This window comes from Gelidibacter maritimus, from assembly GCF_014062315.1.
Taxonomy (GTDB): Bacteria; Bacteroidota; Bacteroidia; order Flavobacteriales; family Flavobacteriaceae; genus Gelidibacter; species Gelidibacter maritimus.
On sequence record NZ_JACGLT010000006.1, the window covers coordinates 115,344 to 173,014 of the forward strand.

Here is a 57,671-nt window from a genome sequence, read left to right on the forward strand (position 1 = left end):
TGTTTCTCAACAAACCGCTCTGTGGAACTCTGTGCTACTTTGTGGAACTCTGTGTAATAACTTATTAGAGGGTAGTTGTTAGAGGGTAGTTGGTAGAGGGTTTGCTCAACTCAAAATCAGTTAAACAAAGACTGTTTCTCAAAGAACCGCTCTGTGGAACTCTGTGTAATAATTTATTAGAGGGTAGTGGGTAGTTGGTAGAGGGCGCTCAACTCAAAATCTGTTAAAAACTCTCCGCGGTACTCCGCGAAACTTAGCGTAACAACTCCCTATATCAATCCATTTGTTTTTAGAGTTGTATCCATAAAATCATAAAGGTTGTGCATCTCCTCTTTGCCTTTAGCTCTCCCATACCGACCTGCAAAATATAGTCCAAACCAAACCACCACCATAAATAGCATCAATCCCATAGGCAATGCATAGGTGTTTTTTAAAGTCCAATTGGTATAGGTCCATATTCCAAAGGCAATAAAAAGCCCTGCAACTAAAAAATGCAAAAACATAAACATGGTCCATACGGTCGGATTTGGTCCAAATAGCCCATGGAGTGTTGAAGTTTTGTCGTCTATTTCATTGATTTCCAGATGTAATTGTGGCGACCAAAACTGTTGCTCATGAGTGGGCAATCGTATAAAAACATGGTCGTCAACCCGAACTATTTTATAAATTTTGGAGGTTGATTTCGCCTCCTCAAATGTTTTGAGAACAAACGCATTGCCATGGTTTAATTCCATTTTAAAACGTGGTCTCAGGACAATTTCGTTTGATATTGACATAGATATAATTTAAAGCGCTGAAAAATACTCTATTTTTTTCAGAAAGGAAACACTACCTTTGCAAACAATTTAGAAGTCATGAGTAATATAGTAGCCATAGTAGGTCGTCCAAATGTAGGTAAATCAACCTTATTCAATCGTTTAATTAAACGGAGGGAAGCTATTGTTGATGCCGTAAGTGGTGTGACCAGAGATAGACATTATGGAAAATCAGAGTGGAATGGACGTGAGTTCTCTGTAATTGATACTGGAGGATATGTTGTTGGTAGTGATGATGTTTTTGAGGTTGAAATTGACAAACAGGTGGAGCTTGCTATTGACGAGGCAGATGTCATCATTTTTGTGGTTGATGTTGAAACCGGGGTAACCGGAATGGATGAAGACGTTGCTGAATTGTTGAGACGGGTTAACAAACCAGTTTTATTGGCCGTTAATAAAGTGGATAATAATAAGCGTGCAGAAAATGCCGTAGAGTTCTATTCGTTAGGATTGGGAGACTATTTTACAATTGCCAGCATCAATGGGAGTGGTACGGGCGATTTGCTGGATGCCGTAGTCGAAGCACTGCCAGAATACATTGAAGAAGAGGAAAGTGATTTGCCAAGGTTTGCCGTTGTGGGGCGTCCAAATGCCGGAAAATCCTCTTTCATCAATGCACTTATTGGTGAAGAGCGATATATCGTTACTGATATTGCCGGAACAACCAGAGATGCCATTGATACAAAATACAACCAATTCGGATTTGAATTTAATTTGGTAGATACTGCGGGAATCCGTCGTAAATCAAAGGTAAAGGAAGATTTAGAGTTTTACTCGGTAATGCGTAGTGTGAGAGCTATAGAGCATTGTGATGTTGTGATTTTGGTCCATGATGCCACACGTGGTTTTGATGGTCAGGTCCAGAATATATTTTGGCTAGCAGAACGTAATCGCAAAGGTATTGTCATTTTAGTCAACAAATGGGATTTGGTTGAAAAAGATACCAATACGGTAAGGGATTACGAAAAACAAATCCGTAAAGAGATTGAACCTTTTACTGATGTCCCTATCGTCTTTATCTCTGCGCTTAACAAGCAGCGAATTTTTAAAGCTATAGAAACTGCAGTAGAAGTTTATAACAATCGCTCAAAGAAGATAAAAACCAGCAAGCTAAATGAGGTGTTATTGCCAATTATTGAGAATAATCCACCACCAGCTTTAAAGGGAAAATACGTTAAAATCAAGTACATTATGCAGTTGCCAACCCCGCAACCGCAATTTGCGTTTTTCTGTAATTTACCCCAATATGTTAGGGAGCCATACAAACGGTTTTTAGAGAATAAACTTCGTGAGGAATTTAACTTTCATGGCGTGCCTATCAGTGTCTATATGCGTAAGAAATAAAATTTAGGTTTTATTTATAGTTTTTTTAAGATTCCCGTCGGATATCTCTTATATCTTCGGTTTTTGAAAGCTATTAATTGTCAATCCAACACATGAAGAAATTTCTATTTATGCTCGCATTTTTGTGGGCATCAATGACTTTTTCCCAAGGTGTACCGTTTAAAATTTCTGGTACGTTAATTTCAGAAGAAGATCAAACACCATTAGAGTCGGCTACCATTTACTTGGAAACGCTTAAAGATTCCACTTTAGTAAGCTATACCATTTCAGATAAAAACGGAGCGTTTGTTTTAGATAACAGAACGTATGAAGATTCGTTAAACCTGACCATTTCCTATATCGGATTTGAAACATATACCAAAGTTCTCAAAATTGATAAAACGCCCATCAATCTCAAAACCATTGCTCTAAAATCTGCTAATGTCTTAGATGAGATTATAGTGCGATCAAGAGCGCCAATCACTGTAAAGAAAGATACTTTAGAATTTAATGTCGCCTCTTTTAAAACTAAAAGGGATGCCAATGTTGAGGACTTGTTAAAGGAGCTTCCAGGAGTAGAGGTGGATGAGGATGGTGCAATTAAAGTCAATGGCAAGGAAGTCAATCAAATTTATGTCAATGGCAAACCGTTTTTTGGCGACGATCCTACCATTACTACAAGAAATCTTACTAAAGAATTAATTGAAAAGATTCAGATTACGGATACCAAGTCGAAAGCAGAAGCCTTTAGTGGCGAGAAAGGGGACAATCAGAACAAAACAATCAACCTAACAATCAAAGAAGAAAACAATAAAGGTGTTTTTGGAAGGGTAGCCGCAGGCGCAGGAACTGATGATCGATTTGAATATGCTGGAATGATCAATATTTTTGATAATGAGCAGCGTTTGAGTATTTTATCTGGAGGAAACAACATTAACTCCTCAGGCTTTAGTTTTGGCGAGATTAGAAAGATGTTTGGCGGTTCCAGAAGGATGTCAGGAGGTAGAGGTGGCGGTTCTTTTAGTATTGATGGCCGGTCTTTTGGGGGCGGTCAAGGGATTACCACATCCACTACGGCTGGTGTTAATTATGCTGATGAACTTGGTGAGGGTAATGATTTTTCTGGTGATTATTTTTACTCAGGTAGTAATTCAAAGAATGCTACCGTTACTGAACGGGAAAATTTTTTGCCCGACTCTCGATATTATACGCGCTCTGCTTCCAATTCTGTTAACGATACGGATAGCCATCGGGCCAATATGGCTTTTGACATTAAGATAGATTCAACATTAATGGTCAATGTGAGGCCGTCTTTTAGTTTTTCTAAATCCACAAATACTTATGACCGTGAAGAGGCTTCCAGAGATGAGAACGGGCTGCTTACCAACCAGTCGGAAAGCGCATCTTTTGTGGAAACTATAGGAAAGAATTTTAGCAATAACTTTAATTTGACCAAGCGATTTGGTACTGGTGGCGCCTTTTTAAGAGTACACATGAACGCTAATATCAATGCCACAAATTCCGATGACTTTTTAGATTCGGAAACTAATATTTATGGCGACGTACCTAAAGATATTGTAAGAAAGCAGTTTACTGATGGCGAAAGAAGCTCCAACAGATTAAATATGGGCGTGACGTATCGATTGCCGCTAGAGGCAAAAAAATGGTTTATAGATTTTCGATATGGCTTTAATACTGATAAACGTAAAGACCTAAGAAGTACCTTTGATTTTGATGAGTTTTCACAATTATACGACGACTTCAACACCGAATTAAGCACCGATTTCATCAATAAAAACCAAACCCACTCGCCCAATATCAGATTGGTGTATAATTCTGATAAAATGACTTTCAGATTAGGCTCCGGCTACACCAATAGGATAATGGAAAATGCTGATAAATTGAGACCAGAATTGAGTTTAAAAGAAAGTTTTGATTTTTTGGATTTAGATGCGAATATGAATTATCGTTTTAGTCCAAAATCATCGGTTAACTTTAGATATGATTATGCAAATGATGCCCCTGCCATATCGCAATTGCAGCCTTTTGAAGATGTGTCAAACCCTCTGAATACCGTCACCGGGAATCCGAACTTAAAACCTTCAACAAGGCACGGTCTGAGTTTTGGATTTAATAATTTTGATTTTCAGAAACGAACTGGGTTTTACATGTATACCAGGGCTAATCTTACAGAAGACAAGGTGGTGTCTAAAACAACAGTTGACGAAAACTTGGTAAGAAATACAACCTACACCAACGTTGATGGTAATTATTCGGTGTCTATCGGTTCAAGTTTCAGTAAAGATTTTAGATTAGATTCTTTGCAGACTGTAAAGGTCCGATTAGGGCTATCTGGAAATTTAGGTAAGCAAGTCAACTTCAATAATGATGTAGAATACGCTGCTACAAGCACGAGACTGAATCCAAATTTAGAACTGACCTATAATTGGAAAAATCTTTTTGAAATCAGACCGAACTATCGCTTGTCCATCACTAAAACGCGATATGATTTGGAAGATTTTAACGACAGAAATTTTATGAGTCATAACTTAGGTATAAGAACAGCTACCTTTTTTCCTAAAAAACTGGAATGGCGAAATGATATCAACTATATGTACAATCCTAATGTGGCTCAGGGATTTCAAAAAAGTGCCTGGTTTTGGAACGCAACCTTGGCGTACTCTGTTTTGAAAGATAATGGTACGGTGACACTAAAAGTTTATGATCTTTTGAATCAAAATACGAATGCCCAACGGACCACGACTGAAAATTATATCCAAGATTCTCAAAGCACAGTTTTGGAACAGTATTTTATGTTGAGCTTTAGCTGGAAGTTCAATAGCTTAGGTCCAAAAGGAGAAACAAGAAGGGGTGGTAGGTTTAGGTTTGATTAAAAACAGACATGTACCTTGTAACTATATTTACTACTCCACATACATCCTCTTGCTTTTCTCTAAACCAAAGGGAATTAAAAGGATTTCTACCATGTCACCCTTTAGCGAGGGGCAAACTGGTAGAAAATAACTGAATTAGATTGGCTGAATAGTTGCTAAACCTGTATATACGTCTTTATGCCGCAGTACTTTAACTACTTGTATTCCGAAACAAAATGAAATTTAATACTCGGATAGGTTTGTTGTGTCATCTGCAATGTAAATTGAGAATCGGCTAAAAACACCAATTGGTCTTGTTTGTCTTTGGCCAAATACCGATGTTTTACTCTTAAAAAATCTTTGTATTCGTCGTTTTTTGGATCCGTTGGTTCTACCCAACATGCCTTAAAGACATTGACATTTTCATAAGTACATTTGGCACCATATTCATGCTCCAATCGGTATTGGATGACTTCATACTGTAACGCGCCTACGGTTCCTATAACTTTTCTGCCATTAAGTTCCAAAGTAAATAGCTGGGCCACGCCTTCGTCCATTAATTGATCAATGCCTTTATAAAGCTGTTTTGATTTTAATGGATCTGCATTATTGATGTATCTAAAATGCTCAGGAGAAAAGCTTGGAATACCTTTGTAATTGATGATCTCACCTTCAGTAAGAGTATCGCCGATCTTAAAATTGCCCGTATCGTGAATACCTACAATATCACCCGGATAGGAAATGTCCACTATTTCCTTCTTTTCCGCAAAAAAGGCATTTGGACTGGAGAATTTCATTTTCTTGTTTTTCCTGACGTGCAGATACGGTTTATTGCGTTCAAAAGCTCCAGAAACAATTTTTATAAAAGCCAAACGGTCACGATGGTTCGGGTCCATATTGGCGTGTATTTTGAATACAAAACCAGTAAACTCCTTTTCATCCGGTTTTACTAAACGTTCCTCACTTTGTTTAGGTCTCGGTTTTGGCGCTATTTCTACAAAACAGTCCAAGAGTTCACGAACCCCAAAATTGTTTAAGGCAGACCCAAAAAACACAGGTTGTTGTGTTCCATTTAAATATTCGTCTCTATCAAAAGTAGGGTAGATTCCTTCAACCAATTCAATTTCTTCACGAAGCGTATTGGCTGCTTTTTCTCCAATCAGTGCGTCTATTTCTTCTGATTCCAAATCGGAAATTTCTATGGTTTCTTCAATACTTTTTCGATTACTGCCACTAAAGAGGTTGATGTTTTTATCCCAAAGATTATAAATTCCTTTAAAGTCGTAGCCCATGCCTATTGGAAAACTCATCGGAATAACTCTCAAGCCAAGTTTTTGTTCCACTTCATCCAATAGGTCAAAGGCATTTCTTCCTTCACGATCGAGTTTGTTGATAAACACGATCATTGGAATCTTTCGCATTCTACAAACTTCTACTAATTTTTCGGTCTGTTCTTCCACACCTTTAGCAACGTCAATAACTACTATAACGCTGTCAACAGCAGTTAAGGTCCTGAACGTGTCCTCAGCAAAATCCTTATGCCCAGGCGTATCCAGAATATTTATTTTTGTGCCTTCATATTCAAATGCCAATACTGAAGTAGCGACAGAAATTCCACGCTGACGTTCAATTTCCATAAAGTCACTCGTTGCTCCTTTTTTAATTTTATTGCTCTTAACCGCACCAGCTTCCTGGATGGCACCACCAAATAATAATAATTTCTCGGTGAGTGTTGTTTTTCCGGCATCTGGATGCGCAATAATGCCAAACGTGCGTCGTCTTTCTATTTCTTTTTTAAAACTCATATTCTGCTAAAATGGGATGCAAAGATACTATTATTGAAGGCAAATTTGATAGAAGAATTAAACCGATTTTAATTTTAAGCTAACATTGATGCTTTTTATAACTTTTGTTGGTATTTTTGTAAGCTATGACTGAAGAAAGAGTAATTCTCGTTAATGAAAAAGACGAGCAAATTGGCTTAATGCCGAAAATGGAGGCTCACGAAAAAGCACTTTTACACCGCGCTTTTTCCGTGTTTATCTTTAATAAAAAAAATGAACTGATGTTACAGCAACGGGCGGCGCATAAATACCATTCGCCATTGCTTTGGGCAAATACCTGTTGTAGCCATCAGCGTGAAGGGGAAACCAATATTCAAGCAGGGAAACGCAGGTTGCAGGAAGAAATGGGTTTTGTAACAGAATTGGAAAATACGGTGTCATTTATTTATAAGGCTCCTTTTGACAATGGGCTCACTGAACATGAATTTGACCACGTGATGATAGGAAATTATGAGGACGACCCAGTTATAAATCCTGATGAGGTTGCCGATTGGAAATGGATGCCTTTAGAAAAGGTGAAAGCTGACATGCGCAAGCAGCCAGAGATTTATACGGAATGGTTTAAAATTATTTTCGATAAATTCTACGAACATATAAATAGAGGATGACCATGATTGTTACCGTAAGCAGAAAAGCACATTTTAACGCCGCGCACCGCCTTTTTAGAGCGGATTGGAGCGATAAGAAGAATGCTGAGGTATTTGGTAAATGTAGTAATCCTAATTACCACGGGCATAATTATGAATTGACCGTTAGCGTTACTGGTAAAATTGACCAAGAGACAGGGTTTGTAATGGATCTGAAAGTATTAAAGGACATCATTAAGGACGAAATTGAAGATTATTTAGACCATAAGAATTTGAATATTGAGGTGGAAGAGTTTAAGGCTTTGAATCCCACCGCCGAAAATATTGCTGTTGTAATCTACGATAAAATAAAACCCAAACTGAAACCAACCCTTGATCTGACCGTTACCTTATACGAAACACCTCGAAATTTTGTGACGTATTCTGGCGCTTAACCCATCAGAAATTACACTCTATTATTTTTTAGAGTCACGGAACTTATCGTTTTAAAAAAATCATTGTGAAAAACACCTTATATCCATTGAAATTCCAGCCCATCCTAAAGGATAAAATTTGGGGTGGCGAAAAACTAAAAAATTTATTGCATAAAGCGTCCCACTTACCAAATGTTGGCGAAAGTTGGGAAATCAGCGATGTGGAAGGCGATACATCTGTTGTAATCAACGGCAATTTAGAAAACCAATCCTTAAAACATTTATTGAGCACTTACAAAGCCGATTTGATTGGTGAAAAGAACTATAAGCAGTTTGGAAATAAGTTTCCACTATTGATCAAGTTTATTGATGCTAAAGAGGACCTTTCCATTCAATTGCACCCAAATGATGAATTGGCGGCGGAACGACATAATTCTTTCGGAAAAACAGAAATGTGGTATGTGATGCAAGCGGATAAGGATGCTAATTTGATTGTTGATTTCAATCAAAAAATGACTCCTGAACTTTATCTTGAACATTTAGAAAATAAAACCCTTCCTGAAATTCTCAATTTTGACAAGGTAAAGGCGGGCGATACATATTTTATCGAAGTTGGTAGGGTACACGCCATTGGAGCAGGGGTTTTACTTGCAGAAATCCAGCAAACTAGTGATATCACCTATCGTATTTACGATTGGGATCGGACCGATGATTTTGGCAATGAACGTGAGCTGCACACTGATTTGGCCATTGATGCCATCGGATTTGATATGGAGGACAATTTTAGGGTCACTTACAGCAAAACTGCAAACCAGTCCAACCCCATGGTAAGTTGCCAATATTTTACTACCAATTATTTACACGTTGATCAAACCATCGATAAGAAAAACACTTACGATTCGTTTATTATTTATATATGCGTTGAGGGAGAGGCTGAAATTAAGACTGAATCCCACTCTGAAACTATAAAGAAAGGTGAGACAATCTTACTTCCAGCGGCGATTAGCGCTTATCAAATTATTTCAAATGACGCCACTTTGTTGGAGGTTTATGTATAGTTAAAATATACACAATCCATTGTAGAGTGGATGTTATAATTGTTTACTTTTGTGAAAATTTTAAAAAATATAAAAATGGCAAATGTTAGAGACCTGAAAAAGGATATTAATTTTGTTTTAGGCGATATTATTGAAGCGGCTTATTTGTGGGAGTATTCAAACACCGGTAAAGACACAAAAAAGACTGAAGCTATTGTTGATGAGGCGATTACCACTTTTGACGAATTGATTGCAAAAGTCAATGCAAAAAATGTAGAAAACAAAAAGGCACATTTCAAAGCGATCAATGCTGAATTGGAAACAAGAGGTAAGGCACTGATTGAAAAAATTAATAATTTAGATTAATTTATTTCAAAAGATTTGCAAATATGGCTTTCGAGATTATATTTGCAGTCGCTTAGGCCGATGTAGCTCAGCTGGCTAGAGCAGCTGATTTGTAATCAGCAGGTCGTGGGTTCGAGTCCCTCCATCGGCTCTTTGTAAAACCTCTCATTTTGAGAGGTTTTTTTTTGCCGCATAGTTTAGGACATACAGGGGGATTTCTTTTTAGACCTCGGACAATTCCTAATGTTAATTTTGTTTAATTTAGCCTTACCATGAGGAAAAACAACATATTACTTTTAGTTTTTATTCTAATAGGTTTTGCATTTGTCAAAGCACCGGTAGCACAACTACCGGAAGGGTTTGTTTATGTTAAGGATCATATTCCTGATTTGGACGTAGAACTGCGGTATTATACCTCCAATAATTTTATAGGAAAGCCTATTGATGGTTATAATTCCAACCGATTGATTATGACCCGTGCCGCTACAGAAGCCTTGGAAAAAGTGCAGGATGAACTGAGATATCAAAATCTATGCTTAAAAGTGTATGACGCTTATCGTCCGCAACGGGCGGTAAATCATTTTGTGGCCTGGTCCAAAGATTTGACAGACACGATTCAAAAACGCGAATTTTATCCTGACGTCGATAAGCAGTTTTTATTTAGAGACGGTTATATTGCTTCTAAATCTGGACACAGTAGAGGAAGTACCATTGATTTGACCATTACTGATGGTAATACTGGAGTGCCTTTAGATATGGGGGGAGCTTATGATTTTTTTGGTGAACAATCTTGGCTTGATTATACCAATCTCACAGAAGTACAATTGCAAAACCGACAACTTTTGCAGGATGTGATGCTAAAGCACAATTTTAGGAACTACCCTAAAGAATGGTGGCATTTTACATTGAGATGGGAGCCATTTCCGGATACTTATTTTGATTTTGTTGTGGAGTAATTGAACCATAGGTCGGGATGGCCAATAGACAGGCAGTATTAATGTATCTATTGATAATTCCGGGTTGGTGGCCAATTATTTATAATGCCCTTACAATGGCTCGAGAACATCACTGTCAGACTCGTATCCCAATAGATGGTCAATGGTATTCGCGGTTACAGAGTGGTAGTTAGAACGTGATTTCTCGTAGATTTTTAGCGCATCGTCCAATCTGTCATTTCTTTTAAATGCTTTGAAAATAGTCTCTACATACCAACGCCGTCCTACTGAAGTCAAAAACTCTTCAATTTTGGCGTCCACATTTCTTCCGTGATAATCATGATTTATAGCCTGTTCATACCAAACCATCTGAATATAGGAATTTGAAGAATTGGTAAGGTTTAACATGTCGTCCAAGGTTTTCATCTGTTCCACCGTCATGGTCGTTGGAAAGTTTCTAATAAAATGCACCCATTCTTGAGGTGTCCACTCTTTGGTGAGCTCCTTATCGAATTTATTGTCCTCAATAAACTCTTGAAGTATATGTTCGACATTTTTAAATCTATCTGAAGTAACCACCGCTTGATTCTCAGGAACCCCGGGCTGGTTGATCCATTCATCAGTATTAAATGTGATCTTGTTTTTTTCTAATAAATTGGTGTTGAGGTAAGTCACAAATTTTTCTGTGGTCATGGTTGAGAAGGCATGTTTTTTAAAGTACTCTTGGAGAAAGGCGTCAAATTGATCACGGCCAACAGTTTCTTCCAAAGTTCTTAAAAAGAGATAGCCTTTGTCATAAGCAATGCTGTTCATGCCGTCATCAGGATTCTTACCTTTCAAATTAAGCTTGAGTTTAGTGGCGTTTGGTGTATCTTTTAGATATTCCAATTCATCGTCCAAATCCTGTCTGCTGATTAGCGCTAACATATCGGCACGTTCTTTTCCGTAGAGTGCCTCCATGATCCGCATTTCAAAATACACAGTAAAGCCTTCGTTGATCCAAAAGTCATTCCAAGTGGAATTTGTAACCAGATTACCAGACCACGAATGCGCAAGCTCATGTGCAATTAGTGAGGTTAAACTTTTGTCGCCAGCAATAACCGTAGGCGTTGCAAAAGTCAATCTCGGATTTTCCATCCCGCCAAAAGGGAAACTGGGTGGTAAAACAATAACGTCAAACTGTTCCCAAACATAATCGCCATAAAGATTTTCGGCGGCTGAAACCATCTTTTCCATGTCAGAAAACTCATCGAATGCTTTATTGAGCATTGACTTTTCAGCATAAACACCAGTGCGTTCACTAATGGCTTTGTAATTTAAATCGCCCACTGCCAATGCAATTAAGTAAGCAGGAATGGCCTGCTTCATTCTGAAGTGATACAGACCATTTTCTGTTTTTTCCTTCGGGTTTTCAGCGCTCATAACGGCCATCAAACCTTTGGGCACTTGTACGGTGGCCTCATAGGTTAAACGTATTTGTGGACTATCTTGAATGGGGATCCAGGTTCTCGTCAAGATGGCCTGTCCTTGTGTAAAAAGAAAAGGTTTTGTTTTATCGGCTGTTTGCGTGGGTCTTAACCACTGTAAAGCCTCCGAATCTTTTGTGGTTTTATAAAGAATTTCAATTTTCTTGGTGTCGTTTTTAATGGTAATGGTCAGTGGCTGTCCCAATATTTTATCGTTGGCCCCCAATGAAAATTCGGTTTCCTTGCCGTCAGCCATGACGGATTCAATATCTAAATTCTTTGAGTCTAAGATTATTTGTGTGCTATTATTATTGACAATGTCGTAAATGGCTTTACCCGTAATAATTTCATTTTTAAAATCGACCGCAATCTCTAAGTTCAAATGATTAACAAAGGCATTATTTGGTTTTGCATAAGAATGTGGTTCTTCCACGTAGCTATAAATTACTTCGTCTTCCTTTTCTTTAGATTCTGCACAGCCAGCCATAGCAAATAGGATTAAATAAAATAAAAGTTTGGGAGTATTCATGATGATTGTATTCGATTAAGTTAACTAAGATAATATGTTCATGGCCAAAATTAGAGTTGAAAATACCAAAACGCCCAATACATTAATACGAACTGAAGGGGAATTCGCAATAATAAGATCCATACCGGAATACCAGCACCTGCTTTTTTACTGGTTAACATATAATAATGCACAATTAAAAATACGACCAGCATGGCAATAATCCCAGATATGGCTATGTTTTTTGTAGCTGGGAAACACAGTCCAATACCTAACAAAATCTCAGCAATTCCGCTAAGAAATACCAGGACTTTAGGGTTGGGCAAGTATCTTGGCATAATGCGTAAATACATCTTAGGTTTGATAAAATGCATGATGCCAGCAAACACATAGATTGCTGCCATTAAGTAAAGATGCCAAGGATAAATCATTAGTTTTTAGTCTTTATAAACGTTAAAAGTGAGTCCGATACCGTAATTATTTAATCCCGATTGAAGTAAAGTGGATTGAAAATTATTGCCTTTCTCAAATCGCGTCCATTTATTTTCGTTGACAAAAATACGTTTAATGTATGTTTTATTTTCTGATATTTCATCCGTAAAAGGAAGTAGCGGTCTAAAATTGGTCGGGATTTTTATTATACTTCCATCTCTGGATTTAATCTCCTTGTATTTCTTATTCGTCAATAATTTGCCCTTATCGTCCGTGTATCCTAAAACCTGTAGGGATACAAATACGCCTGACTGCGGTATAAAGATGTCTTCGTCACTAACGTCCAATGTAAAGTTGTCCCCATCCTTTTCAGTCGCTCGGAAAACGATGTTCCGAAAGAGGATTTCTTTCCCTGGCTGACCATTCTCGTTGCTGTAAAATTTCACCTTAAATAGGGTGGAAAATGGTTTCTTATCTGCATTGGAGCGCTTTCGTTTGTCCCAATCTTTAGATTCTAAGGTAATAGGGAAATGTACCTTAGTTATTTTTTTCAAAGCATCATCCGGATTGTTAAAATACACGGCAATTTCAGATTCTATGGTTGGCAACCAGCAGTTGTAATAATCATCATCTAAATAGGGTTTGATTTTTTCCACTTTGAATTTCCGATCCACTTTGGCTGAAATCAATACTTCGTCCAAAGCATTGACTTCTGGATACATCAGAAGGGTTTTAGGTAAATTTGCAGTGGCAACTTTAAAATCTTTAAAACCTAGAGCAGATATATAGAGTGTATCAATATCTGGATAAAGTTTTTTCGTAAAGATAAATTGGCCTTCATCGTTTGCAAATAAACCGTTCCCGTTATTAAAGGAGACTGTGGCATAGGACACCGGATAATTGGTTTGAGCATCTTTTATAGTGGTTTGAGCAAAGCCTAAACCTACATAAAGTAACAATAAATAAAACGGTGTTGTTTTATAATTCATAGGGGTGTCTTTTAAGCGACGTTTGTTTTTTTGAAAGTTGCTGATAAAAGTTCAAGACTTTAAAGATACATTTAATAATAAAAACACGTTAAAAAATATGGAGCCGTTTTGAGAATTCTATGGAGCTGAGGCCTTTTATATATTGCCAATATGTTCGTGATAATAGCTGTAATTATTAGGAATAGTTATCCAATACAAAAATCTACCCGTAAGAAACGCACTTATAAATTGCAAGACGAAGTTTTTAAAATCAAAATGAATAAAATATTGCGATCTTCTGAAAAAGCAATCTATAAACTCTATAATGTCTAGGATGGATGTTGATTAGTTCCAAAGATGATATAGAAATTTAGACTTGAGTGCTTTCGTTTATTAAAATTCTATTCAATTGGATGAACATGTTAACGAACGAAAGCTTCAAATGTGCTTTAGTTTTAATAACTTTAAACTGACTATAAAGTATAAACTACAATTCAGTGCGCCCTGCTTCTGGCTTTTTTCAATACCAACGTTTCTTCTTGCTTTTTGAGCCTTTTCCTTTGCGTCCTTTCTTATGCTTACTTCCTGTTTTCTTGGAGGTATGAATTATAGGTTTTGCCTTTGGATCCAAAGGGTAGGGATGATCCTCTTCAACCGGAATTTGTAGGTTGATCAATTGCTGAATGCTCTTGATATAGGTCTTTTCATCCGCAGAACAGAAAGAATAAGAGTTGCCATAATGCTCTGCACGTCCTGTTCTTCCGATGCGATGCACATAGGTTTCAGGCACGTTTGGGATGTCAAAATTAATAACTGCATCCAATTCATGAATGTCAATCCCTCTGGCAGCAACGTCTGTGGCTATTAGAATATTGGCTTCACCATGTTTAAATTTATTTAGCGCCGCTTGACGATCACTTTGGGTTTTATCACCATGAAAGCTCTCAACCTTATACCCATTTTTAATGAGGGTTTGCTCGAGTTTCTCAACCCCAAATTTTGTCCGTCTAAAAATCAGAATATTGCCTTTAATTGTATTGCGCAACAAATGGAGGCACAATTCTATTTTGTGCTGTTTTGGAACATAATATAGTACTTGGCTTACATTTTTTGCCACTGATGATGTAGGGGTTACTTCTATGCGTTCTGGCGATTTTAAAATAGAGTTCGCCAATTGCTCCACTTTATAGGGCATGGTTGCTGAAAAAAGCAGAACCTGTTTTTCTTCTGGACAAAGCCGCTCAATTTTTGACACGTCATCAATAAAACCCATGTCCAGCATTAAATCAGCTTCATCCAAAACCAATATTTCAATATAATCTAAATTGATTTGGTCTTGTTTGTGCAAATCAAGCAAGCGACCAGGGGTGGCAATAACAATGTCGACGCCTTTTCTTAGAAGGTCAATTTGTGGATCAATGGAGGCGCCTCCAAAAATCACTATGGTTTTTAAATTGGTATAGGCACTGTAAGTCTTAAAGTTTTGAGCAATCTGAATGGCCAACTCACGAGTTGGACTGACAATTAAAGCTCTAATTTTCTTTGTTTTTTTAGACTCATCCTGATGGTCAAAAAGGAGTTGCAAAATGGGAAGTGCAAAGGCGGCGGTTTTACCCGTACCTGTTTGCGCAGAGGCAATGACATCTTTTTTAGCCAAAACCAAAGGAATGGTTCTTTCTTGAACTAAGGTGGGCGATTGGTAGCCGGTTTCAGCCAACGCTTTTAAAATGGGTTTGTTGAGTTGTAAGTCCTTAAATGACATTGATGATTATTTTCTGCAAAGATAGCAGAAAATATAGTTGGAATTTGAGGATTGTAGCTGCGGTTTTAATCTAACGCATTTTTTGTAACATAGACCCGCCAACCAATGATGGCCATTTGGAGTTTGGAAGCTTTGGATAGATCAAGCTGACGCTTGGAATAACTTGGAAGTAATGCTTTATTGATTTTTGCCAAAAATTTAAAAAAACTTCGTTTCATAATGATGCTCTGTTAAAGTGGATACTTTGTGCCGCTTCTGTAACAAAGATAAAAATTAAAGCCCTGAAAATTATTAAAATGAATCTTGTTTCAAAAAACTAAGACTAAAACTCATTCTAGACTGAGTTTTACTTAGCTGTTAGGTTTAATTAATCGAACAAATAATAACGATTATAATTTTGGCAAGTGTGATCATATTAGTAATGTTTTAAAGGTTAATACAGTGTTTTAATTGCAATTGTCCTTTCAATATATTGGTTTAAAATTGGATATTCCTAATATCATAATAAGTTTTAATGATTTTGACTTTATATTTATTATTAAAATAATCATTGTTGTTTTAGATGCATAGTTTTTTGCTTGATGATGGTTTGTTTATGTAATTATAAATGGAATATATTGTTATATAGTGTTAGGTTTTAAGCGTCTTTTTTGTGGTGTTTTGAAAATCTTAGAGAGATTTTATCCTAAAATCTTGTAATTTCAGCATGTTGATCATTTTGATGACTATTCGTACTGAGTTTTTGAAATTCAGAAATTGTTAAATTTACCGTTTATAGAGCTTCAATGTTTTTTATCTCAATTGGTTGTGTATCTTTAGTAAAAACCTCATAATGAAACATATAGCTGTATTTTTTCTTTTTCTGATCTTTTCGACCATAACCTTCGCACAGGTGGTTATCAATGAATTGGATTGTGATACGCCAAGTATCGACGACAAGGAGTTTGTTGAACTCCTATCCGAAACGCCCAATTTCCCTTTGGATGGTTATGTTTTGGTGTTTTTTAACGGATCAATAGCTGGTGGCAACACGAGCTATTTGGCGTTGGATTTAGATGGCTATGAAACTGATATTAATGGTATTATGCTTATTGGAAGTAGGTTTGTGGTTCCGACACCCCAATATTTAATACCTGTTTCTGTGATCCAAAATGGCCCTGATGCGGTGGCACTCTATCGTGGAAATGATGAGGATTTTCCTGAACATACTTTAGCTTATGTGGACGACAGGTTGGTGGATGTTTTGGTTTATGGTACCAACGATCCTGATGCCACTGGCTTGTTGGATATATTTAGAGCCTTTGATCCTGATATCCAACAGATCAATGAAGGTCCGAACAACAATACAAATTCCATCCAACGTTTTGTGGATGATGACGGTGTAGTTACCTATTTGACAGCAACGCCTACACCGAGGCAATTGAACGATGGTTCTGGGATTGTACTGAATGGCATTTGGATAGACATTGCGGAAACCCAATATAATGAAGGCGATATTTTTGATATTACTTTCACTACAGAACAAAATGTAACTGAAGATCTTACATTTAATTTAAGTTTGGACAATTTTGGTTTTAATGCCGCTGATTTTACTGGTGACACGGTACTGACAATTCCCAACGGATCAAACACCGTAACCACTACGATTTACATCATTGATGACGATGACGACGAAGGCGATGAGGTTATGAAGGTGACTATTTCAGGATTCCCACCAACATTTTTAGCGTTGAATAACCATTTGGAGATAAGAGTGGTAGATAATGATTTTACGATTGCTGCTTTTGGAACCCCTATAAATCCGACGTTCGGCATGGTCAATAGCACACAACCCGATGGCTATTACGATAGTTTGAATGGTTTGGCGGATGCTGATTTAAAACAAGCTATCCAAGACATTATCGCGGAGGAAGGCGTGATCAGGGCTCAAACTTATTCTGATGTCATTGATATTTTAAAAGAAGCCGATCAAAATCCTGAACACAGTAATGAAGTCTGGTTGGTATACTCTGAAACTGGGCGTCCAAAATTGGACTTTCAGATTTCAAGTGAAAGCCTTAATAAGTGGAATAGGGAGCATACCTATCCGCGAAGTAGAGGCCGATTTTATAGCATCGATTTAGATGAAGTTTTTGATGGCAAGGAGGTTTATTGGAATACCAATGCCGACTCCCTTCGACACGCAAATAGTGATGCACATGCGATCCGTGCCGCCGATTCGCGTGAGAATAGCAGACGGAGCAATTTGCACTACGGACAGTACAATGGACCAAAGGGAACTTTAGGCAAATTTAGAGGCGATGTGGCACGTGGTGTTTTTTATTTGGCCTTACGCTACAATGGTCTTGAAATTGTCAATGGGTTTCCTGAAGATACCGTAGGCGAGCTCGGAGATTTGGCAACTTTATTGGAATGGCACCGAAATGATCCGCCTGACGATTTTGAAATGAACCGAAACAATATCATTTATACTTGGCAATACAATAGGAATCCTTTTATCGATTTGCCCGAATTGGTTGAATATATTTGGGGAAATCGGGGAGGACAAGTTTGGAATAAGGAATTGGGTTTAAAAAAGAACATTGCGCTGAATCTTAAAGTTTTTCCAAATCCGATCAGAGATCAACTACACATTTCAGGAATTCAGAGCGAGACTCAAATAGAAGTCTTTAGCATGGATAATCGTCAATTGATGCGGCATCGGGTGACAGAAGATGTGTCTTTGAGCCTATCTTCCGATTTTGGTTTGTCAACAGGCGTTTATCTGATGCGGTTGGAATCAAAAGGAAATGTCTTGACTAAAAAGATTATGATCGAATGATAATCAGGAGCTTGAAAAAGAGAAAGCCCAAATTCTTTTTTGAATTTGGGCTTTCTCATCTGTATTATAATCTCAATTATTTCTTTTTCGTTGTAACAATGATGACCCCATTTTTACCTTTCTTTCCATATTCTTTTGTAGCCTGCTCACCTTTTAAAATATATACGGATGCAATGTTTGATTGATTTAAGGCATCCATCTCTTCTTTTGTAGTTTCTTTTCCGTCAATAATGTAAAGTGGTTGATGTTTAGATTGTGAAAATATATTGGAGGGTTTTTCATAAATGATTTCAATATTTTGATCAGCTTCAAGACTATTGGTTTTTGGGTTGTCCTTATTTTCGAAGATAAGCTCTCCATCTTCAGCTTTGGCGATTTTTTTGGAGGTGATTAGAATCACCCCATGCTCGCCTTTTTTGCCATACTTTTTAGTGGCTGCTTTGTCTTTTATAACGTCAAGACTTTTAATTGTGTTCGGGTCAACAGTTTGCATTTCTTGTTCGGAGATTTCTTTACCATTTAAAATGTACAATGGTGGGTTTTCTAAACTTGAAAAAACACTGGCACGTTGTTCAAAAATCACTTCCCCTTGATCATTTTCATCATCGGAGTAAACTATTTTGCTTACTCCAGTTGATATGCTAAATGTGCTATTTTGCGAACTGTTTGATTTTGGAGCAATAATTGTGTCGGTTGTGAGATTTATTTTTTGTGATGTTCCGGTGCTGTCTGTTGTAATGATAAGTTGCTTTTTGTCCTTAGTTACATAGAATTTTTTGCCGCTTTTTTCAATCATTGTATGACCATTTTCAAGCTTTATACTTTCTTTATTTCCCTTTTCGTCAGTAATGTTTATTACGGAACTTTTAGAGTTGATTTTATTTAAACTTCTTTGTCCATTTCCATCTGTTTCAATTTTAAAGGTTTGACCCAGCCCATGAGTTTGCTCGCCAACATGAATGTCACCAGTGGACGGATTCAACGAAATTTCGATAGGTTTAATCGGTTCAGGCAATTTTTTAGAATGAACAAGCTTTGTGCTTTCAATGCTGTAGGCAACCTTTATTCCAGTAATCTCATTTTTAGAATTCCGCTTCACATTCCTAAAAGAGATTGTAGCTCCTTTTTCAGTAAGTTTCTCTTTTATGAAATCCAATTGCTGGTCTTTGGTATCTTTGGTCACCACAAACTTTAAAATATTTTGTTGATCCTCTATTGCAGTTTCTTTCTCTGCAACCGTAGTTTGTGCAATAGTTTCAGTATTAAAAGTCAGGGCAAAAATGACCAATATGGGCACGACAATGCTGTATTTCCAAGCGTTCATAAGGTTTGATTTTGATTGGTGTAACATAACGATTCGTTTTTTGACTTGTCCGAAAGTGGTGAAAAGCGTGATTTGCTTTCCAAATAACTTAAGTTGGATTGGTGAATTGAAAAAAGTATTGACGACTATTAAATCCTGTTCTGGCAAGCTGGTTTTAAGCAATAGTTTTTGATAGCGTTCTTCACAACTGGTTTGTTTTTGAGTGTGATGATCGGCAATGAATTCTAAGTTTTGTTTAAGGGCGTTTCTGTATAGCCATATAAAAGGATTGAACCAAAATAGAACAGTGGCGAGGTCAATTAAAACCGTATCAATGCTGTGGAATTGCGATGCGTGAATTTTTTCGTGTTGCAGAATGAGCTCCAGCTCTTCGTCCTTAAATAATTCCGGATTAAAAACAATCCATTTGAAAAATGAAAATGGGGTTACATCCTGTGATGTGTTTATATAGATGTACTTACTGATTTTTTTCTTATCATTATTTTTGATGATTTTCACTAATGAAATGAATTGAACCATTAATCGGCCCAAAAAGAAAGTTGCCCCAAAAATATAAGACCATATAAGCAAAGTCATCACATCAAATGTTGGCTCTGGAGTGGTTTGGATGGTTGTTGCAACCATGGTAAATCCGCTGTAGTGAATTGCCGGAGCTTCCACGTAGATGGGAATGACGAATAATGGCAACAGAATGGAAGTCATAAGTCCCAATAATAAAAACCATCTGTTGGCATTAAAAAAGGTTTCCCGCTGCAAAAACAGCATGTAGCACGCGTAAAAAACGACAATCAATGCGCTCGATTTTAGTAAATACTCCATAATTAATGCTTTTTGGAATTTTTAGAGTCTGTTTCCTGGGTATTTTTCGTCTCAATTAGAGCAATGATTTCCCTTAGTTCTTCGATGCTTATTTTTTCTTCCTTTGCGAAAAAAGAGACCACATTCTTATAGGAATTATTGAAATAATTCTCAATGGCAGTGTTCATGAACCGTTTTTTGTAGGCTTCCTTACTGACAATAGGGTAGTATTGGTGGGTCTTTCCGTAGGCATGATAACTCACGTAACCCTTTTCTTCCAAATTTCTGATTATGGTGGATAAGGTGTTATAGTGTGGTTTATTTTCTGTAATTTCTGCCATGACATCTTTTACGAAGCCTTTCTCGAGCTTCCATATGATATGCATGATTTCTTCTTCTTTATTTGTGAGCTTTTGCATAAACAGTTTTATTTTCAATTAAAGAATGTCTTCTAAAACGTTCAAATATAACTATTTTTGCAGTTCTACAACTATTTTTATAGTTATTTAACTTATAGTATTCTCATTTAGGAGATTTCAATCATATTTTTACAAAACTAGTTCAGCCGGAAATAGAAGGCTTGCCAACTATGACTGCACAATTTCAGTGTGTCTTTCGGCATATTTCGAGCTCTAAGACTTATTTATGCGAATAAAAAAACACACCGCCTTGGGTGGTGTGCTATAGGTTATGTCGCTTAAAATTATTTATTGCTCTTTGTGGTGGCAATTACAGCGCCATCTTTAGCCTTTTCACCATAAATGCTTTTAGCAGTATCTGACCGCAGATGATCTACGGTTTGTAATTGATCGGATTTGGCCAGATGGTCCAAGGTTTGAAAATCTGATTCTTTTCCGTCAATAATAATCAACTTATTTGTGTTTGGGTCATCTCTAAAGTTGAATTTACTTGACAAATTACCATTGCCGTAGTGGTCAAAAAACTGGGACAGGTTGTTTCCAAAAAATCCGCTGGATTCCATTTGTTTTTTCATCTGTTCTCTAAATTCGTCCAAATTCAATGTTCGTCCGTTTAAAAAGAATGCACCATCCTCTTCATTAAAGAAATCATCAAAATTAAAACCTCCAAATTGCGGGATTGTTAGAGCTCCGATAGAATCGTTATCAAAACCAAAAGGGGCCATATTTGGACGATTGAAAAATGCCATTGCTCCATGTTCTTTATCACTTCGCGTGATGTAGAGCGTGCCGTCCTTTACCCCGAAAACAATTTGAGGGATTGGCGTATGACTCGACATTTGGCTCACCGCTTGATTCCCTTGGGCATCGGTAAGTTTGATCTTTATACCCGTAATTTTTCCAATATCGTTACGCTTTATTTGAGTAAATGAGGCGTCAATATGTTGTTCTTTAAGCAGTGCTTGAATGTCTTCAAACTCTGAGTCTGAAGTATTGCTGTCAATAGTAACCGACGTGTTTTCATTCAGGGAAATGTTCCCATTAACGTTTGTCCAGTTTTTTTTAACCGCAGAAGGTTCTGATTTATGGGCGAAAGTTTTCAAAGAAATAAGACTGACAACAGCCAATAAAATTACACCTAATCCAATTTTAATAAAGTTAGCAGTTTTCATTTTTTGTCGTTTTTACCCAAAATTATTATATAATTTAATACGAATAAAAAGTTTAACGAAACTTTTGTTCATATTGTTAAAGACTGTGAAAATCAGTCTTCTACATTAAAATAAATAGGAATGGAACAGGGAGATGGATTAGGTGGTTTGTTCGCGATCATTTAAAAACTTATATCCGAAATTAACGTGCCTTTTAGCTATAGGTAACTTTCTTATATTTGCCAAATGGAGATAAAGGATACAACTCATAAAACGATCATTGGTGCTGCTCAAAACATGCATAATATTGATTCCAATTCAATTGATCTTGTGGTCACCTCACCACCTTATCCAATGATTGAAATGTGGGATGATATTATGGCGTCACAAAATCCGAAAATAGCCACGGCATTATCAAATAACGATTCTCAATTGGCCTTTGAATTAATGCATCTTGAATTGGATAAAATATGGAAGGAAGTTGCGCGAGTGTTAAAGAGCGGTGGGTTCGCCTGTATAAATATTGGGGATGCCACCAGGACAATAAATTCAAACTTCGCTCTATACCCAAATCACGCACGTATTATCTCCGCTTTTCATAAACTGGGTATTCCTAATTTGCCTAATATCATCTGGCGGAAACAAACAAACGCTCCAAATAAGTTTATGGGATCTGGAATGTTGCCAGCAGGAGCCTATGTCACCCTGGAACATGAGTGGGTGCTAATATTTAGAAAAGGAGGAAAACGCGAATTTAAAACGCCTGAGGACAAATTAAGAAGACAAGAAAGCTCGTTTTTTTGGGAAGAAAGAAATCTTTGGTTTTCTGATCTGTGGGATTTAAAAGGTACCCGACAAAGAATCGATAATTCTAAATCCCGCCAAAGAAGTGCTGCGTATCCTTTTGAATTGCCTTATCGATTGATCAATATGTATTCTCTTCAAAATGATGTCGTTTTAGATCCGTTTTTAGGAACTGGAACTACTGCCTTGGCCGCCATAGCATCTCAGCGTAATAGCATCGGTTATGAAATTGATCCAGGATTTTTGGAGGTCATCAATGAGAATATTCAATCGACACCTCCGGCCGATCTAAATTTTAATATCGACAATAGAATTGATAATCATCGTGAATTTATTAAAAACAGAAAGCTGGATCCTAAAAAGAAGGAAATAAAACATTTTAATAACAACCTGAACTTGCCTGTAATTACCAGTCAAGAAAAAAACATCAAATTTCATTATCTGAAAGAGTTGATAAAGGAAGACGGGCAATTCCGCGCAATTTACTCAGAACTTGATCAACTTTCAGCTGTATCAAAAAAGGAGATTGCAAGTACCAATTTATAAGTTTTGTATCTCTTTGACGATATCATCCCTGTTGATGAAATGCTCACCCTTGTCGTAGTACAGGTAAAACACAGGCTTACACCATTTTTGGTTCGCCTTCTTATTGAAGGATATGACTTCCTGCCGCATGGATTTGAAAGTTAGTGGCTTAACCTGTATGCCCCCCACTTCTATCGCATTCCTTTTTATAATAATGTCTATTCTTAAATCTTCATCCAGAAAACCTTCGGCTTCTTCAAATGAAAAATCTTTCAATACACCATTGAAATCATCAATTGCTTTTTTTTCGATGGTTCCACCTTTTAGAGATTGAACCACAAACAGGTCATATTCCCACTGAATGCACTCTTTTAAACTGTAGCGGTACTCTTTCCAATAAACAAGCTGCGACTCGTAGAGATTTCTGCCAAACATTTCAACTGTGCCTTGGCTTTTTATACCGCAGGGACATTCATTGGTATAATGGTATGCTATCAGTTGTACTAATGCGTCCTTGCTTAATGGTTTATGCGTTCGGATCAATTTCATTATTGGCACACTTCTAAAAGGTGCAGAAATTCCCATCTTACCGTTCAATTCATTTAAAGGTCCGCCAGTATAGGTCATAATTAACAGAGTATAAAGTTGATTATGGCTTCAACTACTTTGCTGCTCCAAAGTAATCTAAAATACACTGTTTTGGTTTCAATCAACTTCTGAACCTGCTTCGCTTATACCAAAACTCATGAAAACCGCTATCGGAACGATACCTTTTTTTTAATAAAAAAATAACCATAAATAAAATGATATAGTAACGATATTGAACTGTTAAACTTAAGTGCTTTTATCAATTTTTCCAAATTAGCAGCTTAGTAGTGAGCTTGCTCGCCCATGCCGGTCGGGAAGACTTCGAGGCTCTTGATTTTACGAGAGTGTGGATTTTTTTTAAAAATCCTAAACGCCAAAGTCTTTCTCATAAATTGAATATAGTATCTTCGCCAAAAATATAATTTATGAGTTTAGTTTGGGTCATTTTAGGTTTGATTTTGTTAGTAGTAGGTGGTGAGTTTTTGGTGCGCTCCTCAGTGGCATTGTCTTTTAAATTTAATATTTCCAAACTGGTTATTGGAATGACAGTTGTGTCTTTTGCAACTTCTGCGCCTGAGCTGTTGGTGAGTTTACAGGCGGCTTTGGCCGGCTCTTCAGATATTGCATTAGGGAATGTCATAGGGTCCAATATTGCTAATATTGGTTTAGTATTGGGGATAACGGTGCTTATTTCGCCAATTATGGTTGACAGCAATTTTTACAAACTCAATTGGCCCATGATGATGATTTTGTCCGTTGTGCTCTATTTTATGTTGCAGAGTGGTGACGTGTTAAACCGATGGGAAGGCGCTGCTTTGACTCTCTCATTGATCATCTTTTTAGTTGTTCTCATCCGAAAATCTAAAAATGAGCCTGAAACCCATGTTGAAGAATTGGATGAGACACTCCAAGCTACCTCAGGGTTTAAAATTACGGTGTGGTTGCTGATAGGTGCGGCTGCACTTTACTTTGGAAGTGAGTGGTTGGTTTTTGGCGCCAAGGAGATGGCGGTTTCATTGGGGGTTAGTGAGCGCGTCATTTCGGTGACTATGGTGGCCATCGGGACCAGTGTGCCAGAATTGGCCGCATCGGTCATTGCAGCCTTGAAAAAAGAGAAAGCCATTTCATTAGGAAATCTTATAGGGTCTAATATTTTCAATATTGCCTCCGTTCTTGGTATTACTGCCATGATTCAGCCAATAGCTGTGAACAATCCGCAAATATTGGCCAATGATATAATTTGGATGATGGCATTTGCCTTCATCTTGATCCCCATGATCTTTTTGCCTAAGAAAATGGAATTGGGCCGGTTAAAAGGATTTATTTTGTTAGCATCTTATCTAATTTTTATCTTTTTGGCCTTCTACATCGAAAAATAGAGGGGTTGGTATTGCTAATCACATAGATTTTGACATGAGACCCTATTTTTTTTAGGGTGTAAATTAATTTGTGTTCCTTTTTTTTTATTTTTGTGACATAATTTTAATTAAATAAACAATTATGTCCACATTACGTTTCTACGCAGTTAAAAAAACCCTTAATCGCAAACCTGTCTATATTGATGAGACCCAAAGACGCTCAGAGCTATTTGGATCCAATGTGTTCAATGAAGCTACAATGCGGCAGTTTCTAACAAAAGAGGCGTTTAATAGCGTTATGGCGGCTGTGGAAACGGGAGCAAAAATAGACCGTTCTGTTGCTGATCATATTTCAACAGGAATGAAAGAATGGTCCATATCTAAAGGGGCAACGCACTACTCGCATTGGTTTCAGCCCTTAACAGGTTCTACCGCTGAAAAACACGATGCCTTTTTTGAAACCATTGGTAACGGATTGGCCATTGAGAAATTTGGCGGCGCACAATTGGTCCAACAGGAGCCCGATGCCTCGAGTTTTCCTAATGGTGGTATCAGAAATACGTTTGAAGCGCGTGGTTATACCGCATGGGACCCTACGTCTCCAGCATTTATCTACGGAACGACCTTGTGTATTCCAACGGTATTTGTTGCCTATACAGGAGAGGCCTTGGACTATAAGACCCCATTGTTGAGAGCATTATATGCCATGGATACTGCTGCAGTTGCAGTATGTAAATATTTTGACAAGAACGTAAAAAAAGTGAATACCTCCTTGGGGTGGGAGCAGGAATACTTTCTAATTGACAGCGCCTTAGCGGCATCAAGACCAGATATTGTTCAGACAGGTCGGACCTTGTTGGGGCATTCTGCAGCCAAAGGGCAACAATTGGATGATCATTATTTTGGTTCAATTCCGGCAAGAGCTTTAGCTTATATGATGGATTTGGAGGTGGAATGTATGTTGCTGGGAATTCCGGTCAAAACGAGACATAATGAAGTGGCTCCAAATCAATTTGAATTGGCCCCAATTTTTGATGAAGCCAATTTGGCAGTGGATCACAACTCGTTATTGATGGATGTCATGCACAAGGTTGCAGAGCGTCACAACTTCAAGGTTCTGTTCCATGAAAAACCATTTGCTGGGGTTAATGGCTCCGGAAAACATAACAACTGGAGTTTAAGTACAGATACAGGCGTTAATTTATTAGGTCCCGGAAAAACCCCAATGAGCAATTTACAGTTCTTGACATTCTTTATCAATACCATCAAGGCTGTAAACGATAATGAAGAGCTTCTAAGGGCCGCAATTGCTTCAGCGAGCAACGACCACCGCTTGGGTGCGAATGAGGCGCCACCAGCTATAATGTCTATTTTTATTGGTGAGCAATTGACAAGAGTGTTGAATGAACTTGAAAATGTGACCAATGGTAAGTTGTCACCAGAAGAGAAAACGGAACTGAAGTTGAATGTGGTTGGTAAAATTCCAGATGTATTATTGGACAATACCGATCGGAATAGAACCTCTCCTTTTGCATTTACGGGAAACAAGTTCGAATTCAGGGCGGTTGGTTCAACTGCCAATTGTGCCAATCCGATGACCGTATTAAATACCATTGTCGCAAAACAACTACGTGATTTCAAAGCGGAAGTAGATAAATTGATCAAGAAAAAGGAAATGAAAAAGGACGACGCCATTTTCAACGTCTTGAGAGACTATATTAAAAAGTCGAAGAATATTCTCTTTGAAGGCAATGGTTATGGCCAAGCTTGGGAAAAAGAGGCGGAAAAACGAGGTCTTAGCAACCACAGGACGACTCCTGAAGCGTTGAAAGCAAAGGTTTCTGAAAAAGCTATCAAAATTTTTGATGAAATGGGCGTTATGAACAAAATTGAATCGGAAGCCAGATATGAGATTGAAATGGAGGAATATATTTTACGTATTCAAATAGAAGGACGTGTTCTTGGCGATATTGCTCGAAACCATATTGTTCCAATTGCCGTACAGTATCAAAATAGACTGATAAAAAACGTCAAAGGGCTCAAGGAAATTTATGGTGATGACTTTAAAAAGTTCGCTCAGGAACAACTCAATTTGATCGAGGATATTTCAGAGCATATTTCTTCTATCAATTCTGATGTTACCAGAATGACCGATGAGAGACGAACAGCAAATCTTGTAGAGGATTTTGAGATTCGAGCCAGCGATTATTGTTTCAAAGTAAAACCATTGTTTGATAGCATTCGTTACCATTGTGATAAATTGGAGTTATTGGTGGATGATGAGCTATGGCCAATGACAAAATACCGTGAACTATTGTTTACCTGTTAATTTTGGCCGATACTTTATAAAAATTATTAAAAAACCTCTTGACTTAGAGGTTTTTTTCATTCAAAAAAGCGCCAGAAACGTCGTTCAGTACGTAGGTCTACGTAAATGACCCCATCAAAAAATGTATTTCGTCTTGATAAATTGCAACTAGTCGAAATTATTGATAATCTGCAATAATAGATGCTTGAAAGCTCGTATTCAGCCACTTGATTTCTTATATTTGTAGTGCTATTAATCAATAATTATTAAAATGAAAAAACTTATTCTAAGCCTTGCGGCTTTGGCATTTGCGACCTATTTGTTTTCTCAAGGTGATTCGAATGATGATGCTCCGGTTATGAAACAAGATACTGTAGTAATTGTACATGATGGAAGTCAAAATAATGCTAAACTTGGATTTTAAACTGAGTTTGTATTAAGAAAATCATATATTGAAAACAAAAAAGGACAGCTAATTCTTTGGAATTAGCTGTCCTTTTTTATGACTAAAAATAAATGAAAAATTAGAGAGTTTGTTGGTTTAGGTGTTGTATTTATTCTTTCCATTAACTTCACAGAGTGAATTTACCATCATAGAATAAATATGTTCATATCAGCAAATAACCCTGTTAATTTGAGGTTGCTTATTTAAAATCCGAATATGACTGTTCCTTCAGATTACAATCGGTAGGGGCAAACAAAAAATTGACATTGTATTTCCGCTTTTTTAATCTCATATCAAAAGTGGATTTGCAAAAGAATATTGAAACAAAAAAAGTAGTAATGAAAATTTATCCGTTTTTTATAAAGAATATTTCTTTAGTGTTTTTAACGCTTTTCAGCTTTAAGACGCTCGCACAAAACGAAACATTGACCGTGGAAGAGAATTTTAATAAAAAAGCTTTTTTCACCGATTTTAGGGGAATGAATGCGGCTGAAGCAGCAATTGGCACGTCAAATGTCAACGGAGACTTGCCCAATCCAATTTTCGAAATTGCATTTCGTGTTGGTTATAAGCGAAGCCTTTCTCCACATCTTAACTTAGGCTTCACCTATAACAAATTCAATCTCGCATTTGAAGATATCTATAATGAAGGGTTCATGTCCTTTGATTTGAATCTGGAATATCTCATGGCACCATATCATAGGTTCTCACCTTTTTTATTCGCTGGTGGTGGTTTGAATGCTGCTAATTATTTTACGCAAAGCGCAGCCAAGTTTCAGGGAGGTGCGGGAATAGAGGTTATTGCTGCCAAAAGATTGGGTTTGCGGCTTATGGCAGACTATAATTACGTGTTTAGCGATACTCTTGACGGTGTCATTGCTGGAGGGTCTGATGATGCTTATTGGAGGATCCTGTTCGGAACCACAATTTACTTTGGTGATGGCAATAAAAAAGGAAGACTTCTTAAAGACACCCCCTCTATTATGAATTCAAATCCGATTCTCGAGGAAAACTAAGATACAATCCTTATTTTTGCGTATCCAATTAAAATTATGAGTCAAGACATAAGTAAAAGGTATGCCCAAAGAGGTGTTTCTGCCTCAAAGGAGGATGTGCACAATGCTATTAAAAACATTGATAAAGGTCTGTTCCCACAGGCGTTTTGTAAAATCGTTCCAGATTATCTCACTAACGATGAAGATTACTGTTTAATCATGCACGCTGATGGCGCAGGTACAAAATCTTCATTGGCCTATATGTATTGGAAGGAAACGGGTGATATTTCAGTATGGAAAGGTATCGCACAAGATGCATTGATCATGAATATTGACGACTTGCTTTGTGTGGGGGCGTCTGATAATATCATGCTGTCTTCTACCATTGGAAGAAACAAAAACTTAATCCCCGGAGAGGTGATTTCTGCAATTATAAATGGTTCAGAAGAATTGATCACCGAATTAAAGGCTTTTGGAGTGACCATACATTCTACAGGAGGCGAAACTGCTGATGTTGGTGATTTGGTGCGTACTATCATTGTTGATTCTACTGTTACGGCTCGGATGAAGCGTTCTGACGTCATTGATAATGCCAATATTCGAGCGGGAGATGTTATTGTTGGTCTGTCCTCTTCCGGGCAAGCAAGCTATGAAACCGAGTATAATGGCGGTATGGGTAGCAATGGGCTTACTTCAGCACGACATGATGTGTTCCATAAGTATTTGGCTGAAAGGTTTCCAGAGAGTTTTGATGCCTCTGTGCCTGAGCATTTAGTGTATTCCGGAAAGGTGAAATTGACTGATGCTGTAGAAGGTTCGCCTTTAGATGCTGGAAAATTGGTGCTATCACCAACACGTACCTACGCGCCAATAATAAAACAGATCTTAGCTAAATATAATTCAGAAGACATCCATGGGATGGTGCATTGCAGTGGTGGTGCCCAAACCAAGGTTCTACATTTTATAGAGGATCTACACGTCATCAAAGATAATTTATTTCCAATTCCTCCGTTGTTTAAGTTGATTCAGGAGCAATCCAACACCAGTTGGAAGGAAATGTATCAAGTGTTCAACTGTGGCCACCGTATGGAGTTATATGTGTCTCCTTCAATTGCTGACGATCTGATAGCTATATCGCGATCGTTTAATGTAGAGGCACAAATAGTGGGAAGGGTGGAGAATGCCGCTAAAAAGCAGTTGACCATTAAAAGTGAATTTGGAGAATTTGAATATTAACATTGGTCTAAACCATTAAACCCCTACTTAATGAGAAAGATTTTAAGTGTGTGCATAGTGTTGCTATGTCAATTTTTAAACGGGCAAACAACAGATACAGATTCGGTTGCTGCAGTTGAAAAACCAAAATGGATACAAAAAAACAGAGTTAATCTCGATATCAGTGAGGTGACCTTTGTCAACTGGAATTCAGGAGGAAGTAACTCTATCTCTGGGCTTTTGGGGTTGAACTCCTCATTAAATTATGATCGTCAAAACTTTTTTTGGAAAAACAGCGGTAAGATTCGCTACGGGGTCAATAAGCAAGAATCGCAAAAAGTAAGAAAAACTGAAGATCTTCTTGAACTTGACTCCAAGTTGGGTTACAGAAAAGACTCTCTGACCAATTGGTTTTTTTCCGGCCATATTAATTTTAAATCACAGTTTACCAACGGTTATAAATACCCAAATAAAGAGACGCCTATTTCAAAATTTATGGCGCCAGGATATATGTTTATTGGTGCTGGTGCCGAGTATGGTAAGGATTTTGACAAATTTTCATTCTATTTTTCACCATTAACGGTTAAAACCACGTTTGTTTTGGATGAGGCGCTAGCAAATAAGGGCGCTTTTGGTGTTGATCCTGCAGTTTATGATAGTGATGGAAAATTGATCAGATCAGGTCAACGTATAAGAAATGAGGTTGGTATTTTGGTGTCTCACTTTTTTGAGACCGAAATGTATGAGAATATTGTAATTTCAACGAAGCTAAATTTGTATACAGACTATATTGATAACTTCGGAAATGTGGATGTGGACTGGTTGGTTAATTTTAATTTTAAAGTCAATCAATTTGTAAAAGCATCTTTGAGTTCCCATTTGAAATACGATGATGACATCAAAATTTCAGTACCATCTGAAGTAGAAGGTGAGTATGTTGAACGCGGAGCAAGAGTGCAATGGAAACAACTATTGGGTATAGGTGTCGTGATTGATTTCTGATTTAAATTCGATAAACACGTCAAAAATATTTGTTAACTTTTTAATGTTGATAAGTAGTTATTCCTTTGAAAATCAATGACTTGACCTTGGTTTGTTGTAAACTTCATGATTTCGATCATAGATGAAGTTGTTTATTTTTTGTTTCTTTATGCTTTTATAATTTATTTCTTTAATTGATAAAAGTATATTAATCCATGAAAGTTGACACGCTTACCTCCCCAACCCAAACGTACACACAAGAAGAAGCTTTTAATGCTGCCTTAGATTATTTTAAAGGCGATGATTTGGCCGCAAGAGTTTGGTTAAATAAGTACGCCCTTAAAGATTCCGATGGTCATATTTATGAATTGACACCAAACGATATGCACAAGCGTATTGCGAAAGAAATTGCACGTGTTGAATCTAAATATCAAAACCCAATGTCCCAACAGGAAATTTTTGAACTCATCAAAGATTTCAAATATATTGTACCTCAAGGGAGTCCGATGGCAGGTATTGGAAACCCATTCCAAATTGCCTCACTATCAAATTGTTTTGTAATTGGTAATTCTGGCGACTCCGATTCGTACGGTGGCATTATGAAAATTGATCAAGAGCAAGTGCAACTGATGAAACGTCGTGGTGGTGTGGGCCATGATTTGTCACACATTCGTCCAAAAAGCTCACCAGTTAAGAATTCGGCCTTAACCTCTACCGGAATCGTCCCATTTATGGAACGCTATTCTAACTCTACAAGAGAAGTGGCGCAGGATGGACGACGAGGCGCCTTAATGTTGTCAGTTTCCATCAATCATCCGGATGCGGAGGACTTTATTGATGCCAAACTCGAGCAAGGTAAAGTTACCGGAGCTAATGTGTCGGTAAGAATAGATGACGAATTCATGAGGGCAGTGAAATCGGATAGCTCTTACACCCAAAAATATCCTATTTTTAGTGAGGAGCCTAAATTCTCAAAAACCGTTGAAGCCAATGCCATTTGGAAGAAAATTGTCCATAACGCATGGAAATCTGCTGAACCTGGAATTTTGTTCTGGGATACCATTATTAATGAATCACTACCTGATTGCTACGCCGATTTAGGGTATAAAACAGTGTCCACCAACCCCTGCGGTGAAATTCCATTGTGTCCTTACGATTCTTGCCGTTTGTTGGCTATCAACTTGTTCTCCTACGTCGAGCAGCCTTTTACAAAAGACGCCAAATTCAACTTTGAACTCTTCAAAAAACACGTTGCGGTAGCGCAGCGAATTATGGATGATATCATCGACTTGGAGTTGGAGAAAATTGATGTTATTTTACAGAAAATCGATGCTGACCCTGAAAGTGATGAAGTCAAGGCTACTGAAAGAAATTTATGGGTTAATATCAGAACTAAAGCAAAGGAGGGGAGAAGAACCGGGGTTGGCATTACCGCGGAAGGTGATATGTTGGCTGCATTGGGCATCCAATACGGCAGTAAGGAAGGCAATGAGTTTTCAGTAGAAGTACACAGAACCTTGGCTCTGGCGGCTTATCGTGCGTCGGTTGATTTGGCCAAGGAACGCGGTGCTTTTGCGTTTTTTGATATGGAGCGCGAAAAAAACAATCCGTTCATTCAGCGTTTGAAAGCTGCGGATGAGAAACTATATTATGACATGACAGAATATGGTCGTCGTAATATTGCTCTATTGACCATTGCGCCAACGGGAACCACAAGTTTAATGACCCAAACATCTTCTGGAATTGAGCCTGTCTTTATGCCGGTTTATAAACGACGCCGAAAAGTCAATCCGAACGACAAGGAAACTCGAGTAGATTTTGTGGATGAGGTAGGAGATTCATGGGAAGAATATGTGGTGTTCCACCATAGGTTTAAACAGTGGATGGAGGTTAACGGCTACGACATCAGTAAAAACTACGATCAAAAGGAATTGGATGCCTTGATTAAACAATCGCCATATTATAAAGCTACATCTAACGATGTGGACTGGATGAGTAAGGTTTCTATGCAAGGTGCGGTTCAAAAATGGGTTGATCATTCCATAAGTGTCACCATAAACTTACCTAATGATGCTACCGAAGAACTGGTTGGACAGCTCTATATGGAAGCTTGGGAGAAGGGGTGTAAAGGAGTCACGGTTTATCGTGATGGTTCACGTTCCGGCGTATTGATTTCAAATGATGAGAAGAAGGAAGAAGATCAGGAAACTCTGACGACATTCCCAACCAAGCGTCCGCAAACTTTAGAGGCTGATGTAGTGAGATTCCAAAATAATAAAGAAAAATGGATTGCCTTCATCGGTTTGATTGATGGTAAGCCTTATGAAATTTTTACTGGTCTTGCTGATGATGAAGATGGTATTTTAATCCCGCGTTGGGCAAATGAAGGTTTGATTATTAAAAATCGAAACGAAGATGGCACATCACGCTATGATTTCCAATACAAAAATATGAGAGGTTATAAAACAACCATTGAAGGCTTGTCTCATAAATTTGATCCGGAATATTGGAACTACGCTAAAATGATTTCAAGTACTTTGCGTCACGGTATGCCAATTGACAAGGTGGTAGATTTGATTAACAGTTTGCAATTGGATACGGAGTCCATCAATACCTGGAAAAATGGGGTTGCCAGAGCCTTGAAGCGTTACGTGGAAGACGGAACACAAGTAAAAGGCCAGTCGTGCAGCAGCTGCAAGTCTACAAACTTAATTTACCAAGAAGGATGCCTGACCTGTAAGGATTGTGGCTCTTCAAAATGTGGATAAAATTAAATTGACTATAATGCATTTAAAAAAGGAGGTTATTAGCCTCCTTTTTACTTTCTTAAAAAATAAGTTCTATTCTCTGTTAATTGAGTCAGGCCAATTTAATTTTGCAATGTCGTTCAGAAAGTAAAGTTATATTTCTGTTCTAAGGCCTTGAGATTGATCTGCATAGCCTTAGTTATGGAGATCATGAACAACCTGACCGGTATGGGGGCAAATAGAACAGAAAATGAAAAAGCGTTAATGCAACATTGCATGGCTAACTTGGTATCAATCATGAAATCCATTTCTTGCTTTCAATTTTCCCGGATTTATATAGTTGTAATCCTCAAGCTCTTCCAAGTTGTCGATTATTTTAGTACAACCGTTTTTCAATAGATAAAGGGTATCCGACATGTCAATGACATCATTAAAATAATGGTCGGTAATGATTATGATTTTTTCTGATTTCTCTATCTCAATCAGTTTTTTGATTTTTTCAATGTGTAAAGGTGAAATGTTGGAAAATGGTTCATCCAATAAAACAATAGCCGCTTCTCTTTTTAAGATGCTATAAGTTTCAATAACGCGACGTTCACCTCCAGATAATTTGCTTATGCGTGTGTTGTAATAGTTCTGAAACTTTTCAAAATGGTTAACAAACGTGTTCCACTCCAAATTCATCATTTGAAACAGAGTTTTAACCTTCAAATGATCAGGCGCTAACTGATGTTGTGGCAAATAAGAGGCCATATTCAGGGTGTAGAGTGGTCTTTTAAGTGGTTTTTTGTCAAGTCTGACAAGTTTATATTTTGGCTTTAATGAACCGAATAAAATTTGGAGCAAACAACTTTTTCCGGAGCCATTTCTGCCAAGAATTCCAACAATCTGTCCAGTTTCAGCCTTTAAGTAAATGCCATTAAGAATGCGTCGTTCTTTAAAATACAACTCAATACTATCCAGCTCAATAATCATATAAATGCTTTCATCAATAGCAGAAAGCTAATGGTTATTGTTATGTCAATTACAAAAAGTGTGAAAAATAACCGCCATGTAGAAATTCCCAAATTCTTATAAAAAATCAATTTGCGCTTAGCGTTGGTTTCACGTATTAAATAATAGATAAAAGATGTGAGCAGTAGTTTGACGATAATGCTCGGAAGAATGTGAGGTGTGAAAATGACAATTAAAATATTGATGGCCATGGACCACAAAAAGAAGGGTTTATAAAATAGTATTATGGCGCCTAAACGGTGTGTCATAACTAATGAACGAAGTTTTTAGGAACTTATTTCTTAAAATTAAATGAACTCAGCTTTTTTTTTTGAATGGCAAATCATGTTTCTATTGTGCCGATACTTTAGGTCATAATGAAATTTCCCAATTCAAAATTAAGAAATTATTGTACTTTTGTATCACAATTAAACCATTTATGTTAGACAAGTTACAAATAGTAAAACAACGTTTTGATGAGGTTAGCGATTTAATAATCCAACCGGATATCATATCTGATCAGAAGCGTTATATTGACCTTAATAAAGAGTATAAGGAGTTACGCCAGTTGATGGATAAGCGTGAGGCGTATTTAGAATTGACTAACAATTTGGCCGAAGCCGAAGAGATTATTAATGACGGTAGCGACCCAGAAATGGTCGAAATGGCCAAAATGCAATATGACGAAGCCAAGGAAGGTATTCCAAAGCTGGAAGAAGAAATCCGGATGATGTTGATTCCTAAGGACCCCGAAGATGTCAAAAATGCTGTCGTGGAGCTTCGTGCTGGAACTGGCGGTGATGAGGCCAGTATTTTTGCTGGTGATTTGTTCAGAATGTACAGTAAATATTGTGAAAGCAAAGGTTGGAAAGTAGATGTAGTGGATTATAGTGAAGGCACCAATGGTGGTTTCAAAGAAATTCAATTTGCCATCTCTGGCGAAGATGTTTATGGTACCATGAAATTTGAGGCTGGAGTGCACCGTGTGCAACGCGTACCTCAAACAGAAACCCAAGGTCGTGTCCATACCAGTGCGGCAACGGTGATGGTGTTTCCAGAAGCTGAAGAGTTTGATGTGGAAATCAATCCGAAAGATGTGCGTATTGATTTTTTCTGTTCCTCTGGTCCAGGAGGTCAATCAGTTAACACCACATATTCTGCGGTGCGTTTAACCCATATTCCAACAGGATTGGTAGCACAATGTCAAGATCAGAAGTCGCAACACAAAAATAAGGAGAAGGCATTTAAAGTACTTCGATCACGATTATACGAGATGGAATTGGCTAAGAAAAATGCCGAAGATGCTGAGAAAAGAGGCTCTATGGTAAGCTCAGGAGATAGAAGTGCTAAAATTAGAACCTACAACTATTCGCAAGGACGTGTTACCGATCATAGGATTGGTTTGACACTTTATGACTTGAATAATATTGTCAATGGCGATATTCAGCGTATCATTGACGAGTTGCAATTGGCAGAAAACACCCAGAAGCTACAAGCAAATACAGATGCAATTTAATATCAAGCCTCAATTTGAGGCTTTTTTTTGATGTATGACTACACAACAACTCATTGATCAAATCAAATTAAAAAAATCTTTCCTGTGTATTGGATTGGATGTTGATTTGAATAAAGTTCCGCAGCATCTTCTAAAAGAAGAAGATCCTATTTTTGCTTTTAATAAAGCTATAATTGACGCTACGCACCATTTGTGTGTAGCTTATAAACCCAATACAGCGTTTTATGAAGCTTACGGACTAAAAGGTTGGGAATCACTCGACAAAACGATCAAATACCTCAATCAGAACCATCCCGAAATATTCACTATTGCCGATGCTAAACGTGGTGATATTGGCAATACAAGCAAGATGTACGCAAAAGCATTTTTTGAAGATTTTGGCTTTGATAGTGTTACCGTTGCGCCTTATATGGGACAGGATTCTGTTGAACCTTTTTTAGAATTTAAAGACAAACACACCATTCTCTTGGCCTTGACTTCCAATGCAGGCGCTTATGATTTTCAGACCCAAACAGTTGACGGCAAGGAAGTTTATAAACACGTTTTGGAAACTTCAAAATCGTGGAAAAATGCCGCTAACTTAATGTATGTTGTGGGAGCTACAAAAGCGGAATATTTAGCTGACATCCGTAAAATTATTCCTGACAGCTTCTTGCTCGTTCCGGGGGTAGGGGCGCAAGGAGGAAACCTCAAAGAGGTATGCAAATACGGAATGATAGCGTCAGTTGGGCTATTGATCAACTCTTCAAGAGGCATCATCTATGCCTCAAACGGAAAGGATTTTGCTGAGGTGGCTGCCGAGAAAGCGAGTGAATTGCAGATAGAAATGGCCGCCATCTTAGAAAGCCTATAATGTTTTTGTCCACTTTTTTGGTTACTCGTATTTTATTTATAAAATTTAAGAAGGATTTTCGTTGGTGCTCTGTCGCCTGGAGTTAGAATTAAATGAAAGATCAACTCAACCGACATATTAAAGTAGATAAAACTCCAGAACGGGTCATCTCCTTGGTTCCATCACAAACTGAGCTGCTGGTCGATTTAGGTTTGGAATCTTCAATTGTAGGAATTACTAAATTCTGCGTCCACCCAGCCCATCTTAAAGAAAATAAAACTATCGTTGGCGGTACCAAACAGGTTCATCTAGATAGAATTAAAGATTTGAAACCTGATATCATCTTATGTAATAAAGAGGAAAACACCAAACAGATGATTCAGGAATTGGAGTCTATTGCTACCGTGCACATTAGTGATATCTATACAATTGAAGATACTTTGGAATTGATTGAAATGTATGGCGCGCTATTCTCAAAAGAAGACGCCGCCATTAAAATTAGCCAGGAAATCTCTAAAAAGAAATTTGAGTTTGAAGGTTTCATAGCGAATAAACCTAAAAAAACTGCCGCTTATTTTATATGGAAAGACCCGTGGATGGTCGCTGCAAAAGATAATTTTATAGATGAATTATTGCAATTAAACGGCTTAGAGAATTATTATGGGCACCTCAGTCGCTACCCAGAAGTCTTGCTCGACGCATCACTGACGGAAAACGCAGAACTTGTGTTGCTGTCAAGCGAACCATTTCCATTCAAAGAGAAGCACATACAAGACATCAGGCCATTCTTCCCGAAGGCCACCATTCATGTGGTGGATGGCGAACTGTTTTCTTGGTATGGATCGCGATTATTGAAAGCGTTTGATTATTTTAAAACGCTGCATCAACATCAGTGGGCTTAGAATTCTTTAAGTTGAGGATGATCTTTCTCAGTTTGGAAGCTTCATGGTATAAAAAGTCACTTAAACTGGCGTCCAATTGTAGCATATTATAGGCTTCTTCGGTGAATTTTATGTAGTTTTTCTCAACTTCCTTTAAGTTCAATACCTCATTGAGGCTAAACTTAACTTTTCCAACTTTGCAATTTTGTGTATTCATAGGTTATTAGGATATGTTCTTAATCTATAAATACGTATTGTAAGTTGCTAAGGATGTGGTGAGAACGTTAAAGTTTTGGTAATAATTAATTTAACCTTTTTACAGGCGCCTCTCTATTTAAATATTTTAAACGGTTCAGTTTATTTAAAAGCTTGATGGCTTTGTATTCTGAAATATCACTTAAGGCATGATCCGTTTGACGGAAGTTGTAGGCTTGTTCAATAAGTTGCTTATACCGCAATTGTAGTTTGAGTTGGTGCGTTTTAATTTCCAAGGAGGTTTTCATGACTACAAGAGTTTATAAGTTAAATATATTTAAAATACACTTAGCGAGCAAGTTAAATTTTTAAAATAATTATAAAAAAAGCCGGTGGATAGATGCCACCGACTTATGAACTTAGCAAATTGATGCTTTAATGCTTAATGTTATCAGATTATTTCCTGTCTTGAAGTGCAAAAACCCGTCTTAAAAGATCAGTGCTTCTAGCACCCACTTTGTTTCTGATTTCTTTTTCTTCAACTGCAATCATTGTGTATACTCCTTCCAAGGCTTGTTCGGTGACATAATCCGTTAAATCTGGATTGACTTTGCTGGTGAACGGAATTGAATTATACCTATTAATCAGATTTTGCCATATCTGATCGGCACCCACCTTAGCGAACGAATTATTGATAACCGGATGAAATTTATCGTACAAAGATGTTTGGGTTTTGCTGGTCAGATATTGTGTAGCGGCGTCATCAGTACCCAAAAGAATGTTTCGCGCATCGGCAAAGGTAATTTCCTTTACAGCATTCACAAAAATTGGAGTGGCTTCCTTAACGGCGTCCTCAGCAGCACGATTGAGTACTTTTAAACCTTCATCGGCCAAGTTTCCAAGTCCTATATCACGCAAACCTTTATCCACCTTTTGTAATTCTGCAGGTAAAAGTATTTTAACCAGTTCATTTTTATAAAAACCATCCGTTTTGGTCAGTTTAGTCACTTGTTTTTCAATACCCATATCCAGTGCTTGTCTCAGACCCGATGCAATATCTGTGTTGCTTAAAACGCCACCGCCTTGTGGTAAGGAATCAACAACGCCTTGCAATTCAGCACAGGAATTTAAAGTGAATATGGCAAGCAAAATAAATAAGGATTTTCTCATAATTATCGATTTTAAGATAACCTCAAAAATATATCAAATAGTTCGGATTTTAGGTTTTTGGGCAAGTTTTTGAAATAAAAACCGGGTTTTACGCTATATCTTTTTAAGGCATTTAAATATAGTGATATTTTTAGATGAGTTGATCTATGCCTTAAAAAGGATGCCGCTACAACCCCTCTTGCAAATTTAAACTATTCATAATATGAGGTGACTTCTTTTATAAAATCTGTAAATTTGCAGGACGTATAATTTCAAGTTTTAATAATGATACAAGCAACACCATATAAACCGAAACATAAAGTAAGAATTGTAACTGCCGCTTCTCTTTTTGATGGGCATGATGCAGCCATCAACATCATGCGCCGTATCATCCAATCTACCGGAGTTGAAGTGATTCATTTAGGTCATGATAGAAGTGTGGAAGAAGTGGTCAATACTGCCATTCAAGAAGATGTCAATGCCATTGCTATTACTTCCTATCAAGGGGGACATAATGAGTACTTTAAATATATGTATGATCTGTTAAAGGAAAAAGGTGCAGGGCACATCAAGATTTTTGGCGGCGGCGGGGGTGTCATCCTGCCTTCAGAAATTAAAGAGTTGATGGATTATGGCATTACCAGAATTTATGCTCCAGACGATGGAAGAGAAATGGGGTTGCAAGGCATGATCAATGATTTGGTGAAGACTTCTGATTATGCCATAGGAGATGTGCTGGATGTTGAATTGAAGGATTTAAATAAGAAGAATCCAAAAGCTATTGCACGTATTATTTCTTCAGCTGAAAATTTTCCGGAGGTTGCGGATAACTTATTAGATGAAATTCATACTAAGAATAAAGCCTCCAAGACCCCCGTGCTTGGAATTACCGGAACAGGAGGTGCTGGAAAATCGTCGTTGGTGGATGAGTTGGTCCGTCGCTTTCTAATCGATTTTCCCGAGAAAACCGTTGGTTTGGTTTCTGTAGATCCGTCAAAACGAAAAACTGGCGGCGCCTTGCTAGGAGATCGTATCCGGATGAATGCCATCAACAATCCGCGTGTTTATATGCGAAGTTTGGCGACGCGCCAATCCAATCTGGCGCTCTCAAAATATGTCAATGAAGCCATAGAAGTTTTAAAAGCTGCAGAATATGATCTGATCATCATCGAAACTTCGGGCATCGGCCAATCAGACACTGAAATTATTGAGCATTCTGATGTGTCCTTATACGTCATGACGCCTGAATTTGGTGCCGCTACGCAGTTGGAAAAAATTGATATGCTGGATTTTGCCGATTTAGTGGCCATCAATAAATTTGATAAACGTGGTTCTTTGGATGCACTCCGTGATGTCAAAAAGCAATATGTACGTAATCATCTTTTATGGGATGTAGACCCTAAAGACCTACCGGTTTTCGGAACGATTGCCTCGCAATTTAACGACCCTGGCATGAATACGCTGTATAAGGCTATTATGGATAAAATTGTGGAAATAACTAAGGCAGATTTAAAGTCTGATTTTACAATTTCTGAGGAAATGAGCGAAAAGATTTTTGTTATTCCTCCAGCAAGAACACGTTACCTATCTGAAATAGCGGAAAATAATCGGGCCTACGATAAAACGGCGGCCGAACAAGTTGAAGTGGCACAAAAGCTGTACGGGATTTATAAAACCATCGAATCGGTTATTGGCAGTGCACCTGAATTGGATAAAGCGGGTATCGATAGCACCTCGGTCAAATCAAGCGGAGATGACAACAAAGACTTCCTAAAACTGTTGGTAGGCGAATTTGATCGTGTTAAATTAAATCTCGATCCCTACAATTGGGAGGTTATTATCGGTTGGGATGACAAAGTCAACACCTACAAAGATCCAATCTATTCATTTAAAGTAAGAGATAAAGAAATAAAGATTGAGACCCATACCGAATCACTTTCGCATCTTCAAATTCCAAAGGTGGCCCTGCCAAAGTATCAAGCTTGGGGTGATATTTTACAGTGGGTTTTACAGGAGAATGTACCTGGTGAGTTTCCGTTTGCCTCCGGACTCTATCCTTTTAAAAGAACTGGCGAGGATCCGGCACGTATGTTTGCTGGTGAAGGTGGGCCGGAACGGACCAATCGTCGTTTCCATTATGTGAGTATGGGCTTACCGGCAAAACGCTTGTCCACCGCTTTTGATAGTGTTACACTTTATGGAAATGATCCAGACCATCGTCCTGATATCTATGGGAAAATTGGAAACGCAGGAGTGAGTATCTGTTGTTTGGATGATGCCAAGAAACTGTATTCCGGTTTTAATCTATCGCACCCAATGACCTCTGTAAGTATGACCATCAATGGCCCTGCACCTATGCTACTGGGCTTTTTTATGAACGCTGCCATTGATCAACAATGTGAGTTGTATATCAAGGAAAATGGACTCGAAAAGGAGGTTGAGGCTAAGATTGCTAAAATCTACAAGGAAAAAGATGTAGAACGTCCTACGTATAAAGGCGATTTGCCGGAAAGCAATGACGGCTTGGGATTGATGCTTTTGGGCGTTACAGGCGATCAGGTACTGCCCAATGATGTTTATCAAGACATCAAGACCAGAACCATCGCTCAAGTGCGTGGTACCGTTCAGGCGGATATTCTAAAAGAAGATCAAGCACAAAACACTTGTATTTTCTCCACAGAATTTGCCCTACGATTAATGGGTGATGTGCAAGAGTATTTCATTGAAAATAATGTGCGTAACTTTTATTCTGTTTCTATTTCAGGATATCATATTGCAGAAGCTGGAGCGAATCCAATTACTCAGCTGGCCTTAACCCTATCCAATGGGTTTACCTATGTGGAATATTATTTGAGTAGGGGGATGGACATCAACAAATTTGGGCCAAATCTATCTTTCTTTTTCTCTAATGGCATTGATCCTGAATATGCAGTAATTGGTCGTGTAGCGCGTAAAATTTGGGCAAAGGCCATGAAACATAAATATGGCGCCGACCCAAGAGCGCAAATGTTAAAATATCATATCCAGACCTCAGGACGTAGTTTGCATGCTCAGGAAATTGACTTTAATGATATCCGTACGACGCTTCAAGCGCTATATGCTATTTATGACAACTGTAATTCGCTGCACACAAATGCTTATGACGAAGCCATTACCACGCCAACCGAAGAATCTGTGAGACGTGCCATGGCCATTCAATTGATCATTAATAAGGAATTGGGACTGGCAAAGAATGAGAATCCAATCCAAGGCTCATTTATAATTGAAGAATTGACCGATTTGGTAGAAGAAGCCGTGTTGAAGGAATTTGACCGTATTACCGAAAGGGGAGGTGTTCTCGGTGCTATGGAAACCATGTATCAACGTAGTAAAATTCAGGAAGAAAGCTTGTATTATGAGACGTTAAAACATAATGGTGATTTTCCGATCATTGGTGTAAATACCTTTTTAAGTAGTAAAGGATCACCAACCATTATTCCAAAAGAAGTGATAAGAGCCACAGAAGAAGAAAAGCAATTTCAGATTAAAACTTTAGAAAATCTCCACAAAGGGAATGATACAACAGAATTACTAAAAGACCTGCAGCATAAAGCCATCCATAACGAAAACATTTTTGAAGCGTTGATGGAAGTGTGTAAAGTGGCATCATTGGGCCAAATTACGGAAGCACTATTTGAAGTGGGTGGTCAGTATCGTAGAAATATGTAGAGAACGCTCGCGTGAAGACACTAGTTTGTAAAATAGTTTCGATAAAATGCATCTTTTTCCATCTTTTCACGTCTATTAGGTGAACCTTAAAACAAATAGATTATGAATAATAAAGAATGCATCTGCAATTGCGACAATTGCCAGATGGGAAATTGCGCCGCATGTACCTGTGAAAACTGTAGCTGTCAAGGTTGCAACTGTTAAGCTTAGTTTAAAATGTTAATATTAAGGGTCTATTTTAGTAATTTTATACTAAAGTAGACTCTTTTTTAATGAGCTAATATGAAAACAAAAACCGTTTGGAACTTACACGCGCAAGATCTTAAGAACTTCATTCTGAGTAAAGTTAAAGATGAGGTTGTAGCCGACGATTTATTGCAGGAAACCTTTATTAAGGTCCATGTGAAGTTGGACACATTAAAAGAAGAAAAGAAAGTCAAGGCTTGGGTGTTTTCCATTGCCCGTTATACCGTCATGGATTATTTTAGACAGAACAACCTGAGCCATTCAATAAATGAAACGGACATCGTTGAAGAGCATAATCATGCTGAGCATACAAAAGAAGACTGCTTGCAAGGTATTATTAAAACATTGCCTGAAAAATATAGAAGTCCGTTAATTTTGGCAGATATTCAAGGTTTAAAACAGGCGCAGATTTCTGAGCGATTGGATTTACCGCTGCCAACGGTGAAATCGCAGATTCAACGTGCAAGAAAACTCATTGCTCAAGGTTTTGTCGAATGCTGTGACTTTAAGATCAACGACGATGGTTTTCTGGTTGGCGAACTACAAGAAAAAGAAGATTGTAAAATCTGCAATTAAGCTATTTTAAGATTCTTTTGGGACTATGTCTCCTGCCGATAGATTTGGCTCTTGCTTTGAATTTGAAGTATTACAAAGTCAACATCCAAGAACGTTGTAACCTTCTGAATTTCCTTAATTCTCCTCTCAAAATAGGCAGGTAATCTCTCCCATTGCTATGGGTTTTTTCTAAACGTTTGCAGTTTTTATACAACAAGTTGGTTAAACGTTCCAAAGCTGCAATGTGTTTGTATTTTTTATCAGAGTGTCGTTCCATTTCGGCGTTGACAATTTCAGGCGCCAAGGAGGTGGATTGTTGAACAATATCACCAGAGAAATAAATGTCCGTGTCTTCAGAACCATCTGGTTTTAAGTAAGCTAAGTCCTGATTTAAATATGTAGAAATACTTCTTGAAAGGATAATAATTTCTATGGCTTTTTTATAAAGCGGCATTTCAGGTAGGTGGGATGGAATTGGGTTCGACATTTTAACAATAGCATTTTTATCAAATTTAGTGACAAAATCAATGGTATTATAATTGATTTTAAAGTAAATGACTATATTTGCTTTAATTATTAAAGTATAATAGTTAATTTTCTTTAAATGAGTATAGATTCGCTTAATTGGAAGATTTTGAAGTGTTTACAAAACGGTGCACGACAGTCTAATGCGGAGATTGGGAGACAGGTTGGAATTAGTTCTCCTGCCGTATCTGAACGTATTAGAAAGATGGAAGATGCTGGCATTATTCAAGGATATCATGCCTTTGTTTCTCCTTTTGAGGCGGGCTATCAGCTCAAGGCAATTATTACTTTAAGAGCGTTTATGGGGATGTTAAAACCGTTTTTGGAAAAAGTGAAAACCTACGATGAAGTTTTGAATTGCTACAGAATAACGGGCAATGAAAATATTGTCATGGAAGTTGTACTTAAAAATCAAAAACATTTAGAGAGTTTTATTGATCAATTGATAGTTTATGGCGAAACCAAAACCCAGATTGTTTTATCTCATGTGATAAAATATAATGAAGTCCGACCGATAAAGTAATTACGGTTTTTAAAGATCATCAAACCCGTCAAAATCGTCAAAATTGAAAGGGATGTCATCGTCAGGATCGACATCATCATAATTAACGCCTGGAGGATTAAAAAGTCCCCAACGGTCAATACTGTAATTCCAACAATCAAAGGTTTTAACCCATTCGGCAAACAATACCCTGAATTCATCTACTTCTTTTCGTAAAACATCCAAATATTCGGTATCTGGATAGCCATGCATTTGTAACCCTCGTGCATCAGTAATTAGTTCGCGGGCCGCCTTCCTGATTATGGCCGCATTTTCCATCCTAATGTCGTAAAGCATATCCTCTGACGCGGCGCCAGCTATCTTCGCGGGGATTAAAGATGCATTCATACCCATATATTTAAGATTGTGTTGCATCATCTCGGCCTCAATTGGATCCTCAAATTCCATGTCGGTCTTCTCAACGGAATCGATAATAGACCCAACAAGGTCCATAACCTCCCGTGCCTTTTTAAATATCGGTAGTTTTTCCCACTGTTCCATAAATTATTTTGTTTTATTACAATTTATTTGTTTATGTCGTACAGAAAGCGAAGTTGATTTTTGTTCTATGACGCTGTGATTAATTTGCATAGCTATGCAAAATATAAACGTGGCGGCCGACCTTTACCGGCGGGAGATAAGAACGGAAAATGAACAAGCTTTAATGAAACATTACATTGTTGTCTTAGGGTTAGCACTTACGGTTTCAATGTGATTAGCAATCATTTTAGCATGAATTCTTGAGTTTTCAATAAACCATTTATGGGTTTCCATGCCACCACAAATAACCCCTGCCAAATAGAGTCCCGAAACATTGGTTTCCATAGTCTCAGGATCATATTGAGGTAAACGGGCAACGCCATCGGAGAGTTTAATGCCTGCATTAATTAGGAACTCAAAATTTGGACGATATCCCGTAAGCGCCACAACAAAATCATTAGGTAGGGTTTTGTTACCATCCGGTGTTTTAATGGAGACTTCTGCTTCTTTAATCTCAACGATTTCTGAATGGTAGTAGGCTTTAATGCTGCCTTCTTCAATTCTATTCAGGATATCCGGTTTCACCCAATACTTTACACGCTCACCAATATTTGAGCCTCGAATGACCATGGTAACGTTTCCACCTTTGCGCCAAATTTCAAGAGCGGCATCTACTGAAGAATTACTTGCACCAACTACAATAACGTCTTGCATAGCGTAAGGATGGGCTTCATTATAGTAGTGCGTCACTTTTGGTAAATCTTCGCCTGGCACATTGAGTAATGTTGGAATGTCATAGAACCCAGAAGCGATGATCACTTTGTCCACTTGATATTCTGTTTTAGAAGAAGTGATTGTAAAATGTTCTTTCAATCTTTCAATTGCCAAGACCTTTTCGTATAAATGAATGTTCAATTCGTTGGAAGTGGCTACGCGTCTGTAATATTCAAGAGCTTCGTCTCTGTTGGGTTTTGGATTGATGCTGATGAAAGGAATCCCATCAATTTCAAGCTTTTCTGAAGTTGAAAAAAAGGTCATGTTTTTTGGATAGTTGAACAAAGAGTTGGTCAGTGCCCCTTTTTCAAGAACGACATAGTCCCAGTTTCGCTTTTTACATTCCAGTGCACATGCAATTCCAATGGGACCTGCACCAATTATTAATACTTTATAAGTGTTTGACATGTTTTAATAATGTTTTGAGATGACTTTGAATTGGTATTTAAAAACCCAGTAAATAGGCTCTTAAAAGTTCGAATTTCGAACGATTAACCTCTTATCTGTAAAAATACGGAATCATCGAAATAAACTATGGTCATTAAGTTAAAATTGTATGTTTGCAATCCAATTACTTTTTTTATGAGAACACGATATTCATTTTTGTTGGGATTGATTTTGTTAATGGGCTGTGCTCAGGATAAGCAACCACTTAAAGGAGAAACAGAATTTCAGAGAAATCTTAATGCAGAGTTTAAAGATGCTTCAAAATCGCCGTTAAAACCTAAAGATAGGAGAGACTTCACAGGATTGGATTTTTTTAAATTTGATTCTTTGTATGTGGTTAAGGCATCCTTTACGAAATCCGTTGATGAACAGCCATTTAAAATGAAAACTACCACCGATAGGCTCCCGACCTATTTAAAATATGGTCAAATTACTTTCGATTTAAAAGGTGAATCGTATACATTAAATATCTATCAAGACCAGGATTTAATGAACGAAGACGGTTTTGAGGACTACCTGTTTCTACCTTTTTTAGATGACACCAATGGGGATGAAACTTATGGCGGCGGTCGTTACATTGACTTGAGCATTCCAGAAGGTGAAGTTATGATTATTGATTTCAATACCGCTTACAACCCATATTGTGCTTACGACGAGAAGTATTCATGCCCAATTGTGCCACGTGAAAACTATATAGATGTTGCGATCAGAGCGGGCGTTAAGGCATTTGAGAACTAAGTTACTACAGCATTAGTAGTGGGCTGCAGTATTTAATCATGCGTGGGAAATCTGTCGGTTGAATCAACTTGGCATTAAGCCTATGGGTTATGCTTCTGCTATTGCATTTGCGAAAATCCGCGTCTTCGGCGGAAAATGCAACGCCCATTAACTTTTTACCAGATACATTCCTAAGAAAACTGCTAAAAACCCCACCACGAAACTTGCTATAGTATAAATAGCAAAGCTCATAAAATCGCCCGATTTTAAAAAGACGTGATTCTCATAAGCAAAGGTTGAAAAGGTTGTGAATCCGCCACAAAATCCTGTGGCAAGGAATAAGACTTGGTTTTGTGATAAGGTGTTGTTCTTAAAGGCTAAACCTAAAATGATACCAATTAACAGACTTCCTAAAATATTAGCCACAAATGTGCCGTAAGGAATGCCCGTTCCTGGGCTGTTAAGATATTTCCCGATGATAAATCTCAAGACGCTACCAAATCCACCTCCAACAAAAACCAATAATAGTTGTTTCACAAGGCTTCAGTGGTTTCTTTAATGGGAATATAGATTTCAGTAACCCAATGCGCAGGATTTGGAAGCTTTTCAGGATCATTCTTATAAACTTCAAATGGACTCATTTCTGAAGCTTCCATATGTTGCTCTTTTAAATGATTATTGGCAATGGTCCAGGCTTCTTTTAAATTTGAATAGTTGCCTTTTAAGGTCACTTTAAGTGCTTTTGTACGCTGCATAAATCCGCTAAGTACATTACTGTTTTCTGCAATAATAACCCGCTCACTAACAGGGACGGCGTTGCTAATGATCACATTGCCATTATCCAGGTTCATTTCAATATAAATGGTAAATGGCATACCACTGGCTGAGATGTTATGTGCATTCATGAAAGTTCTGATGTCGTCATATTGTGCTTTCATGGTAGCGCTTTTGTTGCTACCAGTGGATGATATTGTTTTGTATAAATAAAAACCTCCACCATACTCTGTAATCCCATCAATATTAATGGAGTAAGTTGCCATGCTTGTTGCTACTTTCTTATCGATACTTGCCAAGTCTGCTTTAAACCGCTCTGAAAGCTCCTCGTCATTGTCGCCAAACAATGCATGTTTGGCTTTGGTCATAAATGCCAATTGATCTGCATCAAGCGTTCGTGTGACCGTAGTGGAACCATCATTGTTGGAAACAAATTTCCACTTCAACTCTGATGTTTTGATGCCATTACTGGTGAAAAATTGAAGAATGGAATCGTTTGGAAACCGTGTGGTCTTCTTCAATGACTCTGACTCTTTCCAGAATAAAGACCAATCCACATGAGTGGTATCCGATACCATGTCAAAAACTACAGCTTTTGGAGCATTTATGGTAGTGCTTTCAGTTATTTTGAAATCATTAGGTTGAACCGCGATGTAAATAGCCATTCCGATTATTGCAATTAACAATAAGAATAAGAGGTATTTTATTAATTTCATTAGGTGATTTTGTAGAGTTTATCAAAGATAGACAATTTTATAGTATCTTAATAAATATTACATTTGTAGTATAAAAAATTTAATAATTAACAGATGAACTTAAAATCAATTTTCGGGATTGCATTGGCAATGAGCTTCGCTTTTGCTTGCAAAAACGATCCCAAAACAAGCACTGATCCGAATACCACCACAGTAGAAGCCAAAAAGGCCGACGCGCCGTTTGACTATACTGTCGAGCAGTTTGCTGACGTAAAGATTCTTCGGTACCAAATACCTGGATGGGACAATTTGACCTTGAAAGAGCAAAAATTAGTCTACTATTTGACCCAGGCAGGATTGGCGGGGCGTGACATTATGTGGGATCAAAATTACCGTCATAATCTCAAAATCAGGAACGCTTTGGAATCGGTCTATAGCAATTATGATGGCGATAAGTCTACTGAAGATTGGAAAGCATTTGAAACCTATTTAAAACGTGTTTGGTTTAGTAATGGAATCCATCACCATTATTCTAATGATAAGTTAAAGCCAGAATTTTCTCAAGATTATTTGAAATCTTTATTGACAGAAACCAGTACACAATTGCAAGGAGAAGCTTTTGATGTGCTTTTTAATGATCAGGATGCCAAGAAAATCAATCAAGCTAAAGGTGTAGATAATGTGGCACTATCAGCTGTTAACTTCTATGGAACAGATGTCACTACAGCCGATGTGGTACAATTCTACAAGAATAAAAAATCGCCCAATCCAGAAAAACCATTGTCTTTTGGATTGAATTCCAAATTGGTAAAAGAAAACGGTCAATTAAAGGAATTGATTTATAAGTCAGGCGGTTTATACGGCTCGGCCATTGATGAAGTTGTGAAATGGTTAGAACTCGCAAAAGGTGTAGCTGAAAATCAAGCGCAAGGTGATGCCTTAGGCCTCTTGATCCAGTATTACAAGACAGGCGATTTACAAACTTGGGATGATTATAATGTAGCATGGACAGCTGCCACTGCAGGAAATGTTGATTATATCAATGGTTTTATTGAGGTTTACAACGACCCTATAGGCTATAGAGGTTCTTATGAAAGCATTGTTCAGATCAATGACTTTGATATGTCGCAAAAAATGAAAGTTTTGTCAGATAACGCACAATGGTTTGAGGATAATTCGCCTTTAATGGATGCTCACAAAAAGAAAAATGTTGTAGGGATTACTTATAAGGTTGTAAATGTGGCAGGTGAAGCTGGAGACGCTTCGCCGAGTACGCCAATTGGAGTTAATTTACCAAATGCCAATTGGATTAGAGCGGCAGTTGGAAGTAAATCGGTCTCTCTTGGCAATATTATCGAAGCCTATAATAATGCAGGCAGTGCAGGTAGGTTAAAAGAGTTTGTCAACGACGAAGAAGAATTAGAATTGGAGCAGAAATATGGTCAGTTGGCAAGTAAGTTGCACACGGCCTTACATGAAGTGGTTGGTCATGCATCGGGACAATTAAATCCTGGTGTTGGTGAAACCAAAGAGACGCTCAAAAATTATGCATCAACCTTGGAAGAGGGGCGTGCTGATTTGGTTGGACTTTACTATTTGTACAGTCCAAAACTGCAAGAACTTGGTTTGGTAGATGATTGGAAAAAAGTCGGGATGGCTGCATATAACAACTATATCCGAAACGGATTAATGACCCAGCTGATCCGTTTGAATTTGGGTGACAATGTTGAACAAGCCCACATGAGAAATAGACAATGGGTGAGCGCTTGGGTTTTTGAGAAAGGCAAGAATGACAATGTTATTGAAAGAATTACCCGCGATGGGAAAACCTATTACAATATCAACGATTATGAGAAACTACATGATCTTTTCGGACAGTTGCTCCGCGAAACACAACGCATCAAGTCAGAAGGTGATTATAAAGCCGTTGAAGCTTTGGTAGAAACTTACGGTGTTAAAGTCGATCAACCACTTCATAAAGAAATTTTAGAAAGAAATGCCCAATTTACGGATGCTCCGTATAGTGGCTTTGTAAACCCTGTTTTGGTGCCAGACATGGATGGCGATGGTGAGATAACCTCAATAAAAGTTACCCAACCCGAATCTTTTTCAAGTCAAATGTTAGACTATAGCAAAACTCATAGCTTTTTGAAAGAAGAGAATTAGATTAGTGAAACTCAATTTCAAAAATTGCGAAGCAATGCATTAAATATTGATAGTTGAACTAATTCCGCTTTTTTTAGCGGAATCTTTGTCTTATTCTTCAACGCTCTGTGTTGTAGTTAAAAACGTAACGCCAATTTAGTACGTCGCACCCCTGGGGATCGATGTAGTTCATTTTTATTTCAAAGCATGTTCAATAGGAAACGGGGAACTGTATTTTAGTTTCCCGTTTTCTTATTGACACTAAATTTCAATAATAAAAGATTTAGAACAATCAGCGTGATGATAGAAATGATTACAATCATAATAATATTATTTTTAGTACATCTCTATAAATAAAAAATGTCATCATGTTTTTCTATTTGTTTTATTTTTTGTCAAAAACATGCATGCTTTACAAATTGGTTAAAAGTAACAGTGTCTAGCTGTAGTAGGCCTGTCGTATTGATATCGTTGGATCCATTTCCGAGAATCATGCCGTTTATTGTCATGCCTCGCCTGATTATAAATAAATGATAATTGTTTTCTCCATCCATTGCACTGTCGTTTTGATTCCAGCATAAAGCTTTAAGAATAAAAATCTGCAGGCGGCTCCCCGTGCTCATAACCTCTTTTGGTAAGCCGTTGGCGTGAATATGTAATGCTTTTGCGGAATTAACGTTGGTTAATTCTATAAAACATACACCCAATTACTTTTCAGTTTGTGATGATAATGAACTTGATAAAAAGTAGAAATAGAGCCTAGGGCGAAAGAGCTATTAACATGTGATTTTGAAAAAAATTTCTCAATTTTTCGATGTTTTAGTTATAAGATGACATCGGAGAATAATTGAATTACCATCACAAAACACTAAATTTTTAAATTGTAAGCGTGTCTGAGTCCTTGTGGTTAGGGTGTATTGTAGAGTTTTTTAAAGTTCTCATTTGTCGAAACTGCTCGTCACACCTCTGATTAATCTTCAGAACAAAACTATAGATGATGATGCTATAGATGTTAGGTGAACATATACTTAACCCCCAAAATCATGAGAATAAAAGCGATAAAGGCAATGAGAATCCAAATGCTGCCTTTGTAATATTTCCTGTGAAGTTTTAAATCTTTACGATAGGTATAAATCAAGATAATGGCAAAAACAATTGCAAATAAAATCCCGAAAATCAATTGACCATTTGTTAACATATCGCTATTTTTATGCAAAATTAATCAAACCTTTTAGAATCTGAACAAGGTTCTTCTGAAAATGGCATGTTCACCTTAAATTTCGTGCCGAACCGTCATTTTATAGGCATTGAGGATAACCCAGTACATTTAACAATACAACACTAAAAATCTTTTTATAATGAAGAAAAAACTGGATGCAGTAAAAACATTTCATACGGCATTTAAAATTGGACATAGGGACAGTCCCAAAGCCAACTTAGGAATTGAGAAAAATCTGCTTCGATACAAATTGATGAGAGAGGAGAATGAAGAATATTTAGAAGCTGCAAATGCCAATGATCTTGTGGAGGTTGGCGATGCCTTAGGGGATATGCTTTATATTTTATGTGGAACAATCATTGAGCATGGTTTTCAACATAAAATTGAAGAGATTTTTGATGAAATCCAGAAAAGTAATATGAGTAAGCTAGGTGCCAATGGCGAACCTATTTATCGCGAAGATGGCAAAGTACTGAAAGGACCAAATTATTTCCAACCCAATATTGAGAAAATACTTGGTTCTTAAAGTATATGCATCTTTATTTATAAGTACCAAATAAGAAATTCCAAATTCCAATAATGTAAGGCATTGGAATTTGGAATTTATGTTTTTACGACCGATGAACGTCGATCGTGAATTGTCTACTGGTTATTAAAGTCGGTCTGCTAGAGACTAAACCATGTATCTCCATCCGTGTTTATCCTCAGCCATATTATGTTGAATACTGAGCATTTTATCTTTTAGAGTGTCAGCATAAGAGTTTTCAATATTTGGTAATTCAAAAAGTTCCTCTGCATGTTCGAATGCTGATATCGGACTAATTACAACAGCTGTTCCTGCGCCAAAAATCTCTTTTAAAGAGCCATTTTTAGATGCCTCTTTTATTTCTGTGACTGTTATTGGTCTTACTTGTACTTCTATTCCATTATCCTCAGCAAGTTGAATAATGCTTCGTCTTGTTACACCATCTAAAATACGGTCGCTTAAAGGCGCGGTAATTAGAGTGTCATTTATTCTAAAGAAAACGTTCATGGTTCCGGCTTCTTCCAATCTTTCGTGAGTGTCGGCATCGGTCCAAATCACTTGTTGAAAACCTTTCTCTTGTGCAAGGCTCGTTGGATAAAACTGTGCTGCATAGTTACCAGCTGCTTTAGCAAAACCAACTCCGCCATTGGCAGATCTACTATACTCTTCAGCAATCAATACGCGTATTTTACCTGTATAATACGCTTTCGCTGGAGCACAAATAATCATGAATCTGTAATTGTTTGATGGCGATGCAGAGATTGCAGGGTCAGTAGCAATTATAAAAGGTCTGATATAAAGTGAGTTGCCTTTGCCAGGTTTCACCCAAGCACTGTCCATTTGCAGCAAGGTAGTCAGGCCCTTCATGAAATAATCTTCAGGAAATTCGGGCATAGCTAAACGCGCGGCCGATTTGTTGATGCGGTTGAAATTGTCGATAGGTCTAAAAAGCCATACCTTTCCATCGTCATCCTTATAGGCTTTCATACCTTCAAAAACTGCCTGTCCGTAATGGAATACGCGTGCCGAAGGATCCATGGTCATCGGTTGATAAGGCATGATCCTTGGCGTTTGCCATTCACCATTTTCAAAGTCACAGATAAACATGTGGTCAGTAAATGTTCTACCAAATGTCAAGTTGTCAAAATCGACAGCGTCAATTTTAGTAGTATCTGATTTTACGATATCGATTTCGTGTGAAGTGTGTTTAGTCATCATATTTTTTTTGATGCTGCAAATTTAGTCATTTCTTGCAGTATAAAAAATCAAAAAATTTGTTTTAAAAAAAACTTATATTTGTCACTATAAATCTTTCAGAAAACAAATAAATTATGAAGAAATTACTTATCGTTTTTGGGATTGTGTTAACCGCAATGGCCTGTAAAACTGAAGATAAAAAGGCAGAAACTCAAGAAGTGGAAGCAGAAGTGGTTGACTATACGTCAATCGGAGAAGAGATTACAGCCGATGCCGCAAAGTCGCCGTCAGATATGGCTGAAGCCTATAAATCTATGAGTGTTGGAGATACAATTAGCGCAAAAATGGTTGGTAAAGTGGATGAAGTTTGCCAGTCTAAAGGATGTTGGATGAAAGTTGATCTTGAGGATGGCAATCAAATCATGGTGAAATTTAAAGATTATGGATTTTTTATGCCAAAAGACATTGCTGGAAAAGAGATTGTGATTAACGGAAAGGCGTATGTCAATGAAGTTCCGGTTGACGAATTGCAACATTATGCGGAAGATGCAGGAAAATCTGCCGAGGAAATTGCAGCAATCACTGAGCCTAAAGTAACCTTTTCTTTTGAGGCTGACGGCGTGCTGTTGAAAGGCGAATAAAAGTTGCAACGCAGAATAATTATAACGGCTGATGGTTCTAAGACCATTCAGATTGAAGAGTGGAATGAACAGTACCATTCTATTCATGGTGCCATACAAGAAGCAAACCACGTGTATATTAAGCATGGTTTGCTTTTTTGTTTTGATCAGTTAAATGCTTCAAATGATAAAAATCAGGAGATTTCAGTTTTAGAAATAGGCTTTGGCACAGGTCTGAATGCGTTTTTGTCCTTGTTGCGGGCAGAAGACCATCATATAGATATTCATTATACAGGTATTGAGGCATTTCCGATTTCAGTCAAGGAGATGACTGCCTTAAATTATGCAGAAGAGCTTCAATTGCCTGAAAAAACAGCGCTTTTTGAAGAGATGCATCAAATTCAGTGGGAAGATAGCCAACGTCTCACACCTTATTTTACACTTCTGAAACAACAGAAGTTTTTTAAGGATATTACTGAAAAGAATCAATTTGATGTCATCTATTTTGATGCTTTTGGTGCTAGAGTTCAACCTGAACTGTGGACGGAATCTATATTTAGAATCATGTTTAATGCATTAAAATTAAATGGTATTTTGGTCACTTATGCCGCAAAAGGGAGCGTGCGTCGTGCTATGTTGTCAGTTGGTTTTAGTGTTGAGAAGTTACCTGGTCCACCTGGTAAAAGGGAAATGCTTCGTGCAACAAAGCATTTGAAATAGTTCCGTTGTTAATGGTCAGAAAAGGCACTTAGCATTCAGCGGGCCAAGAGCTCAAATAGAGCTTTTACTTGGGAGATTTTTAAGTATTCTTGCCATTTCTGCTTTTAAACGGATATGATCTTTTTTCAAAAGTTAAAAATATCGTTTATTTGTTAATTCTGTTAAACCTTGTGTTAAATTGATAAACAATCAATATTTCATTGGTTAACTTTATAAAAAGCACAAAAATAGATGAAGGTATTAATTACGGGAGCTACAGGTTTAATTGGGAAGGAAATTGTCAAGCGATGTCATGAGCAGGATATTTTGGTGCATTACTTAACAACTTCAAAAGATAAAATAGAATCAAAAGATAATTATAAAGGTTTCTATTGGGACCCAAAAAAAGATGTCATAGATACTGACTGTTTTAAAGATGTAGACGCCATAATTAATTTAGCGGGTGCGGGTATTGCTAAACGATGGACAGACAGCTATAAGAAAATTATTATTGACAGCAGGGTGCAATCATTACAGTGTTTGAAAACAGCACTCTCTAAAATTGATAACCACCATATCAAACAAATTCTTTCGGCAAGCGCTATTGGTTTTTATCCGGATTCTCTAACCAAATACTATGATGAATCGTGCACTAAACAATCACCAACTTTTTTGGGTGACGTCGTCGCTGCATGGGAAAGCGCCGTTAATGAGTTTTCTGAATTGGGATTATTGGTTTCAAAAGTTAGGATAGGTTTGGTGTTGGATGCTGATGAGGGCGCATTGCCTCAAATGGCAATGCCAATTAAATTTGGCCTTGGCTCAGCCTTTGGTTCTGGAGAGCAATGGCAATCTTGGATTCATGTTCATGATTTATCCCGGATTTTTGTCTATATTATTCAGAATGAATTGGAAGGGATTTACAACGGTGTAGCCCCAAACCCAATAACTAATACAGAACTGACAAAGGCCATCGCAAAAACGCTTCACAAACCTTTATTTATGCCGAATATACCAAAATTCTTAATGAAATTGGTGCTTGGTGAAATGCATATTATGCTTTTTGAAAGCCAACGGGTGAGTTCGAAAAAAATTGAAGATGCTGGTTTTGATTTTACCTATTCCAACGTATATCCTGCCCTGGAAGCAATTTTGAAATAGTCTAGGTATGGAATTAAAATTGGTCGCCAAACTTGACTGATACAAACTATTCAATTCTCATATTTATTCAAATAAACTGAAATAATCACCCAGAAATTGTAGAATCTTACCTCCAACTAACACAAGAGCTGTCTCACTGACGATAAGCTCAAAAGGCCTTTATTATTTAAATTCAACGCACGCTTTAATTCGTTAAACTTGGAATACTCATATGAGATGAACGAATTTATTAATTTATGACCCTTAATTACCCATACCGTTTGGAAAGTTCTATTTTCAGTTTCTTCAAAAATAATATATAGTAATCATGGTCTTTAAAAAGTACTTCTCTTATATGTGAAACAAACACCTGGTTTTTAAAAGTAATACGATTTTAATCGATCCGGATAATTTTAATTTTAAAAGTGGGAAGACATCCAGTAACTAAAATCGCAATGGCAAAAAAAATAAGGATAGATTGTGGATCCTGCCAAGATTTTGGTTCGGCTATATGTGGAGATGACAGGAAAACGAGCAAAAGTGATAATAGTATAGAAAGTCCTAATTCACTATATACCATTGTTTTGTATTTAAAGTGGATGTGGGAGTGGCATGAGACCTTGTGTAGCAGTTATTTTGTTAATCTCCGTTGGTAAATTGTGTAAACGTCCGCATTACGAATGGCGAGAATTGCTGTCTTACAAATAATAAAAAATATATCGTGACATTTTGACATTTTTTGAATAATGGCAGTACTTTTGCCAATTCAAAAATGAAGATTTAAAATGAAGTTCAAGAATATGAGCAAAAAAGATAAAACTGAAGACATTGAGACCAATGTTGAAGAAACGACAAATGAGGCTACTCAAACTGAAGAGGAGCTTAGCGTTGAGGACCAATTGAAAGAGGAATTGGGCAAAGAGAAAGATAAATTTTTAAGGCTCTTTGCAGAGTTTGAAAACTATAAAAGACGAACGAATAAAGAACGGGCTGAATTGTTCAAAACTGCTGGTCAAGACGTCATTCTGTCTCTTTTACCGGTTATGGATGATTTTGACAGGGCAATCCATGAGATTTCCAAGTCTCAAGAAGGCGAGCTTTTGACTGGCGTAGAGCTGATTCGAAACAAATTAAAGACCGCTCTTAGTAGCAAAGGACTTGAAGATATTGTTGTTGAAGTTGGCGAGGTTTTTAATGCCGATGAGCATGATGCCGTTACTCAAATTCCAGCACCTTCAGAAGATTTAAAAGGCAAGATTGTTGATGTCATTGAGAAGGGCTACAAGATGGGCGATAGAGTGATTCGTTAT

Annotated in this window: 51 protein-coding genes and 1 tRNA gene (1 of these 52 only partly in view); 30 read left to right on the top strand and 22 right to left on the bottom strand. The window is 37.5% G+C overall.

The window, feature by feature from the left end:
* Nucleotides 1-269: 269 nt before the first annotated feature.
* Complete coding sequence (locus tag H3Z82_RS09440; protein ID WP_182205255.1) at nucleotides 270-776, bottom strand: GTP-binding protein; 507 nt, start codon at nucleotides 774-776, stop codon at nucleotides 270-272.
* Between the two features lie 78 nt (nucleotides 777-854).
* Here H3Z82_RS09440 and der point away from each other — a divergent pair, with 78 nt between their 5' ends.
* Both der and H3Z82_RS09450 read left to right on the top strand, forming a co-directional pair.
* A complete protein-coding gene (gene der / locus H3Z82_RS09445; RefSeq protein ID WP_182205256.1) occupies nucleotides 855-2,159 on the top strand; it encodes a ribosome biogenesis GTPase Der in 1,305 nt (434 codons plus the stop codon).
* Nucleotides 2,160-2,251: 92 nt separating this feature from the next.
* On the top strand, nucleotides 2,252-5,032 hold the full coding sequence (locus H3Z82_RS09450; RefSeq protein WP_182205257.1) for an outer membrane beta-barrel protein: 2,781 nt from the start codon (nucleotides 2,252-2,254) through the stop codon (nucleotides 5,030-5,032).
* A gap of 194 nt (nucleotides 5,033-5,226) precedes the next feature.
* Here the strand turns inward: H3Z82_RS09450 and H3Z82_RS09455 are convergent, their stop codons facing one another.
* Nucleotides 5,227-6,816: a peptide chain release factor 3 gene (locus H3Z82_RS09455; RefSeq protein WP_182205258.1), complete on the bottom strand. Its 1,590-nt coding sequence runs from the start codon at nucleotides 6,814-6,816 to the stop codon at nucleotides 5,227-5,229.
* A gap of 125 nt (nucleotides 6,817-6,941) precedes the next feature.
* Here H3Z82_RS09455 and idi point away from each other — a divergent pair, with 125 nt between their 5' ends.
* From idi to H3Z82_RS09485, 6 genes are all read left to right on the top strand, one after another.
* Complete coding sequence (gene idi / locus H3Z82_RS09460; RefSeq protein WP_182205259.1) at nucleotides 6,942-7,463, top strand: isopentenyl-diphosphate Delta-isomerase; 522 nt, start codon at nucleotides 6,942-6,944, stop codon at nucleotides 7,461-7,463.
* A gap of 2 nt (nucleotides 7,464-7,465) precedes the next feature.
* Nucleotides 7,466-7,876, top strand: coding sequence for a 6-pyruvoyl trahydropterin synthase family protein (locus H3Z82_RS09465; RefSeq protein ID WP_182205260.1), 411 nt, complete (start codon nucleotides 7,466-7,468; stop codon nucleotides 7,874-7,876).
* 65 nt (nucleotides 7,877-7,941) lie between these two features.
* Entirely contained in the window at nucleotides 7,942-8,913 is a 972-nt protein-coding gene (locus H3Z82_RS09470; protein WP_182205261.1) for a type I phosphomannose isomerase catalytic subunit, read from the top strand.
* A 75-nt stretch (nucleotides 8,914-8,988) separates the two neighbouring features.
* A complete protein-coding gene (locus tag H3Z82_RS09475; RefSeq protein WP_182205262.1) occupies nucleotides 8,989-9,258 on the top strand; it encodes a hypothetical protein in 270 nt (89 codons plus the stop codon).
* A 56-nt stretch (nucleotides 9,259-9,314) separates the two neighbouring features.
* A tRNA-Thr gene (locus H3Z82_RS09480) sits at nucleotides 9,315-9,388 on the top strand.
* A gap of 121 nt (nucleotides 9,389-9,509) precedes the next feature.
* Entirely contained in the window at nucleotides 9,510-10,193 is a 684-nt protein-coding gene (locus H3Z82_RS09485; RefSeq protein WP_182205263.1) for a M15 family metallopeptidase, read from the top strand.
* Nucleotides 10,194-10,283: 90 nt separating this feature from the next.
* Here the strand turns inward: H3Z82_RS09485 and H3Z82_RS09490 are convergent, their stop codons facing one another.
* The 5 genes from H3Z82_RS09490 to H3Z82_RS09510 all read right to left on the bottom strand — a co-directional run bounded on the left by H3Z82_RS09490 (nucleotide 10,284) and on the right by H3Z82_RS09510 (nucleotide 15,526).
* Nucleotides 10,284-12,167: a M1 family metallopeptidase gene (locus tag H3Z82_RS09490; protein WP_182205264.1), complete on the bottom strand. Its 1,884-nt coding sequence runs from the start codon at nucleotides 12,165-12,167 to the stop codon at nucleotides 10,284-10,286.
* A 50-nt stretch (nucleotides 12,168-12,217) separates the two neighbouring features.
* Nucleotides 12,218-12,577, bottom strand: a complete 360-nt coding sequence (locus tag H3Z82_RS09495) for a DoxX family protein (RefSeq protein ID WP_182205265.1) — start codon at nucleotides 12,575-12,577, stop codon at nucleotides 12,218-12,220.
* 6 nt (nucleotides 12,578-12,583) lie between these two features.
* On the bottom strand, nucleotides 12,584-13,567 hold the full coding sequence (locus H3Z82_RS09500; protein WP_182205266.1) for a hypothetical protein: 984 nt from the start codon (nucleotides 13,565-13,567) through the stop codon (nucleotides 12,584-12,586).
* A 499-nt stretch (nucleotides 13,568-14,066) separates the two neighbouring features.
* Entirely contained in the window at nucleotides 14,067-15,308 is a 1,242-nt protein-coding gene (locus H3Z82_RS09505) for a DEAD/DEAH box helicase (protein ID WP_182205267.1), read from the bottom strand.
* A gap of 65 nt (nucleotides 15,309-15,373) precedes the next feature.
* Nucleotides 15,374-15,526, bottom strand: a complete 153-nt coding sequence (locus H3Z82_RS09510) for an SsrA-binding protein (RefSeq protein WP_182205268.1) — start codon at nucleotides 15,524-15,526, stop codon at nucleotides 15,374-15,376.
* Nucleotides 15,527-16,140: 614 nt separating this feature from the next.
* Between H3Z82_RS09510 and H3Z82_RS09515 the strand changes: the two genes are divergently transcribed.
* Nucleotides 16,141-18,129, top strand: coding sequence for an endonuclease (locus H3Z82_RS09515; RefSeq protein WP_182205269.1), 1,989 nt, complete (start codon nucleotides 16,141-16,143; stop codon nucleotides 18,127-18,129).
* Between the two features lie 76 nt (nucleotides 18,130-18,205).
* Here the strand turns inward: H3Z82_RS09515 and H3Z82_RS09520 are convergent, their stop codons facing one another.
* The 3 genes from H3Z82_RS09520 to H3Z82_RS09530 all read right to left on the bottom strand — a co-directional run bounded on the left by H3Z82_RS09520 (nucleotide 18,206) and on the right by H3Z82_RS09530 (nucleotide 21,842).
* Nucleotides 18,206-20,272: a M56 family metallopeptidase gene (locus H3Z82_RS09520; RefSeq protein WP_182205270.1), complete on the bottom strand. Its 2,067-nt coding sequence runs from the start codon at nucleotides 20,270-20,272 to the stop codon at nucleotides 18,206-18,208.
* Between the two features lie 2 nt (nucleotides 20,273-20,274).
* Complete coding sequence (locus H3Z82_RS09525; protein ID WP_182205271.1) at nucleotides 20,275-20,670, bottom strand: BlaI/MecI/CopY family transcriptional regulator; 396 nt, start codon at nucleotides 20,668-20,670, stop codon at nucleotides 20,275-20,277.
* A gap of 284 nt (nucleotides 20,671-20,954) precedes the next feature.
* Entirely contained in the window at nucleotides 20,955-21,842 is an 888-nt protein-coding gene (locus tag H3Z82_RS09530) for a hypothetical protein (protein WP_182205272.1), read from the bottom strand.
* A gap of 225 nt (nucleotides 21,843-22,067) precedes the next feature.
* Here H3Z82_RS09530 and H3Z82_RS09535 point away from each other — a divergent pair, with 225 nt between their 5' ends.
* Nucleotides 22,068-23,171, top strand: coding sequence for a DNA-methyltransferase (locus H3Z82_RS09535; protein ID WP_220459164.1), 1,104 nt, complete (start codon nucleotides 22,068-22,070; stop codon nucleotides 23,169-23,171).
* Here the strand turns inward: H3Z82_RS09535 and H3Z82_RS09540 are convergent.
* A complete protein-coding gene (locus tag H3Z82_RS09540; protein ID WP_182205273.1) occupies nucleotides 23,166-23,777 on the bottom strand; it encodes a hypothetical protein in 612 nt (203 codons plus the stop codon). The genes H3Z82_RS09535 and H3Z82_RS09540 overlap by 6 nt on opposite strands.
* Nucleotides 23,778-24,163: 386 nt before the next feature.
* On the opposite strand from H3Z82_RS09540, the gene H3Z82_RS09545 reads away from it, so the two are divergent.
* The 7 genes from H3Z82_RS09545 to H3Z82_RS09575 all read left to right on the top strand — a co-directional run bounded on the left by H3Z82_RS09545 (nucleotide 24,164) and on the right by H3Z82_RS09575 (nucleotide 33,808).
* Entirely contained in the window at nucleotides 24,164-25,117 is a 954-nt protein-coding gene (locus H3Z82_RS09545; protein ID WP_182205274.1) for a calcium/sodium antiporter, read from the top strand.
* Nucleotides 25,118-25,238: 121 nt separating this feature from the next.
* Nucleotides 25,239-27,425, top strand: a complete 2,187-nt coding sequence (locus tag H3Z82_RS09550; RefSeq protein WP_182205275.1) for a glutamine synthetase III family protein — start codon at nucleotides 25,239-25,241, stop codon at nucleotides 27,423-27,425.
* A 250-nt stretch (nucleotides 27,426-27,675) separates the two neighbouring features.
* The gene (locus H3Z82_RS09555) at nucleotides 27,676-27,828 is read left to right on the top strand and encodes a hypothetical protein (protein ID WP_182205276.1); all 153 of its coding nucleotides are present in this window, start codon (nucleotides 27,676-27,678) and stop codon (nucleotides 27,826-27,828) included.
* A gap of 359 nt (nucleotides 27,829-28,187) precedes the next feature.
* On the top strand, nucleotides 28,188-28,865 hold the full coding sequence (locus H3Z82_RS09560; protein ID WP_182205277.1) for a Curli production assembly/transport component CsgG: 678 nt from the start codon (nucleotides 28,188-28,190) through the stop codon (nucleotides 28,863-28,865).
* Between the two features lie 36 nt (nucleotides 28,866-28,901).
* Nucleotides 28,902-30,080 (top strand): AIR synthase related protein, encoded by a 1,179-nt coding sequence (locus H3Z82_RS09565; protein WP_182205278.1) that lies wholly within the window; start codon nucleotides 28,902-28,904, stop codon nucleotides 30,078-30,080.
* A 30-nt stretch (nucleotides 30,081-30,110) separates the two neighbouring features.
* Nucleotides 30,111-31,061 (top strand): DUF3078 domain-containing protein, encoded by a 951-nt coding sequence (locus H3Z82_RS09570; RefSeq protein ID WP_182205279.1) that lies wholly within the window; start codon nucleotides 30,111-30,113, stop codon nucleotides 31,059-31,061.
* Nucleotides 31,062-31,255: 194 nt separating this feature from the next.
* Nucleotides 31,256-33,808 carry an adenosylcobalamin-dependent ribonucleoside-diphosphate reductase gene (locus H3Z82_RS09575; RefSeq protein ID WP_182205280.1) on the top strand — a complete coding sequence of 851 codons (2,553 nt, stop codon included), beginning with the start codon at nucleotides 31,256-31,258 and terminating at the stop codon, nucleotides 33,806-33,808.
* Between the two features lie 270 nt (nucleotides 33,809-34,078).
* Here the strand turns inward: H3Z82_RS09575 and H3Z82_RS09580 are convergent, their stop codons facing one another.
* Nucleotides 34,079-34,762, bottom strand: coding sequence for an ATP-binding cassette domain-containing protein (locus H3Z82_RS09580; RefSeq protein ID WP_182205281.1), 684 nt, complete (start codon nucleotides 34,760-34,762; stop codon nucleotides 34,079-34,081).
* A gap of 457 nt (nucleotides 34,763-35,219) precedes the next feature.
* Here H3Z82_RS09580 and prfA point away from each other — a divergent pair, with 457 nt between their 5' ends.
* The 3 genes from prfA (at nucleotide 35,220) to H3Z82_RS09595 (ending at nucleotide 38,030) form a co-directional block, all read left to right on the top strand.
* A complete protein-coding gene (gene prfA / locus H3Z82_RS09585; RefSeq protein ID WP_182205282.1) occupies nucleotides 35,220-36,296 on the top strand; it encodes a peptide chain release factor 1 in 1,077 nt (358 codons plus the stop codon).
* A 34-nt stretch (nucleotides 36,297-36,330) separates the two neighbouring features.
* A complete protein-coding gene (pyrF, locus tag H3Z82_RS09590; protein WP_182205283.1) occupies nucleotides 36,331-37,149 on the top strand; it encodes an orotidine-5'-phosphate decarboxylase in 819 nt (272 codons plus the stop codon).
* Nucleotides 37,150-37,241: 92 nt separating this feature from the next.
* Entirely contained in the window at nucleotides 37,242-38,030 is a 789-nt protein-coding gene (locus H3Z82_RS09595; RefSeq protein ID WP_182205284.1) for an ABC transporter substrate-binding protein, read from the top strand.
* Here H3Z82_RS09595 and H3Z82_RS09600 read toward each other — a convergent pair.
* The 3 genes from H3Z82_RS09600 to H3Z82_RS09610 all read right to left on the bottom strand — a co-directional run bounded on the left by H3Z82_RS09600 (nucleotide 37,999) and on the right by H3Z82_RS09610 (nucleotide 39,374).
* Complete coding sequence (locus H3Z82_RS09600) at nucleotides 37,999-38,226, bottom strand: hypothetical protein (protein WP_182205285.1); 228 nt, start codon at nucleotides 38,224-38,226, stop codon at nucleotides 37,999-38,001. The genes H3Z82_RS09595 and H3Z82_RS09600 overlap by 32 nt on opposite strands.
* Before the next feature lie 85 nt (nucleotides 38,227-38,311).
* Complete coding sequence (locus tag H3Z82_RS09605) at nucleotides 38,312-38,512, bottom strand: Lacal_2735 family protein (protein WP_182205286.1); 201 nt, start codon at nucleotides 38,510-38,512, stop codon at nucleotides 38,312-38,314.
* A 148-nt stretch (nucleotides 38,513-38,660) separates the two neighbouring features.
* Nucleotides 38,661-39,374 (bottom strand): DUF4197 domain-containing protein, encoded by a 714-nt coding sequence (locus H3Z82_RS09610; protein ID WP_182205287.1) that lies wholly within the window; start codon nucleotides 39,372-39,374, stop codon nucleotides 38,661-38,663.
* A gap of 264 nt (nucleotides 39,375-39,638) precedes the next feature.
* Between H3Z82_RS09610 and H3Z82_RS09615 the strand changes: the two genes are divergently transcribed.
* A complete protein-coding gene (locus H3Z82_RS09615) occupies nucleotides 39,639-43,061 on the top strand; it encodes a methylmalonyl-CoA mutase family protein (RefSeq protein ID WP_182205288.1) in 3,423 nt (1,140 codons plus the stop codon).
* A 282-nt stretch (nucleotides 43,062-43,343) separates the two neighbouring features.
* Nucleotides 43,344-43,883, top strand: a complete 540-nt coding sequence (locus H3Z82_RS09620; RefSeq protein ID WP_182205289.1) for a sigma-70 family RNA polymerase sigma factor — start codon at nucleotides 43,344-43,346, stop codon at nucleotides 43,881-43,883.
* 70 nt (nucleotides 43,884-43,953) lie between these two features.
* On the opposite strand, the gene H3Z82_RS09625 is transcribed toward H3Z82_RS09620, so the two are convergent.
* A complete protein-coding gene (locus tag H3Z82_RS09625; RefSeq protein ID WP_182205290.1) occupies nucleotides 43,954-44,349 on the bottom strand; it encodes a hypothetical protein in 396 nt (131 codons plus the stop codon).
* A gap of 117 nt (nucleotides 44,350-44,466) precedes the next feature.
* On the opposite strand from H3Z82_RS09625, the gene H3Z82_RS09630 reads away from it, so the two are divergent.
* Complete coding sequence (locus H3Z82_RS09630; protein ID WP_182205291.1) at nucleotides 44,467-44,910, top strand: Lrp/AsnC family transcriptional regulator; 444 nt, start codon at nucleotides 44,467-44,469, stop codon at nucleotides 44,908-44,910.
* 9 nt (nucleotides 44,911-44,919) lie between these two features.
* Here H3Z82_RS09630 and H3Z82_RS09635 read toward each other — a convergent pair whose 3' ends face one another.
* Both H3Z82_RS09635 and H3Z82_RS09640 read right to left on the bottom strand, forming a co-directional pair.
* Entirely contained in the window at nucleotides 44,920-45,429 is a 510-nt protein-coding gene (locus tag H3Z82_RS09635; RefSeq protein WP_182205292.1) for a hypothetical protein, read from the bottom strand.
* A 171-nt stretch (nucleotides 45,430-45,600) separates the two neighbouring features.
* Entirely contained in the window at nucleotides 45,601-46,590 is a 990-nt protein-coding gene (locus tag H3Z82_RS09640) for a YpdA family putative bacillithiol disulfide reductase (RefSeq protein ID WP_182205293.1), read from the bottom strand.
* A gap of 174 nt (nucleotides 46,591-46,764) precedes the next feature.
* Here H3Z82_RS09640 and H3Z82_RS09645 point away from each other — a divergent pair, with 174 nt between their 5' ends.
* On the top strand, nucleotides 46,765-47,367 hold the full coding sequence (locus H3Z82_RS09645; RefSeq protein WP_182205294.1) for a DUF1684 domain-containing protein: 603 nt from the start codon (nucleotides 46,765-46,767) through the stop codon (nucleotides 47,365-47,367).
* A gap of 147 nt (nucleotides 47,368-47,514) precedes the next feature.
* On the opposite strand, the gene crcB is transcribed toward H3Z82_RS09645, so the two are convergent.
* Both crcB and H3Z82_RS09655 read right to left on the bottom strand, forming a co-directional pair.
* Nucleotides 47,515-47,883 carry a fluoride efflux transporter CrcB gene (crcB, locus tag H3Z82_RS09650; RefSeq protein ID WP_182205295.1) on the bottom strand — a complete coding sequence of 123 codons (369 nt, stop codon included), beginning with the start codon at nucleotides 47,881-47,883 and terminating at the stop codon, nucleotides 47,515-47,517.
* A complete protein-coding gene (locus tag H3Z82_RS09655; RefSeq protein ID WP_182205296.1) occupies nucleotides 47,880-48,836 on the bottom strand; it encodes an effector binding domain-containing protein in 957 nt (318 codons plus the stop codon). The genes crcB and H3Z82_RS09655 overlap by 4 nt, the downstream gene beginning before the upstream one ends.
* A gap of 93 nt (nucleotides 48,837-48,929) precedes the next feature.
* On the opposite strand from H3Z82_RS09655, the gene H3Z82_RS09660 reads away from it, so the two are divergent.
* Nucleotides 48,930-50,981 (top strand): dipeptidyl-peptidase 3 family protein, encoded by a 2,052-nt coding sequence (locus H3Z82_RS09660; RefSeq protein WP_182205297.1) that lies wholly within the window; start codon nucleotides 48,930-48,932, stop codon nucleotides 50,979-50,981.
* A gap of 991 nt (nucleotides 50,982-51,972) precedes the next feature.
* On the opposite strand, the gene H3Z82_RS09665 is transcribed toward H3Z82_RS09660, so the two are convergent.
* Nucleotides 51,973-52,158 (bottom strand): hypothetical protein, encoded by a 186-nt coding sequence (locus H3Z82_RS09665; RefSeq protein WP_182205298.1) that lies wholly within the window; start codon nucleotides 52,156-52,158, stop codon nucleotides 51,973-51,975.
* A 160-nt stretch (nucleotides 52,159-52,318) separates the two neighbouring features.
* On the opposite strand from H3Z82_RS09665, the gene H3Z82_RS09670 reads away from it, so the two are divergent.
* Nucleotides 52,319-52,705: a pyrophosphohydrolase domain-containing protein gene (locus H3Z82_RS09670; protein WP_182205299.1), complete on the top strand. Its 387-nt coding sequence runs from the start codon at nucleotides 52,319-52,321 to the stop codon at nucleotides 52,703-52,705.
* 147 nt (nucleotides 52,706-52,852) lie between these two features.
* Here the strand turns inward: H3Z82_RS09670 and H3Z82_RS09675 are convergent, their stop codons facing one another.
* Nucleotides 52,853-53,920 (bottom strand): branched-chain amino acid aminotransferase, encoded by a 1,068-nt coding sequence (locus H3Z82_RS09675; protein ID WP_182205380.1) that lies wholly within the window; start codon nucleotides 53,918-53,920, stop codon nucleotides 52,853-52,855.
* 116 nt (nucleotides 53,921-54,036) lie between these two features.
* Between H3Z82_RS09675 and H3Z82_RS09680 the strand changes: the two genes are divergently transcribed.
* The 4 genes from H3Z82_RS09680 to H3Z82_RS09695 form a co-directional block, all read left to right on the top strand.
* Entirely contained in the window at nucleotides 54,037-54,543 is a 507-nt protein-coding gene (locus H3Z82_RS09680) for a DUF4920 domain-containing protein (protein ID WP_182205300.1), read from the top strand.
* 3 nt (nucleotides 54,544-54,546) lie between these two features.
* Nucleotides 54,547-55,242 carry a tRNA (5-methylaminomethyl-2-thiouridine)(34)-methyltransferase MnmD gene (gene mnmD / locus H3Z82_RS09685; RefSeq protein WP_182205301.1) on the top strand — a complete coding sequence of 232 codons (696 nt, stop codon included), beginning with the start codon at nucleotides 54,547-54,549 and terminating at the stop codon, nucleotides 55,240-55,242.
* A 231-nt stretch (nucleotides 55,243-55,473) separates the two neighbouring features.
* Nucleotides 55,474-56,382 carry a TIGR01777 family oxidoreductase gene (locus tag H3Z82_RS09690; protein ID WP_182205302.1) on the top strand — a complete coding sequence of 303 codons (909 nt, stop codon included), beginning with the start codon at nucleotides 55,474-55,476 and terminating at the stop codon, nucleotides 56,380-56,382.
* A gap of 779 nt (nucleotides 56,383-57,161) precedes the next feature.
* A protein-coding gene (locus H3Z82_RS09695) for a nucleotide exchange factor GrpE (RefSeq protein WP_182205303.1) crosses the window boundary here: on the top strand, nucleotides 57,162-57,671 show its 5' portion. It continues 24 nt past the right edge of the window; 510 of the gene's 534 nt are visible here — the first part of the coding sequence; the start codon lies at nucleotides 57,162-57,164; its stop codon lies beyond the right edge, outside the window.

Excerpts from the sequence above, each read along its gene's own strand:
- H3Z82_RS09440 (WP_182205255.1), bottom strand. The coding sequence starts at position 776 with ATGTCAATATCAAACGAAATTGTCCTGAGACCACGTTTTAAAATGGAA.
- der (WP_182205256.1), top strand. The coding sequence starts at position 855 with ATGAGTAATATAGTAGCCATAGTAGGTCGTCCAAATGTAGGTAAATCA.
- H3Z82_RS09450 (WP_182205257.1), top strand. The coding sequence starts at position 2,252 with ATGAAGAAATTTCTATTTATGCTCGCATTTTTGTGGGCATCAATGACT.
- H3Z82_RS09455 (WP_182205258.1), bottom strand. The coding sequence starts at position 6,816 with ATGAGTTTTAAAAAAGAAATAGAAAGACGACGCACGTTTGGCATTATT.
- idi (WP_182205259.1), top strand. The coding sequence starts at position 6,942 with ATGACTGAAGAAAGAGTAATTCTCGTTAATGAAAAAGACGAGCAAATT.
- H3Z82_RS09465 (WP_182205260.1), top strand. The coding sequence starts at position 7,466 with ATGATTGTTACCGTAAGCAGAAAAGCACATTTTAACGCCGCGCACCGC.
- H3Z82_RS09475 (WP_182205262.1), top strand. The coding sequence starts at position 8,989 with ATGGCAAATGTTAGAGACCTGAAAAAGGATATTAATTTTGTTTTAGGC.
- H3Z82_RS09485 (WP_182205263.1), top strand. The coding sequence starts at position 9,510 with ATGAGGAAAAACAACATATTACTTTTAGTTTTTATTCTAATAGGTTTT.
- H3Z82_RS09490 (WP_182205264.1), bottom strand. The coding sequence starts at position 12,167 with ATGAATACTCCCAAACTTTTATTTTATTTAATCCTATTTGCTATGGCT.
- H3Z82_RS09495 (WP_182205265.1), bottom strand. The coding sequence starts at position 12,577 with ATGATTTATCCTTGGCATCTTTACTTAATGGCAGCAATCTATGTGTTT.
- H3Z82_RS09500 (WP_182205266.1), bottom strand. The coding sequence starts at position 13,567 with ATGAATTATAAAACAACACCGTTTTATTTATTGTTACTTTATGTAGGT.
- H3Z82_RS09505 (WP_182205267.1), bottom strand. The coding sequence starts at position 15,308 with ATGTCATTTAAGGACTTACAACTCAACAAACCCATTTTAAAAGCGTTG.
- H3Z82_RS09510 (WP_182205268.1), bottom strand. The coding sequence starts at position 15,526 with ATGAAACGAAGTTTTTTTAAATTTTTGGCAAAAATCAATAAAGCATTA.
- H3Z82_RS09515 (WP_182205269.1), top strand. The coding sequence starts at position 16,141 with ATGAAACATATAGCTGTATTTTTTCTTTTTCTGATCTTTTCGACCATA.
- H3Z82_RS09520 (WP_182205270.1), bottom strand. The coding sequence starts at position 20,272 with ATGGAGTATTTACTAAAATCGAGCGCATTGATTGTCGTTTTTTACGCG.
- H3Z82_RS09525 (WP_182205271.1), bottom strand. The coding sequence starts at position 20,670 with ATGCAAAAGCTCACAAATAAAGAAGAAGAAATCATGCATATCATATGG.
- H3Z82_RS09530 (WP_182205272.1), bottom strand. The coding sequence starts at position 21,842 with ATGAAAACTGCTAACTTTATTAAAATTGGATTAGGTGTAATTTTATTG.
- H3Z82_RS09535 (WP_220459164.1), top strand. The coding sequence starts at position 22,068 with ATGGAGATAAAGGATACAACTCATAAAACGATCATTGGTGCTGCTCAA.
- H3Z82_RS09540 (WP_182205273.1), bottom strand. The coding sequence starts at position 23,777 with ATGACCTATACTGGCGGACCTTTAAATGAATTGAACGGTAAGATGGGA.
- H3Z82_RS09545 (WP_182205274.1), top strand. The coding sequence starts at position 24,164 with ATGAGTTTAGTTTGGGTCATTTTAGGTTTGATTTTGTTAGTAGTAGGT.
- H3Z82_RS09550 (WP_182205275.1), top strand. The coding sequence starts at position 25,239 with ATGTCCACATTACGTTTCTACGCAGTTAAAAAAACCCTTAATCGCAAA.
- H3Z82_RS09555 (WP_182205276.1), top strand. The coding sequence starts at position 27,676 with ATGAAAAAACTTATTCTAAGCCTTGCGGCTTTGGCATTTGCGACCTAT.
- H3Z82_RS09560 (WP_182205277.1), top strand. The coding sequence starts at position 28,188 with ATGAAAATTTATCCGTTTTTTATAAAGAATATTTCTTTAGTGTTTTTA.
- H3Z82_RS09565 (WP_182205278.1), top strand. The coding sequence starts at position 28,902 with ATGAGTCAAGACATAAGTAAAAGGTATGCCCAAAGAGGTGTTTCTGCC.
- H3Z82_RS09570 (WP_182205279.1), top strand. The coding sequence starts at position 30,111 with ATGAGAAAGATTTTAAGTGTGTGCATAGTGTTGCTATGTCAATTTTTA.
- H3Z82_RS09575 (WP_182205280.1), top strand. The coding sequence starts at position 31,256 with ATGAAAGTTGACACGCTTACCTCCCCAACCCAAACGTACACACAAGAA.
- H3Z82_RS09580 (WP_182205281.1), bottom strand. The coding sequence starts at position 34,762 with ATGATTATTGAGCTGGATAGTATTGAGTTGTATTTTAAAGAACGACGC.
- prfA (WP_182205282.1), top strand. The coding sequence starts at position 35,220 with ATGTTAGACAAGTTACAAATAGTAAAACAACGTTTTGATGAGGTTAGC.
- pyrF (WP_182205283.1), top strand. The coding sequence starts at position 36,331 with ATGACTACACAACAACTCATTGATCAAATCAAATTAAAAAAATCTTTC.
- H3Z82_RS09595 (WP_182205284.1), top strand. The coding sequence starts at position 37,242 with ATGAAAGATCAACTCAACCGACATATTAAAGTAGATAAAACTCCAGAA.
- H3Z82_RS09600 (WP_182205285.1), bottom strand. The coding sequence starts at position 38,226 with ATGAATACACAAAATTGCAAAGTTGGAAAAGTTAAGTTTAGCCTCAAT.
- H3Z82_RS09605 (WP_182205286.1), bottom strand. The coding sequence starts at position 38,512 with ATGAAAACCTCCTTGGAAATTAAAACGCACCAACTCAAACTACAATTG.
- H3Z82_RS09610 (WP_182205287.1), bottom strand. The coding sequence starts at position 39,374 with ATGAGAAAATCCTTATTTATTTTGCTTGCCATATTCACTTTAAATTCC.
- H3Z82_RS09615 (WP_182205288.1), top strand. The coding sequence starts at position 39,639 with ATGATACAAGCAACACCATATAAACCGAAACATAAAGTAAGAATTGTA.
- H3Z82_RS09620 (WP_182205289.1), top strand. The coding sequence starts at position 43,344 with ATGAAAACAAAAACCGTTTGGAACTTACACGCGCAAGATCTTAAGAAC.
- H3Z82_RS09625 (WP_182205290.1), bottom strand. The coding sequence starts at position 44,349 with ATGTCGAACCCAATTCCATCCCACCTACCTGAAATGCCGCTTTATAAA.
- H3Z82_RS09630 (WP_182205291.1), top strand. The coding sequence starts at position 44,467 with ATGAGTATAGATTCGCTTAATTGGAAGATTTTGAAGTGTTTACAAAAC.
- H3Z82_RS09635 (WP_182205292.1), bottom strand. The coding sequence starts at position 45,429 with ATGGAACAGTGGGAAAAACTACCGATATTTAAAAAGGCACGGGAGGTT.
- H3Z82_RS09640 (WP_182205293.1), bottom strand. The coding sequence starts at position 46,590 with ATGTCAAACACTTATAAAGTATTAATAATTGGTGCAGGTCCCATTGGA.
- H3Z82_RS09645 (WP_182205294.1), top strand. The coding sequence starts at position 46,765 with ATGAGAACACGATATTCATTTTTGTTGGGATTGATTTTGTTAATGGGC.
- H3Z82_RS09655 (WP_182205296.1), bottom strand. The coding sequence starts at position 48,836 with ATGAAATTAATAAAATACCTCTTATTCTTATTGTTAATTGCAATAATC.
- H3Z82_RS09660 (WP_182205297.1), top strand. The coding sequence starts at position 48,930 with ATGAACTTAAAATCAATTTTCGGGATTGCATTGGCAATGAGCTTCGCT.
- H3Z82_RS09665 (WP_182205298.1), bottom strand. The coding sequence starts at position 52,158 with ATGTTAACAAATGGTCAATTGATTTTCGGGATTTTATTTGCAATTGTT.
- H3Z82_RS09670 (WP_182205299.1), top strand. The coding sequence starts at position 52,319 with ATGAAGAAAAAACTGGATGCAGTAAAAACATTTCATACGGCATTTAAA.
- H3Z82_RS09675 (WP_182205380.1), bottom strand. The coding sequence starts at position 53,920 with ATGACTAAACACACTTCACACGAAATCGATATCGTAAAATCAGATACT.
- H3Z82_RS09680 (WP_182205300.1), top strand. The coding sequence starts at position 54,037 with ATGAAGAAATTACTTATCGTTTTTGGGATTGTGTTAACCGCAATGGCC.
- H3Z82_RS09690 (WP_182205302.1), top strand. The coding sequence starts at position 55,474 with ATGAAGGTATTAATTACGGGAGCTACAGGTTTAATTGGGAAGGAAATT.